General features: G+C 71.0%; 86 protein-coding genes, 1 other RNA gene and 2 pseudogenes (1 of these 89 only partly in view). 62 read left to right on the forward strand and 27 right to left on the reverse strand.

Going from position 1 to position 50,922, the window contains the following annotated elements:
- Window positions 1-91: 91 nt before the first annotated feature.
- From AB0B41_RS16815 to AB0B41_RS16835, 5 genes are all read right to left on the reverse strand, one after another.
- On the reverse strand, window positions 92-1,285 hold the full coding sequence (locus AB0B41_RS16815; RefSeq protein WP_358203907.1) for an acyl-CoA dehydrogenase family protein: 1,194 nt from the start codon (window positions 1,283-1,285) through the stop codon (window positions 92-94).
- Between the two features lie 44 nt (window positions 1,286-1,329).
- Window positions 1,330-5,256: an ATP-dependent RNA helicase HrpA gene (gene hrpA / locus AB0B41_RS16820; protein WP_358203909.1), complete on the reverse strand. Its 3,927-nt coding sequence runs from the start codon at window positions 5,254-5,256 to the stop codon at window positions 1,330-1,332.
- 613 nt (window positions 5,257-5,869) lie between these two features.
- Complete coding sequence (locus AB0B41_RS16825) at window positions 5,870-6,130, reverse strand: hypothetical protein (RefSeq protein ID WP_358203911.1); 261 nt, start codon at window positions 6,128-6,130, stop codon at window positions 5,870-5,872.
- A 384-nt stretch (window positions 6,131-6,514) separates the two neighbouring features.
- Entirely contained in the window at window positions 6,515-7,333 is an 819-nt protein-coding gene (locus AB0B41_RS16830; protein WP_358203913.1) for a serine hydrolase domain-containing protein, read from the reverse strand.
- A 184-nt stretch (window positions 7,334-7,517) separates the two neighbouring features.
- Window positions 7,518-8,825 (reverse strand): amidohydrolase, encoded by a 1,308-nt coding sequence (locus tag AB0B41_RS16835; RefSeq protein ID WP_358203915.1) that lies wholly within the window; start codon window positions 8,823-8,825, stop codon window positions 7,518-7,520.
- A gap of 28 nt (window positions 8,826-8,853) precedes the next feature.
- Here AB0B41_RS16835 and AB0B41_RS16840 point away from each other — a divergent pair.
- Together AB0B41_RS16840 and AB0B41_RS16845 are read left to right on the forward strand one after the other, a co-directional pair.
- Window positions 8,854-9,603 (forward strand): annotated as a pseudogene (locus AB0B41_RS16840) (DUF72 domain-containing protein); the annotation flags it as partial.
- Window positions 9,604-9,796: 193 nt separating this feature from the next.
- On the forward strand, window positions 9,797-10,237 hold the full coding sequence (locus AB0B41_RS16845) for a hypothetical protein (RefSeq protein ID WP_358204127.1): 441 nt from the start codon (window positions 9,797-9,799) through the stop codon (window positions 10,235-10,237).
- A 22-nt stretch (window positions 10,238-10,259) separates the two neighbouring features.
- Here the strand turns inward: AB0B41_RS16845 and AB0B41_RS16850 are convergent, their stop codons facing one another.
- Both AB0B41_RS16850 and AB0B41_RS16855 read right to left on the reverse strand, forming a co-directional pair.
- Window positions 10,260-10,886, reverse strand: a complete 627-nt coding sequence (locus AB0B41_RS16850) for a hypothetical protein (RefSeq protein ID WP_358203917.1) — start codon at window positions 10,884-10,886, stop codon at window positions 10,260-10,262.
- Window positions 10,883-11,116, reverse strand: a complete 234-nt coding sequence (locus AB0B41_RS16855) for a hypothetical protein (protein WP_358203919.1) — start codon at window positions 11,114-11,116, stop codon at window positions 10,883-10,885. Before AB0B41_RS16855 ends, AB0B41_RS16850 begins: the two co-directional genes overlap by 4 nt.
- 507 nt (window positions 11,117-11,623) lie before the next feature.
- Here AB0B41_RS16855 and AB0B41_RS16860 point away from each other — a divergent pair.
- The 25 genes from AB0B41_RS16860 to AB0B41_RS16980 all read left to right on the forward strand — a co-directional run bounded on the left by AB0B41_RS16860 (window position 11,624) and on the right by AB0B41_RS16980 (window position 22,028).
- Entirely contained in the window at window positions 11,624-11,779 is a 156-nt protein-coding gene (locus tag AB0B41_RS16860) for a hypothetical protein (RefSeq protein WP_358203920.1), read from the forward strand.
- A gap of 74 nt (window positions 11,780-11,853) precedes the next feature.
- A complete protein-coding gene (locus AB0B41_RS16865; protein WP_358203922.1) occupies window positions 11,854-12,390 on the forward strand; it encodes a hypothetical protein in 537 nt (178 codons plus the stop codon).
- On the forward strand, window positions 12,387-12,722 hold the full coding sequence (locus tag AB0B41_RS16870; RefSeq protein WP_358203925.1) for a hypothetical protein: 336 nt from the start codon (window positions 12,387-12,389) through the stop codon (window positions 12,720-12,722). The genes AB0B41_RS16865 and AB0B41_RS16870 overlap by 4 nt, the downstream gene beginning before the upstream one ends.
- Before the next feature lie 338 nt (window positions 12,723-13,060).
- Entirely contained in the window at window positions 13,061-13,879 is an 819-nt protein-coding gene (locus tag AB0B41_RS16875) for a hypothetical protein (RefSeq protein ID WP_358203927.1), read from the forward strand.
- Complete coding sequence (locus tag AB0B41_RS16880) at window positions 13,876-14,313, forward strand: hypothetical protein (RefSeq protein ID WP_358203930.1); 438 nt, start codon at window positions 13,876-13,878, stop codon at window positions 14,311-14,313. Before AB0B41_RS16875 ends, AB0B41_RS16880 begins: the two co-directional genes overlap by 4 nt.
- Window positions 14,314-14,318: 5 nt before the next feature.
- Entirely contained in the window at window positions 14,319-14,786 is a 468-nt protein-coding gene (locus AB0B41_RS16885) for a hypothetical protein (protein ID WP_358203932.1), read from the forward strand.
- A 22-nt stretch (window positions 14,787-14,808) separates the two neighbouring features.
- Complete coding sequence (locus AB0B41_RS16890) at window positions 14,809-15,570, forward strand: AAA family ATPase (protein ID WP_358203934.1); 762 nt, start codon at window positions 14,809-14,811, stop codon at window positions 15,568-15,570.
- The gene (locus AB0B41_RS16895) at window positions 15,554-15,760 is read left to right on the forward strand and encodes a hypothetical protein (RefSeq protein WP_358203936.1); all 207 of its coding nucleotides are present in this window, start codon (window positions 15,554-15,556) and stop codon (window positions 15,758-15,760) included. The genes AB0B41_RS16890 and AB0B41_RS16895 overlap by 17 nt, the downstream gene beginning before the upstream one ends.
- Window positions 15,760-15,966, forward strand: a complete 207-nt coding sequence (locus AB0B41_RS16900; protein WP_358203938.1) for a hypothetical protein — start codon at window positions 15,760-15,762, stop codon at window positions 15,964-15,966. Before AB0B41_RS16895 ends, AB0B41_RS16900 begins: the two co-directional genes overlap by 1 nt.
- Entirely contained in the window at window positions 15,951-16,157 is a 207-nt protein-coding gene (locus AB0B41_RS16905; RefSeq protein ID WP_358203940.1) for a hypothetical protein, read from the forward strand. Before AB0B41_RS16900 ends, AB0B41_RS16905 begins: the two co-directional genes overlap by 16 nt.
- A gap of 3 nt (window positions 16,158-16,160) precedes the next feature.
- The gene (locus AB0B41_RS16910; protein WP_358203943.1) at window positions 16,161-16,340 is read left to right on the forward strand and encodes a hypothetical protein; all 180 of its coding nucleotides are present in this window, start codon (window positions 16,161-16,163) and stop codon (window positions 16,338-16,340) included.
- The gene (locus AB0B41_RS16915) at window positions 16,337-16,570 is read left to right on the forward strand and encodes a hypothetical protein (protein ID WP_358203945.1); all 234 of its coding nucleotides are present in this window, start codon (window positions 16,337-16,339) and stop codon (window positions 16,568-16,570) included. Before AB0B41_RS16910 ends, AB0B41_RS16915 begins: the two co-directional genes overlap by 4 nt.
- Complete coding sequence (locus AB0B41_RS16920) at window positions 16,567-16,980, forward strand: hypothetical protein (protein WP_358203947.1); 414 nt, start codon at window positions 16,567-16,569, stop codon at window positions 16,978-16,980. Before AB0B41_RS16915 ends, AB0B41_RS16920 begins: the two co-directional genes overlap by 4 nt.
- Window positions 16,961-17,461 (forward strand): endonuclease VII domain-containing protein, encoded by a 501-nt coding sequence (locus tag AB0B41_RS16925; protein WP_358203949.1) that lies wholly within the window; start codon window positions 16,961-16,963, stop codon window positions 17,459-17,461. Before AB0B41_RS16920 ends, AB0B41_RS16925 begins: the two co-directional genes overlap by 20 nt.
- Window positions 17,462-17,486: 25 nt before the next feature.
- Window positions 17,487-17,672 (forward strand): hypothetical protein, encoded by a 186-nt coding sequence (locus AB0B41_RS16930; protein ID WP_358203952.1) that lies wholly within the window; start codon window positions 17,487-17,489, stop codon window positions 17,670-17,672.
- A gap of 63 nt (window positions 17,673-17,735) precedes the next feature.
- Window positions 17,736-18,521 carry a transglycosylase family protein gene (locus AB0B41_RS16935; protein WP_358203954.1) on the forward strand — a complete coding sequence of 262 codons (786 nt, stop codon included), beginning with the start codon at window positions 17,736-17,738 and terminating at the stop codon, window positions 18,519-18,521.
- 44 nt (window positions 18,522-18,565) lie between these two features.
- Window positions 18,566-19,225 carry a C40 family peptidase gene (locus AB0B41_RS16940; protein WP_358203957.1) on the forward strand — a complete coding sequence of 220 codons (660 nt, stop codon included), beginning with the start codon at window positions 18,566-18,568 and terminating at the stop codon, window positions 19,223-19,225.
- Window positions 19,222-19,464, forward strand: coding sequence for a hypothetical protein (locus AB0B41_RS16945; RefSeq protein WP_358203959.1), 243 nt, complete (start codon window positions 19,222-19,224; stop codon window positions 19,462-19,464). The genes AB0B41_RS16940 and AB0B41_RS16945 overlap by 4 nt, the downstream gene beginning before the upstream one ends.
- The gene (locus AB0B41_RS16950; protein WP_358203961.1) at window positions 19,461-19,715 is read left to right on the forward strand and encodes a hypothetical protein; all 255 of its coding nucleotides are present in this window, start codon (window positions 19,461-19,463) and stop codon (window positions 19,713-19,715) included. The genes AB0B41_RS16945 and AB0B41_RS16950 overlap by 4 nt, the downstream gene beginning before the upstream one ends.
- Window positions 19,712-19,996, forward strand: coding sequence for a hypothetical protein (locus tag AB0B41_RS16955; protein ID WP_358203963.1), 285 nt, complete (start codon window positions 19,712-19,714; stop codon window positions 19,994-19,996). The genes AB0B41_RS16950 and AB0B41_RS16955 overlap by 4 nt, the downstream gene beginning before the upstream one ends.
- A complete protein-coding gene (locus tag AB0B41_RS16960) occupies window positions 19,986-20,132 on the forward strand; it encodes a hypothetical protein (RefSeq protein ID WP_358203965.1) in 147 nt (48 codons plus the stop codon). Before AB0B41_RS16955 ends, AB0B41_RS16960 begins: the two co-directional genes overlap by 11 nt.
- Complete coding sequence (locus tag AB0B41_RS16965; protein WP_358203968.1) at window positions 20,129-20,308, forward strand: hypothetical protein; 180 nt, start codon at window positions 20,129-20,131, stop codon at window positions 20,306-20,308. Before AB0B41_RS16960 ends, AB0B41_RS16965 begins: the two co-directional genes overlap by 4 nt.
- Window positions 20,305-20,622 carry a CHC2 zinc finger domain-containing protein gene (locus tag AB0B41_RS16970; RefSeq protein WP_358203970.1) on the forward strand — a complete coding sequence of 106 codons (318 nt, stop codon included), beginning with the start codon at window positions 20,305-20,307 and terminating at the stop codon, window positions 20,620-20,622. The genes AB0B41_RS16965 and AB0B41_RS16970 overlap by 4 nt, the downstream gene beginning before the upstream one ends.
- Window positions 20,623-20,637: 15 nt before the next feature.
- Entirely contained in the window at window positions 20,638-21,291 is a 654-nt protein-coding gene (locus tag AB0B41_RS16975; RefSeq protein WP_358203972.1) for a toprim domain-containing protein, read from the forward strand.
- Entirely contained in the window at window positions 21,288-22,028 is a 741-nt protein-coding gene (locus AB0B41_RS16980) for a metallophosphoesterase (protein ID WP_358203973.1), read from the forward strand. Before AB0B41_RS16975 ends, AB0B41_RS16980 begins: the two co-directional genes overlap by 4 nt.
- A 600-nt stretch (window positions 22,029-22,628) precedes the next feature.
- Here AB0B41_RS16980 and AB0B41_RS16985 read toward each other — a convergent pair.
- The gene (locus AB0B41_RS16985; RefSeq protein ID WP_358204129.1) at window positions 22,629-22,898 is read right to left on the reverse strand and encodes a hypothetical protein; all 270 of its coding nucleotides are present in this window, start codon (window positions 22,896-22,898) and stop codon (window positions 22,629-22,631) included.
- A gap of 128 nt (window positions 22,899-23,026) precedes the next feature.
- Between AB0B41_RS16985 and AB0B41_RS16990 the strand changes: the two are divergent.
- The 16 genes and pseudogenes from AB0B41_RS16990 to AB0B41_RS17065 form a co-directional block, all read left to right on the forward strand.
- Window positions 23,027-23,395, forward strand: a pseudogene (locus AB0B41_RS16990) (deaminase); the annotation flags it as partial.
- A complete protein-coding gene (locus AB0B41_RS16995; RefSeq protein WP_358203975.1) occupies window positions 23,392-23,928 on the forward strand; it encodes a hypothetical protein in 537 nt (178 codons plus the stop codon). The pseudogene AB0B41_RS16990 and the gene AB0B41_RS16995, both read left to right, overlap by 4 nt.
- Window positions 23,925-24,086 carry a hypothetical protein gene (locus tag AB0B41_RS17000; RefSeq protein WP_358203977.1) on the forward strand — a complete coding sequence of 54 codons (162 nt, stop codon included), beginning with the start codon at window positions 23,925-23,927 and terminating at the stop codon, window positions 24,084-24,086. Before AB0B41_RS16995 ends, AB0B41_RS17000 begins: the two co-directional genes overlap by 4 nt.
- Complete coding sequence (locus tag AB0B41_RS17005) at window positions 24,083-24,376, forward strand: HNH endonuclease (protein ID WP_358203980.1); 294 nt, start codon at window positions 24,083-24,085, stop codon at window positions 24,374-24,376. The genes AB0B41_RS17000 and AB0B41_RS17005 overlap by 4 nt, the downstream gene beginning before the upstream one ends.
- Window positions 24,373-24,621, forward strand: coding sequence for a hypothetical protein (locus tag AB0B41_RS17010; protein ID WP_358203982.1), 249 nt, complete (start codon window positions 24,373-24,375; stop codon window positions 24,619-24,621). Before AB0B41_RS17005 ends, AB0B41_RS17010 begins: the two co-directional genes overlap by 4 nt.
- Window positions 24,618-25,379, forward strand: coding sequence for an FAD-dependent thymidylate synthase (gene thyX / locus AB0B41_RS17015; RefSeq protein WP_358203985.1), 762 nt, complete (start codon window positions 24,618-24,620; stop codon window positions 25,377-25,379). Before AB0B41_RS17010 ends, thyX begins: the two co-directional genes overlap by 4 nt.
- The gene (locus AB0B41_RS17020) at window positions 25,376-25,840 is read left to right on the forward strand and encodes a hypothetical protein (protein ID WP_358203987.1); all 465 of its coding nucleotides are present in this window, start codon (window positions 25,376-25,378) and stop codon (window positions 25,838-25,840) included. The genes thyX and AB0B41_RS17020 overlap by 4 nt, the downstream gene beginning before the upstream one ends.
- Window positions 25,837-26,046 (forward strand): hypothetical protein, encoded by a 210-nt coding sequence (locus AB0B41_RS17025; RefSeq protein WP_358203990.1) that lies wholly within the window; start codon window positions 25,837-25,839, stop codon window positions 26,044-26,046. Before AB0B41_RS17020 ends, AB0B41_RS17025 begins: the two co-directional genes overlap by 4 nt.
- Entirely contained in the window at window positions 26,043-26,270 is a 228-nt protein-coding gene (locus AB0B41_RS17030; protein WP_358203992.1) for a hypothetical protein, read from the forward strand. Before AB0B41_RS17025 ends, AB0B41_RS17030 begins: the two co-directional genes overlap by 4 nt.
- Window positions 26,267-26,731 carry a hypothetical protein gene (locus tag AB0B41_RS17035; protein ID WP_358203994.1) on the forward strand — a complete coding sequence of 155 codons (465 nt, stop codon included), beginning with the start codon at window positions 26,267-26,269 and terminating at the stop codon, window positions 26,729-26,731. The genes AB0B41_RS17030 and AB0B41_RS17035 overlap by 4 nt, the downstream gene beginning before the upstream one ends.
- The gene (locus tag AB0B41_RS17040; RefSeq protein WP_358203996.1) at window positions 26,728-26,922 is read left to right on the forward strand and encodes a hypothetical protein; all 195 of its coding nucleotides are present in this window, start codon (window positions 26,728-26,730) and stop codon (window positions 26,920-26,922) included. Before AB0B41_RS17035 ends, AB0B41_RS17040 begins: the two co-directional genes overlap by 4 nt.
- 112 nt (window positions 26,923-27,034) lie before the next feature.
- Entirely contained in the window at window positions 27,035-27,292 is a 258-nt protein-coding gene (locus tag AB0B41_RS17045; protein WP_358203999.1) for a hypothetical protein, read from the forward strand.
- Window positions 27,289-27,864 (forward strand): hypothetical protein, encoded by a 576-nt coding sequence (locus tag AB0B41_RS17050; RefSeq protein WP_358204001.1) that lies wholly within the window; start codon window positions 27,289-27,291, stop codon window positions 27,862-27,864. Before AB0B41_RS17045 ends, AB0B41_RS17050 begins: the two co-directional genes overlap by 4 nt.
- The gene (locus AB0B41_RS17055; RefSeq protein WP_358204003.1) at window positions 27,861-28,241 is read left to right on the forward strand and encodes a hypothetical protein; all 381 of its coding nucleotides are present in this window, start codon (window positions 27,861-27,863) and stop codon (window positions 28,239-28,241) included. Before AB0B41_RS17050 ends, AB0B41_RS17055 begins: the two co-directional genes overlap by 4 nt.
- Window positions 28,242-28,326: 85 nt before the next feature.
- Entirely contained in the window at window positions 28,327-28,473 is a 147-nt protein-coding gene (locus AB0B41_RS17060) for a hypothetical protein (RefSeq protein ID WP_358204005.1), read from the forward strand.
- Between the two features lie 32 nt (window positions 28,474-28,505).
- Window positions 28,506-28,724, forward strand: coding sequence for a hypothetical protein (locus AB0B41_RS17065; protein ID WP_358204007.1), 219 nt, complete (start codon window positions 28,506-28,508; stop codon window positions 28,722-28,724).
- 140 nt (window positions 28,725-28,864) lie between these two features.
- On the opposite strand, the gene AB0B41_RS17070 is transcribed toward AB0B41_RS17065, so the two are convergent.
- The 18 genes from AB0B41_RS17070 to AB0B41_RS17155 all read right to left on the reverse strand — a co-directional run bounded on the left by AB0B41_RS17070 (window position 28,865) and on the right by AB0B41_RS17155 (window position 34,945).
- Window positions 28,865-29,044, reverse strand: a complete 180-nt coding sequence (locus AB0B41_RS17070; protein WP_358204010.1) for a hypothetical protein — start codon at window positions 29,042-29,044, stop codon at window positions 28,865-28,867.
- Window positions 29,041-29,202, reverse strand: coding sequence for a hypothetical protein (locus tag AB0B41_RS17075; RefSeq protein WP_358204012.1), 162 nt, complete (start codon window positions 29,200-29,202; stop codon window positions 29,041-29,043). The genes AB0B41_RS17070 and AB0B41_RS17075 overlap by 4 nt, the downstream gene beginning before the upstream one ends.
- A 68-nt stretch (window positions 29,203-29,270) precedes the next feature.
- Window positions 29,271-29,510, reverse strand: a complete 240-nt coding sequence (locus AB0B41_RS17080) for a hypothetical protein (RefSeq protein WP_358204015.1) — start codon at window positions 29,508-29,510, stop codon at window positions 29,271-29,273.
- On the reverse strand, window positions 29,507-29,710 hold the full coding sequence (locus AB0B41_RS17085) for a hypothetical protein (protein ID WP_358204017.1): 204 nt from the start codon (window positions 29,708-29,710) through the stop codon (window positions 29,507-29,509). The genes AB0B41_RS17080 and AB0B41_RS17085 overlap by 4 nt, the downstream gene beginning before the upstream one ends.
- Window positions 29,707-29,931 (reverse strand): hypothetical protein, encoded by a 225-nt coding sequence (locus AB0B41_RS17090; protein WP_358204019.1) that lies wholly within the window; start codon window positions 29,929-29,931, stop codon window positions 29,707-29,709. The genes AB0B41_RS17085 and AB0B41_RS17090 overlap by 4 nt, the downstream gene beginning before the upstream one ends.
- Window positions 29,928-30,254, reverse strand: a complete 327-nt coding sequence (locus tag AB0B41_RS17095) for a helix-turn-helix transcriptional regulator (RefSeq protein WP_358204021.1) — start codon at window positions 30,252-30,254, stop codon at window positions 29,928-29,930. Before AB0B41_RS17095 ends, AB0B41_RS17090 begins: the two co-directional genes overlap by 4 nt.
- A gap of 221 nt (window positions 30,255-30,475) precedes the next feature.
- On the reverse strand, window positions 30,476-30,703 hold the full coding sequence (locus AB0B41_RS17100) for a hypothetical protein (RefSeq protein WP_358204023.1): 228 nt from the start codon (window positions 30,701-30,703) through the stop codon (window positions 30,476-30,478).
- Window positions 30,685-30,831 carry a hypothetical protein gene (locus tag AB0B41_RS17105; RefSeq protein WP_358204025.1) on the reverse strand — a complete coding sequence of 49 codons (147 nt, stop codon included), beginning with the start codon at window positions 30,829-30,831 and terminating at the stop codon, window positions 30,685-30,687. Before AB0B41_RS17105 ends, AB0B41_RS17100 begins: the two co-directional genes overlap by 19 nt.
- 7 nt (window positions 30,832-30,838) lie before the next feature.
- The gene (locus AB0B41_RS17110; protein WP_358204027.1) at window positions 30,839-31,291 is read right to left on the reverse strand and encodes a hypothetical protein; all 453 of its coding nucleotides are present in this window, start codon (window positions 31,289-31,291) and stop codon (window positions 30,839-30,841) included.
- Window positions 31,292-31,371: 80 nt separating this feature from the next.
- Window positions 31,372-31,803, reverse strand: coding sequence for a hypothetical protein (locus AB0B41_RS17115; protein WP_358204029.1), 432 nt, complete (start codon window positions 31,801-31,803; stop codon window positions 31,372-31,374).
- An 82-nt stretch (window positions 31,804-31,885) separates the two neighbouring features.
- A complete protein-coding gene (locus AB0B41_RS17120; RefSeq protein WP_358204032.1) occupies window positions 31,886-32,362 on the reverse strand; it encodes a hypothetical protein in 477 nt (158 codons plus the stop codon).
- A gap of 79 nt (window positions 32,363-32,441) precedes the next feature.
- Window positions 32,442-32,870 (reverse strand): hypothetical protein, encoded by a 429-nt coding sequence (locus tag AB0B41_RS17125; RefSeq protein WP_358204034.1) that lies wholly within the window; start codon window positions 32,868-32,870, stop codon window positions 32,442-32,444.
- Between the two features lie 85 nt (window positions 32,871-32,955).
- Window positions 32,956-33,273, reverse strand: coding sequence for a hypothetical protein (locus tag AB0B41_RS17130; RefSeq protein WP_358204036.1), 318 nt, complete (start codon window positions 33,271-33,273; stop codon window positions 32,956-32,958).
- Window positions 33,274-33,578: 305 nt separating this feature from the next.
- On the reverse strand, window positions 33,579-33,815 hold the full coding sequence (locus AB0B41_RS17135) for a hypothetical protein (protein WP_358204038.1): 237 nt from the start codon (window positions 33,813-33,815) through the stop codon (window positions 33,579-33,581).
- A 78-nt stretch (window positions 33,816-33,893) separates the two neighbouring features.
- Entirely contained in the window at window positions 33,894-34,262 is a 369-nt protein-coding gene (locus AB0B41_RS17140) for a hypothetical protein (RefSeq protein ID WP_358204040.1), read from the reverse strand.
- A gap of 79 nt (window positions 34,263-34,341) precedes the next feature.
- Window positions 34,342-34,554, reverse strand: coding sequence for a hypothetical protein (locus AB0B41_RS17145; RefSeq protein ID WP_358204043.1), 213 nt, complete (start codon window positions 34,552-34,554; stop codon window positions 34,342-34,344).
- Window positions 34,551-34,688 (reverse strand): hypothetical protein, encoded by a 138-nt coding sequence (locus tag AB0B41_RS17150; protein WP_358204045.1) that lies wholly within the window; start codon window positions 34,686-34,688, stop codon window positions 34,551-34,553. The genes AB0B41_RS17145 and AB0B41_RS17150 overlap by 4 nt, the downstream gene beginning before the upstream one ends.
- Window positions 34,689-34,768: 80 nt before the next feature.
- Window positions 34,769-34,945, reverse strand: coding sequence for a hypothetical protein (locus AB0B41_RS17155; protein WP_358204047.1), 177 nt, complete (start codon window positions 34,943-34,945; stop codon window positions 34,769-34,771).
- Window positions 34,946-36,374: 1,429 nt separating this feature from the next.
- Here AB0B41_RS17155 and ssrA point away from each other — a divergent pair.
- The 16 genes from ssrA (at window position 36,375) to AB0B41_RS17235 (ending at window position 48,816) form a co-directional block, all read left to right on the forward strand.
- Window positions 36,375-36,457: a transfer-messenger RNA gene (gene ssrA, locus AB0B41_RS17160) on the forward strand.
- A 14-nt stretch (window positions 36,458-36,471) separates the two neighbouring features.
- Window positions 36,472-38,382 (forward strand): hypothetical protein, encoded by a 1,911-nt coding sequence (locus AB0B41_RS17165; protein ID WP_358204050.1) that lies wholly within the window; start codon window positions 36,472-36,474, stop codon window positions 38,380-38,382.
- A gap of 8 nt (window positions 38,383-38,390) precedes the next feature.
- The gene (locus AB0B41_RS17170) at window positions 38,391-38,765 is read left to right on the forward strand and encodes a hypothetical protein (RefSeq protein ID WP_358204052.1); all 375 of its coding nucleotides are present in this window, start codon (window positions 38,391-38,393) and stop codon (window positions 38,763-38,765) included.
- Entirely contained in the window at window positions 38,765-39,034 is a 270-nt protein-coding gene (locus AB0B41_RS17175) for a hypothetical protein (protein WP_358204054.1), read from the forward strand. The genes AB0B41_RS17170 and AB0B41_RS17175 overlap by 1 nt, the downstream gene beginning before the upstream one ends.
- Complete coding sequence (locus AB0B41_RS17180; protein ID WP_358204057.1) at window positions 39,034-39,375, forward strand: HNH endonuclease signature motif containing protein; 342 nt, start codon at window positions 39,034-39,036, stop codon at window positions 39,373-39,375. Before AB0B41_RS17175 ends, AB0B41_RS17180 begins: the two co-directional genes overlap by 1 nt.
- 209 nt (window positions 39,376-39,584) lie before the next feature.
- Window positions 39,585-39,956, forward strand: a complete 372-nt coding sequence (locus AB0B41_RS17185) for a hypothetical protein (RefSeq protein ID WP_358204059.1) — start codon at window positions 39,585-39,587, stop codon at window positions 39,954-39,956.
- The gene (locus tag AB0B41_RS17190) at window positions 39,953-41,578 is read left to right on the forward strand and encodes a hypothetical protein (protein ID WP_358204062.1); all 1,626 of its coding nucleotides are present in this window, start codon (window positions 39,953-39,955) and stop codon (window positions 41,576-41,578) included. Before AB0B41_RS17185 ends, AB0B41_RS17190 begins: the two co-directional genes overlap by 4 nt.
- 13 nt (window positions 41,579-41,591) lie before the next feature.
- Window positions 41,592-43,121 carry a phage portal protein gene (locus AB0B41_RS17195; RefSeq protein WP_358204064.1) on the forward strand — a complete coding sequence of 510 codons (1,530 nt, stop codon included), beginning with the start codon at window positions 41,592-41,594 and terminating at the stop codon, window positions 43,119-43,121.
- Window positions 43,118-44,059, forward strand: coding sequence for a hypothetical protein (locus AB0B41_RS17200; protein WP_358204066.1), 942 nt, complete (start codon window positions 43,118-43,120; stop codon window positions 44,057-44,059). Before AB0B41_RS17195 ends, AB0B41_RS17200 begins: the two co-directional genes overlap by 4 nt.
- 49 nt (window positions 44,060-44,108) lie before the next feature.
- The gene (locus AB0B41_RS17205; protein ID WP_358204069.1) at window positions 44,109-44,792 is read left to right on the forward strand and encodes a hypothetical protein; all 684 of its coding nucleotides are present in this window, start codon (window positions 44,109-44,111) and stop codon (window positions 44,790-44,792) included.
- 11 nt (window positions 44,793-44,803) lie between these two features.
- On the forward strand, window positions 44,804-45,994 hold the full coding sequence (locus tag AB0B41_RS17210) for a DUF5309 family protein (protein WP_358204072.1): 1,191 nt from the start codon (window positions 44,804-44,806) through the stop codon (window positions 45,992-45,994).
- 79 nt (window positions 45,995-46,073) lie between these two features.
- The gene (locus AB0B41_RS17215) at window positions 46,074-46,973 is read left to right on the forward strand and encodes an N-acetylmuramoyl-L-alanine amidase (protein WP_358204074.1); all 900 of its coding nucleotides are present in this window, start codon (window positions 46,074-46,076) and stop codon (window positions 46,971-46,973) included.
- A gap of 14 nt (window positions 46,974-46,987) precedes the next feature.
- Window positions 46,988-47,593, forward strand: a complete 606-nt coding sequence (locus AB0B41_RS17220) for a hypothetical protein (protein ID WP_358204077.1) — start codon at window positions 46,988-46,990, stop codon at window positions 47,591-47,593.
- Window positions 47,590-48,024: a DUF6093 family protein gene (locus tag AB0B41_RS17225; RefSeq protein WP_358204079.1), complete on the forward strand. Its 435-nt coding sequence runs from the start codon at window positions 47,590-47,592 to the stop codon at window positions 48,022-48,024. Before AB0B41_RS17220 ends, AB0B41_RS17225 begins: the two co-directional genes overlap by 4 nt.
- Window positions 48,017-48,409: a hypothetical protein gene (locus tag AB0B41_RS17230; RefSeq protein ID WP_358204081.1), complete on the forward strand. Its 393-nt coding sequence runs from the start codon at window positions 48,017-48,019 to the stop codon at window positions 48,407-48,409. Before AB0B41_RS17225 ends, AB0B41_RS17230 begins: the two co-directional genes overlap by 8 nt.
- Window positions 48,406-48,816, forward strand: a complete 411-nt coding sequence (locus AB0B41_RS17235; RefSeq protein ID WP_358204083.1) for a hypothetical protein — start codon at window positions 48,406-48,408, stop codon at window positions 48,814-48,816. The genes AB0B41_RS17230 and AB0B41_RS17235 overlap by 4 nt, the downstream gene beginning before the upstream one ends.
- On the opposite strand, the gene AB0B41_RS17240 is transcribed toward AB0B41_RS17235, so the two are convergent.
- Complete coding sequence (locus AB0B41_RS17240) at window positions 48,813-49,028, reverse strand: hypothetical protein (RefSeq protein WP_358204085.1); 216 nt, start codon at window positions 49,026-49,028, stop codon at window positions 48,813-48,815. The genes AB0B41_RS17235 and AB0B41_RS17240 overlap by 4 nt on opposite strands.
- Window positions 49,029-49,131: 103 nt before the next feature.
- On the opposite strand from AB0B41_RS17240, the gene AB0B41_RS17245 reads away from it, so the two are divergent.
- The 3 genes from AB0B41_RS17245 to AB0B41_RS17255 form a co-directional block, all read left to right on the forward strand.
- The gene (locus tag AB0B41_RS17245) at window positions 49,132-49,644 is read left to right on the forward strand and encodes a hypothetical protein (RefSeq protein WP_358204088.1); all 513 of its coding nucleotides are present in this window, start codon (window positions 49,132-49,134) and stop codon (window positions 49,642-49,644) included.
- 103 nt (window positions 49,645-49,747) lie between these two features.
- Entirely contained in the window at window positions 49,748-50,317 is a 570-nt protein-coding gene (locus AB0B41_RS17250) for a hypothetical protein (RefSeq protein WP_358204090.1), read from the forward strand.
- A gap of 270 nt (window positions 50,318-50,587) precedes the next feature.
- Window positions 50,588-50,922, forward strand: the 5' end (the start) of a protein-coding gene (locus AB0B41_RS17255; RefSeq protein ID WP_358204093.1) for an NlpC/P60 family protein. Its footprint extends 3,973 nt past the window's final position; only the first 335 of its 4,308 coding nucleotides appear in the window; it begins with the start codon at window positions 50,588-50,590; its stop codon lies beyond the right edge, outside the window.

A 50,922-nucleotide genomic window follows, 5' to 3' on the forward strand; every position in this document is an offset into this window, starting at 1 on the left:
GGCACCCGAAGGGGCCAGTCAGAAGAAGGGCCACGCCGCCGCTGTCACGCACCAACCCACCATCACCGGGCCGGCTACGCCATCCTCACAGTCAGGAGAACGCGCCGATGCCCGTGATCTGTTTGCCGACGATCAGCGTCTGCATGGTCTCGGTGCCCTCGAAGGTGTGGATCGCCTCGATGTCCGCCCAGTGCCGGGCGACGTGGTGCTCGAGCAGGATCCCGTTGCCGCCGAGCAGGTCCCGGGCCGTGCCGAGGATCCGGCGGGCGACCCGGGTGTTGTTCATCTTGGCCAGGCCGGCCACGGTCGGGGACAGGCGTCCGGCCTCCGCGAGCCGGCCGATCTGCATGCAGTACAGCTGCATGCCGGTGAGGTCGGCCAGCATCTGCACGAGCTTCTCCTGCACGATCTGGAACGCGGCCAGCGGCTTGCCGAACTGGGTGCGCTCCTTGGCGTAGCGGAGCGCGGCGTCGTAGCCCGCCGTCGCGTGACCGAGGGCCATCCAGGCGCAGAGCCCGCGCGTGGACGCGAGGACGGCGGCGCAGTCGGCGAACCTGCGGGCCTCCGTGAGCCGGTTCTCCTCCGGCACCCGCACACTGGTCAGCGTGATGTCGGCCTGCCAGACCGCGCGCACCGACACCTTGCCGCCGATCACGGTGGCCTCGTAGCCCTCGGCCGGGGTCTCCACGACGAAGCCCTTGACCTCGCCGTCGGCCACGTCCCGAGCCCACACGACGACGAGGTCGGCGATGGTGCCGTTGCCGATCCAGCGCTTGCGGCCGTCGAGCACCCAGTGGTCGCCGTCCCGGCGGGCGGTGGTCTCCAGCGCGACCGAGTCCGACCCGTGCTCCGGCTCGGTGAGCGCGAACGCGCCCAGCCGCTGCATCGTGGACATCGACGGCAGCCAGCGCTGCTTCTGCTCCTCGCTGCCGCACATCGCGATCGACTGCATCGCCAGCCCGGCGTGCACGCCGAGGAAGGTGCCCAGCGAGCCGTCGCCGCGGTGCAGTTCCATGTGGACGAGGCCGCAGGCCAGCGGGCTCATCCCGGCCGCGCCGTAGCCGGTGATCGTCTCGCCGACGATGCCCAGCTCGGGCAGCCTCCGGAAGAGGTGCCACGGCAGCTCGCCGCGCTCCCAGTACCCGCCGATCTCCGGCAGCACCTCGGCGTCGACGAACTTGCGGACGGCCGCGAACCGCTCCCACTGCTCGTCCGTGAACTGCTCGCGGACCGAGAAGAAGTCCGTCCCCAGCGCTTCGCCGAGGTGGGCGTACTGCGGCTCCATGCGGTCACTCTGCCCTGTGCAGGGCCGACCGGCACCTCGAACGGTCACAGCTCGTCGAGCGCCTTCTGGATCCGCTTGATCGAGACGGGGTACCGGGTCTTCATGGGGTGCGCGTAGAGGCTCACCCGCAGCTCCTCGATCATCCAGCGCACCTCGACCAGGCCCGCCGGGGGATCGACGCCCGCGGGGAGGGCGGCGATCTCCTCGGCGTACTCGTCGGCGACGACGTGGACCTGCGCGGTCCACTCCGCGTCGCGGGCCGGGTCGATGCGGAGCTTGTCGATCCGGATCCCGACGGCCTGCAGGTACCGGGCGACGTCGGCGAGCCGGTTCGCCCCGGCCGCGGTCGCGAAGCCCGGGCCGACCAGGCCGTCGAGCTGCGCGCGGATGTCCGCCACGCCCTCGCGCGTGGCGGGGGAACGCAGCTCGGCGAGCGCCGCCTGCGCCGGGTGCCAGCGGTCCAGCACGGCGCGGACGGCCTGCAGCACCTGCATCGTGGTGCCGCCGAGGTGCTGGGCGAAGACGCCCCGGAGCCGCTCGAACCCGGCGGTGTCCCAGCACGGGCCGCCGGCGCGGGCGATCAGGTGGTCCGCCGCGCAGGTCACGCAGTCCTCGACCAGGGCGTCGACGCTGCCGTGCGGGTTGCGGGCCAGCGTCAGCTTGGTCTTGTTGTCCAGCCCGCGCTGCACCTGCTTGGCCGGCGAGGGCGTGGCGAGCAGCAGCAGCCGCCGGACGCCGCGGCGGTGTGCGGCGTCCCGCTCGGCCGCGGTGGCGAACACCCGGACGTCGACGGAGCTTCCCCGGTCGACCAGCCCGGGGAAGCCGGTCACGACGTGGGTGCCCCGGCGAATGGGCAGCTCGCGGGGGAGATCGTCGAGGTCCCACGTCGTGAGCCCGGTCCGCTCGACGTCCCGGCCTGCGGCGGCGATCTCCTGCCGGACCTGCGGGGCGAGCTGCTCGCGCAGGGCCTCGAGGTCCGCGCCCCGGGCCAGCTCACGGCCCTTCTCGTCGATGACCCGGAACGTGACGACGAGGTGCTCGGGCAGCCGGTCCAGCTCCCAGTCGTCCCGGCCGATCCGCACGTTGCGCATCCGGCCGAGCTCGCGCTCCAGCGCGTCGAGCAGCGGCTCGTCCCCGGCGCGCACCCGGGCGAGTACGGCCCTGGCGTGGTCCGGAGCGGGGGAGAAGTTGCGGCGCAACGTCTTCGGCAGCGTCTTGATCAGCGCCGTGACGAGCTCCTCGCGCAGCCCGGGGACCTGCCAGGTGAACGGCGTCGGGTCGACCTGGTGCAGCGCGGCCACCGGGACGTCGACGGTCACGCCGTCCGTGTGGTGCCCCGGCTCGAAGGCGTACGACAGCGGCAGGGTGAGCCCGCCGGCGGCGACGTGGTCGGGGTACGCGGAACGGTCGACGTCGCGCGCGGCCTCGGTCTCCAGCATCTCGACGGTGAAGTCGAGCAGCTCCGGGTTCCGCTTCGACTCCTTCTTCCACCAGGAGTCGAAGTGCCGGCCCGACACCACGGACGCCGGCACCAACCGGTCGTAGAACTCGAACAGCGTGTCCTCGTCGACCACGAGGTCCCGGCGCCGGGCGCGGTGCTCGAGCTCCTCGGCGTCGTCGAGCAGCTCGCGGTTGGCGTGGAAGAAGCGGTGCCGAGTCTCCCAGTCGCCCTCGACGAGCGCGTGGCGCAGGAACAGGTCGCGCGACACCTCGGGGTCGATGCGGCCGAACTCGACGGTCCGGTCGGCGATCACCGGGATGCCGTGCAGCGTCACACGCTCGGTCGCGACGGCGCTCGCGCGCTTGCGCGACCAGTGCGGTTCCGAATACGTCTTCTTGACGAGATGTCCGGCGAGCGGCTCGATCCACTCGGGCTCGATCCGCGCGACAGTCCGCGCCCACAGGCGGGACGTCTCGACGAGCTCGGCCGCCATCACCCAGCGCGGCGGCTTCCTGGCCAGCGCCGAGCCGGGCCAGATCGCGAAGCGCGCGTTGCGCGCGCCGAGGTACTCCCGCGCGCCGGGTCGGTCCTTCCGGGACCGCTCCTTCGGATCCCGCTGCTTCGTGTCCGTCTCCTCCAGCAGCCCCACCTGGGACAGCAGCCCGGAGAGCAACGCCTGGTGGATCCGGTCGGGGTCGGCGGGCGAGTCGTTGGCGGTCATCCCGGCCGAGCGCGCGGCCTGCCGCAGCTGGCCGTGCAGGTCCCACCACTCGCGGATGCGCAGGTAGTGCAGGAACTCCTCGCGCAGGGTGCGGCGGAACCGGTTGCCGGACAGCGCCTCCCGCTGCTCCGCGAGGTACTGCCAGAGCGTGACGAACGCGAGGAAGTCCGAGCCCTCCACGCGGAAGCGGTTGTGCTGCTCGTCGGCGGCCTGACGCTGCTCGGTCGGACGCTCGCGCGGGTCCTGCACCGACAGCGCCGCGGCGATCACCAGGACCTCGGTGAGGCAGCCGGTCCGGTTGGCCTCCACCAGCATCCGGCCGAGGCGCGGGTCGACGGGCAGCCGGGCGAGGGCCTGGCCCACGGCCGTCAGGGCGCCGTGGTCGACCGCGCCCAGCTCGTGCAGCAGGGCGAGGCCGTCGGCGACGTCGCGCTTGTCCGGCGGCTCCACGAACGGGAACGCCGAGATCTCGCCGAGGTCCAGCGCGATCATCTGCAGGACGACCGACGCCAGGTTGGTCCGCAGGATCTCCGGGTCGGTGAACTCGGGGCGCGCGTCGAAGTCGTCCTCGGCGTAGAGCCGGATGCAGACGCCGTCCGACGTGCGGCCGCAGCGGCCGGCGCGCTGGTTGGCGCTGGCCTGCGAGACCTTCTCGATCGGCAGCCGCTGCACCTTGAGCCGCCGCGAGTAGCGCGAGATGCGAGCGGTGCCGGTGTCGATCACGTATTTGATGCCGGGGACCGTCAGCGAGGTCTCGGCGACGTTGGTGGCCAGCACGATCCGGTTGCCGGGGTGCGGGGCGAAGACGCGCTGCTGCTCGGCGGTGGTCAGCCGGGCGTAGAGCGGCAGGATCTCGGTGTTGCGTAAGTTCCTGCGCGTCAGCGCGTCCGCGGTGTCGCGGATCTCCCGCTCGCCGGGCAGGAACACCAGGATGTCGCCGGGGCCCTCGCGCTGCAGCTCGGTGACGGCATCGCCGATCGCGTCGATCTCCTCGCGGTCCGGGTCGGCGTCGGGGTCGTCGGGGTCGACGACGGGCCGGTACCGGATCTCCACGGGGTAGGAGCGGCCGGAGACCTCGACGATCGGCGCCGGGTCGCCGGCAGCGCCGAAGTGCCGGGAGAAGCGCTCCGGGTCGATGGTCGCCGAGGTGATGATCACCTTGAGGTCGGGACGCCGGGGCAGCAGCCGGGTGAGGTAGCCCAGGATGAAGTCGATGTTGAGGCTGCGCTCGTGCGCCTCGTCGATGATCAGCGTGTCGTACTGCAGCAGGTCCCGGTCGCCCGCGAGCTCGGCGAGCAGGATGCCGTCCGTCATCAGCTTGACCATCGTGCGGTCGCCCACCTGGTCGGTGAACCGCACCTTCCAGCCGACGACGTCGCCCAGCTCCGTGCCGAGCTCCTCGGCGATGCGGGCGGCGACCGTGCGCGCGGCAAGCCGCCGCGGCTGGGTGTGGCCGATCGTGCCGGTGACGCCGCGGCCCAGCTCGAGGCAGATCTTGGGCAGCTGCGTGGTCTTCCCGGAGCCCGTCTCACCGGCGATGATCACGACCTGGTGGTCGCGGATCGCGGCGGCGATGTCCTCGCGCCGTGCGCTGACGGGCAGGGCGGGCGGGTAGGCGATCCGGGGCACCGCGGCGCGGCGGCGCTCGAGGCGGTGCTCGGCCGCGGCGACCGAGTCGGCCACGGCCTGCTGGGCGGTGCCGTCGCCGGAGCGGCGGGCGCCGCGGAACCGGCGGGCCAGGCGGGCCGCGTCGTGCGGGCCCAGCTCGCCGATGCGGCGCTCGACGTCGGCGAGGACCTCCGCGGGCAACGACGGCGCGGCGGGCTCGGTCCTGTCCGGGCGTGGACCGCGGCGGCGGCCGTTCCCGGAGTCACGACCGGAGTCACGGTCCGCGGCGCGGCCGCCGTCACGGCGCTCGTCGGCGGGGCGGCCGTCGGACCGGCCGTCGGACCGGCCGTCGGACCGGCCGTCGGACCGGCCGTCGGGAGAGGCGCTGGCGGGGCCGGGCGCGTTACCCCGCCTCTCGGCGGGTGCGCTCCGGCCCCGGGACCCGCGCCGGCGGGGTGGACGGCGGCGGGTCCGGTCGCCGCTCTCCGGGGCCGCAGCGCTGCCGTTCTGGGGCGCTGCCGCGGCCTGCGGGGCGGCGGGTCCGGTCGCTGTGGTGGGAGGCGGACCGGACGGGAGGGGAACGTCGGTGCGTGCGGAGGGATCGCCCGCGCGCGCAGCCGTGTTCCCGGTGGCTCGGATGGAGGTCATCGTTGTGCAAGTCTGCCTGTCGGGGGCGAGGACCGCGCCCGGCGGGCACGTGGTCCAACGGGCCGGCCGGAGGATCTGTTCCGGCGGGCGGTGTGGATCACACCCGCGCCCGGCCCAGTGTGGCGGACGCGGCTGGATCGGCGCGACGGGATTGCGGGTGGCCCCGTCAGGCCGAGCGCAGGGCCGGGGTGATCTCCTCGGCCACCGGTTCGTCCGCGGCGGGGTGCTCGACGAGCGCGATCACGCGACCGGACAGGAAGCGCGCGGTGCGGACGGCCGTGCCCCCGCGCGTGACCTCGCTGACCTCGACGGTCCCGCGGGTCTGCGCGATGTCGACCCGACGGCCGGCGCGGGTCGCCTCGACCTCGTAGGTCTTGGTGGTGCCGCTGCCGGCGTCGACCACGATCTCGACGCGGTCGCCCTTCATGGCGTGCTCCTCGAGCGAAGTAGGGGTGGAAGGATCCGGACCGGACGGCCGGTCGCCTCTCGGCGCGTGGCCGCTCGCAGCGGCAGATGGTTGAGACCCGGGGACACGGTGTCCGCCCGATCCGGACGCTTCTTCCAACCCACGCCGGCAGGGAGGTATTCCCTGGTCGACGATGGGGTCCGAGCCGGACGCAGGTCGCCTCGCGGCGAGTGGCGCACCGCGGCTCCAGCCGTACGGTATTCCGCGGCGGCGTTTATCTGTTGCGGCCCGGGGACACTGCTCGCCCGGCTCGGACATGGGGTTCAACGGGCGGGCCCCGCGGATGATTCCCGGATCCGGGGGGTGTCGTGGATCACCATCCGGATCCGCGCGCCTACGGGCTGCTCACAGGGCGTCGACGATCCCGTCGTTGTACGGCGTCCACGCCTCCGTGGCCCACTCGCCGAACTTCCGGTCGGTGAGGACCACACAGGCGGCGCCCGCGTCCGGGTCGACCCACAGGAACGTGCCGGACTGGCCGAAGTGCCCGAAGGTCCGCGGCGAGTTGCGGGTGCCGGTCCAGTGCGGGCTCTTGCCGTCCCGGATCTCGAAGCCCAGCCCCCAGTCGTTGGGCCGCTGTGAGCCGTAGCCGGGCAGCACGCCGTTGAGACCGGGGAAGACGACCTGGCTGGCCTCGGCGAAGGTCGGCGGCGCAACGAGCGTGGGCGCCTGCAGCTCGGCGGCGAAGCGCGCCATGTCCGCGGCGGTGGAGAACGCGCCGGAGCCGGCCGGGCCGCGCAGCTCGGTCGCGTCGAGCCCGAGCGGGGCGAGGACGGCCTCGCGCAGGTACTCCGGGAACGCGATGCCGCTGGCCTTGGCGATCGCGTCGCCGAGCACCGTGAACCCGGCGTTGGAGTAGATCCGCCGGGTGCCCGGCTTCGCCTGGACGTCGTCCGAGTCGAAGGCGAGGCCGGAGGTGTGCGCGGCGAGGTGCCGGATCGTGGAGCCCTCGGGCCCGGCCGGGTCGTCCCACTCGATCGCGCCCTCCTCGACCGCGATGAGCACGGCGTAGGCGGAGAGCAGCTTGGTCACCGAGGCGAGGCGGAACTCCCGGTCGAGGTCGCCCGCCGTCGCCCGGACCTCCCCGTCGGCGCCCACCACCGCGGCGGCGACGTGGTCGACGGGCCAGTCCAGGACGGCGCGCGTGGCGCGGGCGAGATCCACGGGTCGAGCGTAGTTGGGCCTAGGCCGTGTCTCCCAACCCGCCACCACCGCTCCCGGCGCCCACGCCGTCCCCGCCGGCGTTGCCGGGCCACCCGAATACGCCCGGTATGAGGGCGGCCCGGCTGCCTTGCCGGGAACGACGTGGATCACCGGGGCCCGGCGGCGCCGCATTGAGAGACACGGCCTAGTCGAAATAGTGCGGCACGTCGACCGCCCCGCCCTGCGCCTCGAACTCGGCGTGCACCGCCTCGCGCAGCGCGGGGTCGGCGAGGTAGTCCAGGGCGGTCAGGGCGAGCCCGAGGGCCCCGTCGCGGACCCCGGCGTCGCCGCCCGGGCCGCCCGCGGCCTCGGCGAACTCCACGGTGTGCAGCGCGGCCGTGGGGCCGGAGATCGCGAGCATCGGGTGGAGGGCCGGCATCCGGTAGCTCAGGTTCCCCAGGTCGGTCGAGCCGGTGAGGAACTCCGGCACCACGCCCGGCGCGAGCGACGACCGCCCGCAGTCGCGCTGGTTGACGGCCCACCGCCCGGCCAACGTGCGGTTGTGGCGGATCGGCAGGTAGGCGGGCTTCTCGTCCCAGATCAGCTCGACACCGCAGCCGTGCATCAGGGCGGCGCCCTCGGCGATCGCGGTGAGCCGCGCCGCCAGGTCCCGCAGCGTGTCCGGCTCCGTCGAGCGCACGTAGAACATCAGCGCCGCCCGGTCCGGGACGACGTTGGGGCGCGCCCCGCCGTCCGTGAACACCCCGTGCAGCCGGTCGCCGGGCGGCAGGTGCTGGCGCAGCGCCGCGGCCCCGGTGTAGGCGGCGACGGCGGCGTCCAGGGCGTTGCGGCCCATGAACGGCTGGGCCGCCGCGTGCGCCGCCACGCCGTGGAACACCATCTCGACCTGGCGACGGCCGAGGAACGGGTGCATGGCGACGTCGTGCGAGAAGGGGTGCAGCATCACGACGGCGTCGACGTCGTCGAAGACCCCGGCGCGCGCCATCGTCTCCTTGCCGCCCCCGCCCTCCTCGGCGGGCGTGCCGAACAGGGTGACCCGGCCCGGCGCCCGGCCGGCCAGCGCGAGGTAGGCCCCGACGGCCGTCGTGCAGATGACGTTGTGGCCGCAGCCGTGCCCGATGCCCGGCAGCGCGTCGTACTCGGCGAGGATGCCGACGTGGGGGCCGTCGTTCCCGACGCCGACCCGCAGCGCCGTCGCCAGCCCGCCGACGCCGGTCTCGGCCTCGTGCCCGTGTCGCTTCAGCAGGTCGGCGACGGCGGCGACGGAGCGGTGCTCGTCGAACGAGGTCTCGGGGTGGGCGTGCAGGTCGCGGCTGAGCGCCACCAGCTCGTCGCTCAGCTCGACGACGGCGTCGGCCACCGGCTCGCGGAGCTCGGCAGGGGCGCCCGCGTGGTCGGAATCCAGGGGTTCGGCGTCGGCGACCGCCCGCTCGGTCGCGGCCACCAGGGCGCGGAGATAGCCGTCGTCGGGCCGGACGGGTTCGCTGCGCACCTGCCGCACCCTAGGCCAGGATGACCACGTGGCGGAGGTGCGCACGGGGACGTCGGGGTGGCGGTACCCCCCGTGGCGCGGCGTGTTCTACCCGAAGGGCCTCGCCCAGCGCCGCGAGCTGGAGTACCTGTCCCGCGCGGTGTCGTCGATCGAGATCAACGGCTCCTTCTACTCGCTGCAGCGGCCGGAGAGCTGGGTGAGCTGGCGCGCGCAGACCCCGGCGGACTTCCTGTTCGCGGTGAAGGGCCCGCGGTTCGTCACCCACCTCAAGCAGCTCCGCGAGGTCCGCACCCCGGTGGCCAACTTCTTCGCCTCCGGCGTGCTGGCGTTGGGCCCCAAGCTCGGCCCGGTGCTGTGGCAGCTGCCGCCGCGGATGCGCTTCGACGCCGACCGGATGCGGGCCTTTCTGGAGCTGCTCCCGCACACGACGACCGCCGCGGCGGACCTCGCGAAGGAGCACGACGAGCGGCTCGAGGGCCGCAACCTGCTGGAGACCGACGCCGACCGCCCGCTGCGGCACGCCGTGGAGGTCCGGCACGACAGCTTCCGCGACCCGGCCTTCCTCGCCCTGCTGCGGGAGTACGACGTCGCGCTCGTGGTCGCGGACACCGCCGGGAAGTGGCCGTTCCTCACCGAGGTGACCGCCGACCACGTCTACGTCCGGCTGCACGGCGACCAGGAGCTCTACGTCAGCGGCTACACCCCGGAGGCCCTGGACGGGTGGGCCGACCGGATCCGGGGCTGGCGCGCCGCGGGCCTCGACGTCGTCGTCTACTTCAACTACCACGGCACTTCTGACCTGGGCGATCGTCGCGGCAAGTATCGGGCTTTCGGATGTATCACGGCCTCGTGTTACTTGCTCTTGTTGCGTGTAACTAGCCGTACTGGCAAGCTTGCCTTAGTTGCTGCAATGTCAAGCATGTGGCGCGGCGACGAGGCCAAAGGGGCCGACACAAGGAGAGGCACACACGATGGCAGGAAGGAAGATACTCCCGGACGTCCCGCGACTGCTCCAGCTCGTGGACCGCGGGATGACACACCAGCAGATCGCCGAGATGTTCGGCGTGAGCCGGCAGGCGGTGACGCTCAAGCTCAAGGGCGCCACGACCCCGCGCGTGTTCAAGCGGGACTGGCCGTGGGAGGTGCAGCCGCGACACAAGACCGGGTGGCTCTACGAGGCCATCTCGTTCTACACGGTGTCGCAGACGAAGGAGCGTCCGCTCACCGAGCGGCAGAGGCAGCGGCTGACGAGCTTCCTGGACATGCTCGACAAGCTGCCGGGGGACTACGTCGTCGACTACTTCCCCGACACCGCGGCCGGGTTCCGACTGCGCGAGCGTCGCGCCAGCGACGACCCCAACTCGGTGCTCGCTAGCGCCGACCGCGAGGGGGAGCTGGCCTCAGCCCAGTAGGACCAAGACCAGCTCCACCCCGCTACGCGACGGAGAAGCCGTCGCGCCAGTCGTCGTCCTCGGACCCCTCCCCGAAGACGATGTCGTCGTGCAGCGGTCGTCCCTGCTCGCTGAGCTCGCCTGCGTGATCCGCCACGAGCAGGTCCGGGCGCAGCTCCCGGGTGATCGCCTCGTTCGCCGTGATCACGGGGAGCCCCTTCCGCGGGGCCCACTCGAGCTCGAGGTACTGGCCGTCGTCCTCGGGGATCTCGAGCACCGTGTTCAACCGCAGCCAGTCCGCGGCCATCGCCCGCGTCCAGTCGTTGCGACGCGCCACCGTCACGATCGCGCAGAGCAGCTCGTACCTCGTCAGTCGCCTCACCGGCTGCCGGCCGTTGATCACCTGCACCACCGCGGCCCAGTCCAGCCAGTCCTCCGCCGGTGCCGGCGGCAGCGTGCTGCACTCCAGGCAGTCCCCGTCCGCGGTGAGCCCGGTCGGGACCAGCCCGTGCCCCTGCGGGCAGAGCGGCACGCCGGCCTGGAGCGCCTTGGAGCGGTTGTCCGTGCGGCGCTTGCAGCGCCGGCACCGGCCGTCGGGCATCGCGTTCTCGTCGACGACCAGGTGGCGCTTGCGGCAGCGACGGTAGCTCGGGGCCTCGGTGGCGTTCACGCGGCCTCCCGAACCTCGGTCGCGATCGCGTTGTAGATCGTGGCTGCCGCCAGGCAGCCGCAGTCGGTGTTCGGGCACTTCACCATCTCGAGCGCGAACGCGACGAGGAAACCAGCCACGTCCTCTCTGATGCCCCTGATCGCCGCGGTGACCGCGTCGTAGTCGTGGGGCGCTCCGCTTGCCTGGAGCCGTCGGGAGACCTCTGCATGGAGCATCTGCTCGCGGGTCATGTCTTCACCCTTCCTCGGAACCGTTCACCCTCGGTGCCGCGGTGCTCGCGCTCCGCTGCGTCGGTGGCAGAGGCAATCTTGCACATCCTTGCCGCCAGATGCAAGCGAACGTGGCTCGGCGTGTTACAGCTTCTTGCCGGTGTCACACGAATGGGTGCTTCGCGCGCGTTGCCCTAGTAGGCGCGATCCCGATCAGCTAGAGGCCCACGATCGGATCAAGATCGGGCCCGACCGGCCGCCCCTTGGAGGGCGGCCCGATCGCGGTCGATCGGCCGGAGCGGGTCGGGTCATGACCGGACGGTGATCGGTCCGGTGCCCCCCAGCCCCCCGTGATCCGGACGCTAGCACTAGCTACGGAGAGAAAGGTTGCAACGACTCAGCGGCCTCTTCGTTACGCAGAACCGGCCAGCGGTTGCAAATCACACAGGCAGATGGCCTATGCTTGTCACCGCACGGCAAGTATGCGCGTTCGGGGAGAGCGTCAGGGCTCCCCAAGGGGAGCTCGAGATGACCAACACCAGCATCGAACAGGCGTTCGTCCTGATCGTGACCACGGAGCGATCCGTCGAGATCGAGATCGGGCTCGGGTTCTCCGATGAGGACGTCGATGCGGCCGTGGCCTCCGTCGTCGCGCTCACCGAGGTCATGCAGCGCGTCGCGTGACACGGCCCACGCCGACCGATCCTTCCGTCCTCGGGTGTAGCTTGCCTCTGTAAGCAAGCAACCGGGAGGTCGGCGTGACTCATAAGAACCCGCTGCTCGGACTGGTCGGACCCGCGGGGGCCGGCAAGGACACGGTCGCCTCACTCCTGACGGTCGAGCACGGCTTCGCGCGAGTCGCCTTCGCCGACCGGCTGCGCGCGTTCGTGCGCGCTATCGACCCGGCCTGGGCCATCGCGGAGCGGTGCTTCGGCGGGTACGAGCCGGCCAAGCGCAACCTCCCCGGCTTCCGCGAGCGCCTGATCGAGGTGGGCCAGGCGGCCCGCACGCAGATCAGCCCGGACATCTGGGTGGACGCGCTGGACTCCGAGGTCGAGCGGCTCCGCGCGGTGCAGCCGGTGGTCGTCTCCGATGTGCGGCAGCGCAACGAGGCCGAGTGGATCCTCGACTGCGGCGGCGACCTGATCGCCGTGACGCGCCCCGGGACGAAGCCGGAGGACGCCGTGATGGCCGAGCTCATGGAGGGCGCGGACTTCACGCTGACCAACGGCGGCACCCCGGCAGACCTGGTGGACGAGGTCGGCGAGCTGATGGACTGGCTGGCCGACTCGTGATCACCCTGCTGAGCAACACGCAGGCGCTCCGCAAGGTCGTGAAGGACGCGCTCGCACCGACCAAGGTGCGGGCCCGCCGGGTCACCGCCCGGCAGGCCGGCCGGATCGAGGCCGACGCCGTGGTCACCACCACGAGCATCACCTCGAGCGTCGCCAAGCTGGCGATGCGGGTCGGGACGGGCCTGATCTTCGTCCTGCCCGAGGCTGTCGAGTCGCTGACGCTGTACGTCGCCGAGCACCCCGACGCGGTGCTCGCCGGCAACGACATCGGGAAGATCGACTCGCTGGTCCGCGCCGAGCAGCGCGGCGGCGAGCAGGAGGTTCTCCTCTGATGGCCTGCCCGCAGGGCTGCTACATGATGAAGACCCCGATCGGCTGGGTCTGCATCCGCTGCGGCGGATGATCGCGCGCTACCCGCGCGAGTCCGTCCGGTCCGTCGAGTGCTCCCGCTGCGGAGCGACTCCGGGCTCCCGGTGCACCGGCCGTCGAGGCCCCCGGGAATCGAACCACCAGGAACGGGTCGAGCGCTTCGCTGCGCTCCTGGCCGAGGGGAAGGCCGCATGGCCCCCAGAGACGACTGCGACCACGACGGAACCGGCGTGGACGTGAACAACGACGACGGCGACTGCATCGGCTGGATCTGCACCGAGTGCGGGGGAGGGCACACCGCGTGACGCAGGGAACGATCAAGCGCGATCGGTGGGATCGGCCGCTGATCCTGCCGGCCGGCGGTGGCAAGGAGGTCCCCTACACCCGGGTGACCACCCTGGCCGGGGCGATCGAGGACGGCTTCGGCATCGGCCAGTGGAAGATGCGGAACGTCGCCAAGGGCCTGGCGAAGCGCCCGGACCTGCTGCTCAGCGTGTCGGCCCACGAGGACGACACCCGGGAGCTCAACAAGATCTGCGAGCAGGCCCAGGAGGCGTCGGGCGCGAGCGCCGCGTCGACCAAGGGCACCGCGGTCCACATCTTCACCGAGAAGCTGGACGGTGGTGAGAAGCTCCCGCCGGCGATCCCGCCGGAGGTCATGCGCAAGCTCGACCTGTACCAGCAGTACACCGCGGGGATGAGCTGCGTGGCGATCGAGGAGTTCCTCGTGTGCGACGAGCTCCAGGCGGCCGGAACCGCCGACCGGATCTACGAGTTCGGCGGCAACCGGTACATCGGGGACCTCAAGACCGGCAAGGGCATCGACCTCGGCATCGCCAAGATCGCCGCCCAGCTCGCCATCTACTCGCGCTCGGTGGAGTACGACGAGGAGACCGGCGAGCGCCGGACGATCGGCGTCAACCAGGACTGGGGCATCGTCGTCCACCTGCCCGCCGGGCGCGACGGCGAGGAGGACCGCGACCTCATCTCGCTCTACTGGATCGACCTCAACCTCGGCTGGCGCATCGCGAAGCACTGCTACGAGACGCGCGAGATCCGCAAGCTCAAGATGCCGGACGTCGTCCGGCTGATCTCTACCAACGAGGAGTCCGCAGCGTGACCACCCTTCCCTTCTCCGTGCAGCTCCGACACGAAGGGGCCTGGCTGACCGTCGGCGGCAACAGCGCCGACGACGCCTACTCGAACCTCGCCGAGGTGGTCGGCCAGGTCAGGGCCGACCAGATCTGGACGGGCTTCGCCGCCGAGCAGGTCGTCCGCCAGCAGCTCGGCGCCACGCCGGCCGCGCCCGCGGCTCCCGCCGCGCCGACCCCGCCCGCCACGCCGGCCGGTCCTCCGGCTCCGCCCGCGGCTCCGCCCGCCGCTCCCGCCGGTGGCCAGCAGGCGCCGATGTGCAGCCACGGTCCGCGCCGGCACTACGAGGGCACGAACGCCCGCGGCCCGTACACCGCGTGGTTCTGCGCCGCGCCGAAGGGCACGCCGCGCCATCAGCAGTGCCAGCCGCTCGACGGCGTGACCCTGGAGCCGTGGAAGTGAGCGCCGTGAGGGTCGGAGACATCCTGGACGGCGCGCAGCTCGCCGAGCTGCCGGTCGGCGCTGTGGTCGTGCACGACGACGGCGGCGGCATGTTCAACACGGTGACCCGCTCCGCCAGGGGCTACACGTGGACCTCGCAGAGCAGCAGGGGCCTGGTCGACACCACCGACTATGGCCACGGCGGCATCGTCGTCGGCGAGTGGAAGCTGGTGCACCTCCCCGAGTCGGAGCCGCTCAAGGTCGGCGACCTGGTCGAGGACCGGGCGGCCGAGCTGCCCCCCGGCACGGTGGCGATCGACGACGGGGACGAGCACGCGGTCGCCCGGCCGGCGATCAAGGTCGGCGACGGTCGGTGGCTGTACTGGGTCCCGTTCTCTCACGAGGCCGGGTTCGTCGGCGACGAGACCGTGGACGACCACCGCATCCTTCACATCCCCGGTGCAGACAGCAGCACAGGCCGCTCGGCGGCGTGATGACTCCGGGGCGCGGCTGCCGATGCCGTGGACTGGTGCAGCGGCGAAGAACGTCTTCTTCCGCCGCGGCCAGCTCGCGATGCTGGTGGCCGCCCCCGGGGTCGGCAAGTCTGTCCTGAGCACCTCCTACGTCGTCCAGTCCGGTGCGCACGGGCTGTACACCAGCATGGACACCGACGCCTACACGACGTCGATCCGGCTGATCGCCGCCGCGACCGGGTGCACGCTCGAGCAGGCCGAGGCCGCCCGTGCCGACGGGACGGCCTGGGCGATCGACGCACTGGGCACCATCCGGAACGTCCACTTCGCCTTCCCCTCGAGCCCCGACGAGCGGGAGATCGCGGAGCGCCTCCTCGCCTACCGCGAGGCCGAGGGCGAGTACCCCGAGATCCTGGTGCTCGACAACCTCTCGAACATCGCGTTCGACGACGAGGAGTTCTCCGGACTCCGGCGCATCATGCGTGAGCTCCAGAGCGTCGCCTCCCGCACCGGGACGGCGATCCTCGTGCTCCACCACGCGGTCGGCGAGTTCGAGGACGGCGACAAGGCGATCCCCCTCGGCGGCGTCTCGGGCAAGCTCTCGAAGTTCCCCGCGCTGATCCTCACCGCATTCCGTCAGGGCCGCGGAGAAATCGCGGTGTCGGTCGTCAAGAATCGCTTCGGACCAGCCGATCCGTCGGGACACGGTGTTACGTTCTGCCTGCAAGCGGACATGGAGCGAATGCAGATCCGCGACAATGCGCACCCCACGAACTGGAGAATCGGAAATGGCGTCTCACAATGACGACGGATTCCCGGGCTCCGGTCTGATCGACCGGGCCCAGCACGACGAGCTGGACCCCGCGGTCCGCACGCTCGCCGAGAGCTTCTACGAGTGCGGCTTCGGGCCGGAGCGGGCGCTCGACATGGCCTGGGGCCTGGCGATGCTCCCCGAGTTGTCCAAGCGCGTGATCGAGGAAGGGACCGACTGGTGATGGCACTCCGCACCTGGCTCGAGCGACAGCTCGAGGTCCCCGACGGCAACGGACACGACCCGATCGAGCGGCCGGACTTCGACCGCAAGGACGACCCCGAGCTCTTCGACGCGGTCACCGCCTACATCGAGCAGCGAGCGAAGTTCAACCCGCTCGCCCAGAAGCTCCGGCGCCTGATGGAGGACCGGGGATGGGAGCCGATCTGATGCGCACCGAGGTCGCACCCCAGGCCACCGACTGGGCGGCCTTCGAGCCGACCAGCTTCTCGTTCACGATCCTGCGGGCGCTGAACCTCAAGGGCCCGATGTACGCCGGCACCGCCGACCCCGGCCGGGTCGCCCAGCGCCGGGCGAAGAACCGGGTGGCGCGCCGCTCGCGCCGGATCAACCGGAGGTAGGCCGTGAAGGTCAGCTTCTACACGGTGCTCCAGGCGGAACCGCCGGCCGCGCCGAAGTTCGCCACCCGCGAGTCCGCGGCCGAGTTCGCCCGGCTCAACGGCGGAGCCGTGTTCCCGGTGGTGGACGTGCAGGTCGTCGAGATCCCGATCAACGAGCTGCGAGTGCTCGAGGTCGACGAGTGACCCGCCGGCTGTGGCCGGCGTGGCTGACCGCCGTGATCGGCTCGTTCGCCGTGCTCGAGTACCTGGCCCTCGGGCCGAAGCTGTTCCCGCCGCTGAGCTGCACGCTGCGCAGGCTCCTCGGGATCCACCCGCGGCGCTGGTGGCGCCGCCCGGCCACGGCCGCCTTCACCGCGTTCTGGTGCTGGCTGACCGTGCACCTGATCCGAGTGACCAGCGGGGAGGCACCGTGAAGATCGGATTCACCGGGACCAGGCTGACGCCGACGGATCCACAGAGCGACGCACTGACCGGACTACTGGCCGGCTGCGCCCTGTGGTACGGCGACTTCGAGCTCCACCACGGCGACTGCGTCGGCGCGGACGCACTGGCTGCGCGGATCGCGAAGGCCCACGACTTCATCGTGCACGTGCACCCGCCGACCGAGCAGGGCATGCGGGCCTGGACGGCCGGACACGTCATGCACGAGCCGCTGCCGTACCTCGAGCGCAACCGCGCGATCGTGGACGCGACCGAGTGCCTGATCGCCGTGCCGGACGGACCCGAGCGCACCCGCTCCGGCACCTGGTCGACGGTGCGCTACGCGCGCCGGCTCGGCCGGCCGGTCACGATCGTCTGGCCCGATGGCCGGGTCGAGACGTAGAGCGTGCAAGGGATGCGGCTCGACGACACGCCGGCTGGACAAGCCGGGCCCGCGGTGCGCGAGCTGCCACCGCGATGAGGTCGACCGCCGACGCGAGGCGTCGTGGATCCGGCACATCTGGCAGACCTACCGACTGACCGCTGTCGCCTACTGGCTGATCTACGTCAAGCAGGGCGGGGCGTGCGCGATCTGTCAGCGCGCGAAGGGCCGGCCACAGTTTCCGCAGTCGCACGAGAAGCGCCGGAAACGCCTCGCCGTCGACCACGACCACCGCTGCTGCCCCACGACTCCCACGTGCGGGAAATGCACCCGCGGCCTCTGCTGCACCACATGCAACAAGCGGGTGCTCGGCCACTTCCGCGACGACCCCGAAGCATTCCTGCGGGGCGCGGAATATCTCAGGAACCCCCCAGCGAAAGGCATTGTCGATGGAGCAGGCGAAGCGAGTGAAGCTCTCGAACGGGACCCTGATCGAGGCTGACCCGAACCGCCCGTACACCCGGTTCATGAAGATCACGACCGGGCCGGCAGTGATCCGCTACACCCTCGCCGACGCCGAGGCGATCTACCGCATGCTCGGCGACTACTTCTCCCAGCCCGAGGTCGTCGAGGCCCTCGACGCCTGCTCGGACGCGGAGGTCCCGGTCATCGAGGTCATCGAGGACGTCGAGCCGGTCGACCTGCCGGAGTGAACAGCGGGGGCGCCATCTGACCCGTGGCGCCCGCCGTATCCCCACACGAAGGGTTCCCCCACCATGACCATCCTGACCGGCTTCTTCTACCGCGGCCGACACCGCAGACCGACGCACACCGGCCGGAACGTGGCGATCGTCGCCACGACCGGCGCGCTCGCCCTCGGGGGCGCGGCGCTCACCTCCAGCCAGGCCCAGGCGGCCGAGGCTCCGCGGTCGGGCGACCTCGACGTCATCGCTCAGTGCGAGTCGGGCAACCAGAACGTGAAGAACCGCAGCTCGTCGGCCTCCGGCTACTGGCAGATCATCGACGGTACGTGGCGGGCGAACGGCGGCACGGCGTTCGCGCCCACCGCGATGCAGGCAACCAAGGCCGAGCAGCGCATCGTCGCCGAGCGGATCGCCGCGCGTCGCGGTAGCTACGCGGACTGGAACCCGAGCAAGGGCTGCTGGGGGAGCAAGATCGGCAAGGCCCTGCCGCAGCGGGCCACCGACGCTCCGCGCACGACCCGGAAGCCGACGACGACCACGCCGCGCCAGGCCACGGTCGACACCGGTCGGGCGGCCGATGGCACCGGTAGCTACACCTGCGACGTCGCGCACCTGAGCTTCGATGCGTGCGACCCGTCGAACCTCGGTGCGCTCGTCCAGTACCCGCGGTACGACCGGGCCACCGGCCGGGTCACGCCGGCCGCCGGCGCGGTTGCCGGCAAGCACCGCAAGGTGGAGCGCGGCGACACCCTGTCGGAGATCGCCGCGGGGAGCGGCACCACGTGGCGTGCCCTGGCGGAGAAGAACGGGCTGGCGAACCCGCACCTGATCTTCCCCGGGCAGGACGTCGTCCTGTAGTGGGCGGCAGGCACCGGCGCAAGCGGCCGTCGCCCTGGAGGCGCGTGCTCCAGGCGGCAGCCGCAGGCTCGGCGGCAGCGATGCTCGGTGCGGTGATCGCCGTCGTCCGGCGCGAGGCGGTCATCCCCGACCTGCCCGCCCCGCCCATGACGATGACGAAACCCGAGGTCACCGGGACGCTGCCGGCCATACCGGTGGTCGGCCCAGCGGGCGCCGTCGAGGCTGCGGCCTCGGCGGCGACCCCGCCCCCGACGACGACTGCGACGCCGCCACCGACCACGACAGCGCGCCGCACGACACCCCCACCCGCGACTCGGGTGGCCACGCAGCGGGCGGTCGCCGAGGCGGTGCCGACCGACGCCAGCATGGGCCAGCGGATCATCGCGACGGCCCGGCTGTACTTCGGCGTCCCGTACGTCTGGGGCGGCACCAGCCGGGCCGGGTTGGACTGCTCGGGCCTGACCTACCTGGTACTGCGGGCGCACGGCTACAACCCGCCGCGCACCGCGGCGACGCAGGCGAACTGGACGACGCGGATCTCCGCGGCCCAGGCCCGGCCCGGCGACCTGGTGTTCGAGAACTACCCGGCCACGCACGTCGGGATCTACATCGGCAACGGCCGGATGATCGACGCCGCCACCTTCGGCACCGTCGTGGGCGAGCGGGCGGTCCGGGCCGGCATGTACTTCGGGAGGCTCCCGTGATCGAACGCGCCTACCTCATCGGCGGCCCGATGTGCGGCGGATGGGTCGAGAAGCCGATCGGCGCCGAGGAGGTCGAGGTGACCGGCGTCGGCACCTACCACCGGGTCAGCGCCGTGCCGAACTGGATGGTGAACCCGTCGTTCCGGCCGACATACCCGATGTTCCTGTGGGAGCCCTACTACCACGACATCGAGCACCCGCCGGCCCCGCCGTCGGGGCGACCCGAGGAGGTCTCGTGACGGAGTGGAAGGCCGGCGACGTCGTGCCGGCTGAGCGGGTCAACGAGCTGCCGGTCGGCACGGCTGTGGTCATCCAGTGGGACCACGAGGACGAGATCACCTCGGACTCCGCGCTGGTCAAGGTCGGGCCCGGTGACTGGGCCGGCCCGACCGACCCGGCCGACCCGGCCGACGATCAGATCGTGACCGATGTCTATCGCGGCCCCGGCGGGGCCGTGTACCACGTGCTCTACGTCGGGAGTGCTGCGTGACCCATCTCCGCATCGTGGACGAGATCCCGCCGGAGCTCGACGAGGGCGACGACGGCGGGGACGACGACGGCGAGGGCCTGATCGCCATCGACGTGTCGATCTCCGGGGTGGATGACGGGATGACGTCGTGCCGGAAGTTCCTCGACGGCGACACGCCGCCGGAGGAGCTGGCCCAGGCGCTGATCATGACGATGCGCGGCGCCGTCGCCTCGTTCGACCTCGACGTCCAGCTCGCCTTCGAGCGTCGACTGCTGCACTGGAGGGATCCCGATGAACGCTGAGCGGGAGGCCCGGCTCGCCTGGCTCCGCGAGAAGCGGGAGCAGATCGAGCGCCGGATCTGGGCCGACCAGCAGGAGCTGCGGTCGGTGTACATCGCGATCGCAGCCGAGGTCGCCGCGGAGGCCGAGGGCCGATGAGTGACGAGAAGGACACCACGACGGCGCTGCCGCAGAGCTGCGTGCGCTGCGGCGCGCTGTCCCTGCTGCGCGTGGTCGGCCGGTGCGCGGCGTGCATCGGCGAGATGGGCCTGAGCTACCCGCCGGATCACAAGGCCTGGCGAGACGAGCTCACCCGGGAGGTGAGGCCAGAGTGAGGGACGAGAGCCCCATCTTCCCGATCGCGGACATCGTCGAGAACTACGGCGGGGACCCGACATACAGGGGCGGCTGGTCGCCGATGGCCTGCCCGTTCCACGGCGACCGCAACGCCTCCGCCTCGATCCACCACGGGGCCCAGCGGTTCTGCTGCCACGTCTGCATGGAGCGCTCCGAGGACGCCATCGGGCTGGTGATGTGGCAGGAGGGCTGCGACTACAAGGCCGCGGTGGAGATCTGCGAGTCGATCACCACTGCCGACAACGCGCCGGCCACGAAGAAGGCCGGCGGAATGAGTTCGATGTTCGACTGATCGGGAGCAACTACCGTGGCTGTATCGAAGGTGCTCCCGTCGGCGACCCGCGGCCTGCTCGCCGAGGCAACCGAGCGGTACCACGAGGCGCTACTCGAGGACGATCACGCGCTCGACTACCTCGGGGCCCGCGGGATCGACCTGCCCGAGATCTACAGCTACCAGCTCGGGCTCGTGGTTGACCCGATACCGGACCACGAGAGCATGACGGGCCGCATCGCGATCCCGTACCTCGTGCCCCGCGGGGGACCGGTCGGGATGAAGTTCCGCTGCCTGCGACACAGCGACTGCAAGGCCGTCGAGTGCCCGAAGTACCTCGCGCACACCGGTATGGGGCAGCGGCTGTACAACGTCGGCGCGCTCAAGGTCGCGTCGGACGTCATCGCGATCACCGAGGGCGAGCTCGACGCGATCGTGGCGACCGAGGCGGGCATCCCGGCGGTCGCGGTGCCCGGCGTCAAGGGCTGGGCCGACGCCTGGGCGTTCTGCTTCGAGGGCTACCGCAGGGTCCTTGTCATCGGCGACGGGGACGAAGCGGGCCGCAGCTTCGCTGAGCGGCTCGCTGACCACATCGACAGCGCCCGCGCGGTCCCCATGCCGGACGGGCACGACGTCACTTCGCTGGTGCTGGAGCAGGGCCCAGAGGCCCTCAGAGAGAGATGCACATGAAGACGATCATGCTGATGCCGGACACGCACGCCCCCTACGAGGACAAACGCGCGGTCAGCGTGTTCATCACGGCCCTCGCCACGGTGCAGCCGGCGGAGCTGATGATCCTCGGCGACTTCCTCGACTGCAAGGCGCCGGCGCGTTGGTCGCGCGGCCTCGCCGAGGAGTACGTCTTCTCGCTGGAGGAGGAGGCCGCGGCCGGCATCCGGACCCTCGAGCGGATCCGCGCGGTCTACCGCGGCCCGATCCGGTTCCTGCTCGGCAACCACGAGGACCGGATCCAGAACTACATCGAGAAGTACGCGCCCGCCCTGATCGGCGTGGCGCGCACCGTCCCCGAGCTCCTCGAGTTCGAGCGCTTCGGCGTCGAGCTGATGGATCAGCCCTACGGCATCGCCCCCGGCGTGCGGGCGATCCACGGCAAGCGCCTGTCCAGCACGCAGCAGGCCGCCGGCCAGTCCGCCTACAAGGAGCGGATGCGCCTGGGCCACAGCATCGTGCAGGGCCACACGCACCGGCTCGGCGTCGGCTGGGACACGCAGGAGCGATCCCGGTTCTGGCTCGAGGCCGGGTGCCTGCTCGACCTACGGAAGGCCGACTATCTCGACTTCCGCGGCGTGGCGAACTGGCAGCAGGGCTTCGCGATGCTGCACGTCGAGGGGTCGAAGGTCTGGCCCGAGGTCGTCCCGATCCACGGCGGGCGCGCTGTGCTTCACGGCCGCCAGCTATCCGCGTAGCCGCTACCGCGGAACCGTCCGAGCCGTCGATCCAGGGTCCGGTTCGCCAGGATCTCGCGCTGCTCGCCGGTCAGCCACCGGACCAGCCACGGGCGCACGCGCACCGGCCGCTCGCCCGGTGAGAAGTCGAAGCCGGTCCAGAACGGGTCCGCTCCTCGCCGTCCGAGGCGCCACCGGCGCCGGAGCGGGGGCGGGCCGTCTGTGCCCTGCACGCGCCCGATCTGTCCTGCATACGGCCTTCGGCTCACGCGGCCGAACCTAGCAATCCACCTGGGCCGCTCTCCTTCCGGGCTCTGCTCCGACCGATCTGTCCACGGGGTCCTGTACACCTGTTGATGCTAGCACGACGCGGCAAGCATGGGAGGTGATCCGCATGCGGAACCGTGCCTGGTGAATCTGACAGTCCTCGGGGGCCCGGGTGTACACCGCTCCGCTCCCACCTTGCAGGAGGAAGCAAGCATGAAGTTCACCCGGGTCCTCGACGGACGCTGGCTGCTGGAGATCGGCGGCCACGCCCACCTCGTGAAGGACCACGAGCTCGCCGCACTGGCCGAGGCCGTGTCCTTCCGGCTCAAGATCGAGGACGTCGTCCCGACTGCGTCAGGCGTAGGCCTCAAGCTGACGCCGGCGCCAGGCTCGGAGGACGCCGAGCCGAAGTACCTGCACCTCTGCTTCTCCGACGAAGCCGAGGATCTCGCCCACAAGGTGCTGATCGCCTCCAAGATCGACCACGCGACCGGCCGGATCAAGGCCCTCGACGAGGCCCAGGCCGAGCTCGAGGCGGACACCGAGCCGGAGCCGGCCACCGGCGAGCTGGTCGCCGTCGACCCGACCGACCCGCTGTTCGGACCGGTGCGGCTGGGGCGGCACGCCCTGCGGGAGGACGGGCGAGCCGGCCGGCCCACCGGGACTACTCGGACCCGGCCTTCCTCCCGCCGTCGCGCGACCAGCGCGCTCCGGTCCCGGCACCGCCACCCGAGCGCCCGACGTGGGACGACTACTTCCTCGACGGCGCGCGGTGGGCAGCTGGCCGCTCCGACTGCGAGCGGTCGAAGGTCGGGGCGGTCGTCGTGCAGGACCGCCGGGTGCGGGGATCCGGCTACAACGGGGCCCCGGCCGGCGAACCAGGCTGTGAGACCTGTCCGCGCCGTCAGTCCACTGTGGCGCCCGGGTCGTCGTACGACACCGGGGCCGGGGCCTGTGTCGCCCTGCACGCCGAGCAGAACGCCCTGCTCTACACGGATCGCGCCGACCGCATCGGCGCCACGCTCTACATCACCCGCGAGCCGTGCGACGGCTGCCGCCGACTGATCGCTGGCGCCGGCATCGCCCGGGTGGTCTGGCCCGAAGGGGAGTACCAGCCGTGATCGACTTCGAGAAGGTCGGGCTCGCGATGGAGCGCGACAGGCTCCAGGACAGGGTCTCGGAGCTGGAGGCCGAGGTGCTGCGCCTCCAGGCCCTGCTCAAGATCGCAGACAAGCCAGCTCCCGTCGAGAAGGTCAACCCGTTCCCGGGGCAGGCAGTAGGGGTCGTCGACTTCACGTGGGCCGACTACGGCGGCCCCGAGCAGATCGAGCTCTACGAGCTGAACGAGGGCGCGGACCTCGAGCTCCTGGACGCGATCAACCTCGTGACCTCGGTGGTCGAGGGGCACACCGAGCTGCTCGACGAACACAAGATCGTGCTCGACATCGACCACCCGGTGAGGGTGCTCGAGAGCTCGACCCCGGGGCACCACCACCTGTTCATCGACAAGGCGGTGAGCTGGGCCAAGTACCAGCACGTCCTTCACGCCCTGGCGGTCGCCGGAGTGGTCGAGCCCGGCTACGTCGCCGCTTCGATCGACCGCGGCTGCACCGCGGTTCGCCTGCCGTGGGTGAAGAAGGGCGAGCAGGCATGACCCTCGACGAACTGCTCGCGGCCCTCCAGTACGTCCGCGAGCAGAGCAAGGACTGGGGTGGCCGACGGGTGGTCATGGTGACTTCCTGCGACTACGAGGAGATCAAGCGGGTCGACTTCGATCCGATGGAGATCGCCCTCGTGAGCGACCGGCTGTGACCTACCGCGGCACGACGAACCGCAACGCACGGGGGAGCTCGTACAACCGCCGGACCCGCCGGGCCTGGTTGCTCTCCACCTTCGGCGATGGCGAGACCGCCCCCTGCTACCGGTGCGGCACCGAGCTGGACGACTCGACGCTCACCGTCGATCGGAAGATCCCCGGCTGCGAGGGCGGCACCTACCGCCGCGACAACATCCGGCCCGCCTGCGGGTCGTGCAACTCCGAGACAGGCGGCCAGCTCGGCGGCGAGCGCCGGCGGGCCCGGAAGGTCAGGGACGCAGCATGAACACGTTCAGCAAGGAGGCCGCGATCGACGCGGTGATGGCGCTGGTCCGCGAGGAGCTGGTCCGCGCTACTGCGAAGTTCGGTCCGTTCGCCTCGGCGCACGAGGGCTACGCCGTGATCGCCGAGGAGGTCGACGAGCTCTGGGACGACGTCAAGGCGAACGATGCCGACGGTGCGATCGCCGAGGCCGTGCAGGTAGCGGCGATGGGCGCGCGCTTCGTGCTCGACATGGAGGGGCGGGCATGAAGGTCACCCTCGTCGCGGCCACGCAAGTCAGGGCCCCGATCTACGACTTCCTCCCCTGGGGCGAGGAGGCCGGCGTGAGCAGGGACGGGGAGTACCTCGTCGAGTTCGCCGGCCGGGCCTGCTACCAGGCGTGGGGCCGGAAGAACCCGGAGACCCGGAAGACCCGGGACTACGTCCGGAAGAACATCATCGGCAAGGACCACGGCTCCGTGCTCGAACACGCCTCGGCGACGTTCTACATCGAGGGCGTGTCGCGCTCCCTGACTCACGAGATGATCCGGCACCGCGCCGGCACGGCGTACAGCGAGCTGTCGCAGCGGTACGTCGACCTCGCCGACGTCGAACTCGTGGTGCACCCGACGGTGCAGCCCCTGCTGCACGAGCCGGTGGTCGGGGCGCGAGACCCCGAGACCAAGGAGCCGATCACCGTCGAGCGTCTCATCCTCCAGTCGTACGAGGACGTGGCGTTCGCCTACGACCGGCTCTCCGCCACGCTGGAGGCGCACGGGATCACCGGCAAGCGGGCCCGCGAGGCGGCGCGCGAGGTCGCGCAGTCGATGACCGAGACCAAGCTCGTCATGACCGCGAACTACCGGGCCTGGCGGCACATCCTCCGGATGCGGGGGAGCGAGCACGCCGACGCGCAGATCCGTGCGCTGGCGCTACTGCTGCTGGAGGCGCTCTACGACGAGGCCCCCTCGGTCTTCGGCGACTACTCGGTGGTCAACACGCAGTACGGGCAGGTGATCGAGGCGTGAGCGCGCCCGACTTCCGCGGCTTGGTCGCGATCTACCACCGGGCGCGGGCGATCCGGGAGCACCACAACGAGGGTGCCCGCAGGGCTGTCCGCTTCATCCTGGACGGGACCAACTTCGGCGCCCCGATGGGGGAGGCGTGCCGGCCGCAGTACGACGTCGACCACGGCGTGCCGATGGTGTTCGACCCCGACGCCGACCAGGGCCGAGGCGGGTGGGTGACCACGCGCCCGGTGTTCACCGGCGAGCTGTACCGCGTCGTCGAGACCCCGTCCGACCCGACCACGGCGAACGGCTCGTGGCGCTGGGCCGGCACAGGCTGGGGCCGGCCCCGGACCTACCGCACGCTCCGCGCGGCGCGCAGCGTCGCCTCCCGACTCCGGGCGCAGTACGCACGGGCCGGGGTGCAGATGGAGGTCGCCGTGCAGCGGGCACCGGTCGGACAGTGGGAGGTCGTGGCGTGAAGGTCTACGCCCTGGGCATCCGCCGCGGCGGCGAGATCGAACTCGCCGGGGAGCCGGCCCTGAACATGTGCTGGGACGTCGTCGAGAAGGTGCGCGTCGAGGTCCAGCAGCTCGACGACACGATCGTGAAGCACTTCCCCGGCCAGCAGCCGAAGGAGTTCGTCGTGCTGGAGGCCGAGCCGGGCTGGGCGGTGGTGAGCGGGTGAGCATCCGCAAGCACGTCCGCTGGAATGAGCACGGCGATCCGATCCTGACGATCAGAGTCGAAGGACACTCCGACGTCTACCGGCTGGCATGCCACCTCAAGCGAGGGCAGTCGGAGTTCTGCGACATCGGCCGCCGGATCCAGCGCTCGCTCCGCCGGAAGTGGGGAGCGAAGCGGTACCGCGCACTGGAGGCCTACTACTGGGGTCCGAAGGGAGAGCGGTGAGCACCGCGCAGTACGCGCGCCTCGCCGTGCACCCGGCGCTCTGGGACAGGCTGGTCGGCTGGCTGGAGTCGCAGGACATCGAGCCGAAGCCGGCCGGCCGCCCGGGGGAGTGGACTGCCACGCCCTCGGGCGAGCAGCTCAAGGCCTGGCGCCGCGAGGCGGTCTCGATCCCCGAGGCCGACCTGATCGTGGAGCGGATCGGCCACCTCGGCCAGCGTGCGCACGAGAGCGCGGCCGGAGTCCGGGTCCGGCACGTCCCGACGCAGATCGTCGTCGAGTCGATCAACCACCCGAAGCTGCTGCGCAACAAGGTCGACGCGCTGGAGATCCTCCGCGACCGGCTGCTCGCCGTCCAGGACGCCGGCGTCACTGCCTGGTGGGACGACCACGGAGAGGACCGGCACGACATGCAAGCGGAGCTTGCGTCCCAGCACTCCAGCTCCGCTGGAGGTGCGCAGTGACCAGTCCGAATGAGCGGGCCCTGGTGACCCTGCGCGTCGTCAGCCCGTGCGAGCACGGCGTCGAGCACGACATCCTCGAGCTCTCCGAGGGGGCGGTGTTCAGCTTCCCCGCCTGCAAGGACTCGCGCGGGAACCCTCGGTACCACGTCGCCGACGCGACGCACTACCCGCGAACGGTGCGGCGCCGGTGATCGCCTTCCTGGTCCGGGCCTTCGTACTGGCCGGGCTGATCGTGCTGTTCGGCAGCCTCGCCGGCATGGCCGGCGTCCTGATGTACATCGTCTTCTTCTGGAGTCCGACGCTGTGATCACCATCCCCGCGGCCCCGCCGGCCATCCGGCCGGAGAGCGGTGCCGACAAGCTCGACCCGCACGAGAAGATGCGGATCCGCGCCGCTGCGTTCCGGGCCACGAAGCTCTACCCCGGCCCGGTCGGCGAGCTCCTCGCGAAGGAGCTGCTGGACTGGGAGGGCTTCGGCTACCGGTTCGGCGGTCACACCCTGACCGCCCGCCTGGTCGACCACGTCCTCGGCGCGGCGCTTCCGACGGGGGGTACCGCATGACCGCCTCGTCCCCCACCGGAGACACCGCAGCCTCGGCCCTCGCGGACGCGGCCCAGTCCTTCCTGGACGCCATCCAGTCGCCCAGCCGCTGGAACTACACCAGCGAGGTCATGAAGCTCCGCGGGGCAGTTGACGCGTACCGCAGCGCGGCTGTGTCGTCGTCCTCCCCGGACGACACCGCACCGGCCCGCACGGTCCCGGTCGAGGTGGCGAAGCTGACGGAGATCGCCGCGACGCTGGACGAAGTCCTCGCCTACCACCGCGAGTACGACGGCTGCGATGAAGACCTCCTGGTGGAGACCGCTAGGCAGGTCCGGCTGCTCGCCGCTGGCCCGCCTGCGACAGCAGGGAACGACCCGGCAGCGACCACGGACGAACTCGCCGCCGCTGCTGATCGGCTCGACGCGGCGGCCGAGCGCGCCTACCACGGTGGCAGCCGCTTCTTGCGGGCGCTCGCCACCGACCTGCGTGACGCCCGTGGCGCCGTCGGAGTCGCCTGGGCTCGCCCTACCGCCTGCGCCCTGCTCGGGATGCCGGTCCCCGCAGACGGCGACACCGGGGAGACCCGGTGACCACTCGCTACTGTCAGGCCAAGGACTGCACCGGCACCCTCGGTCGACGCCAGGACCGGTTCTGCTCGCGCGTGTGCTCGGCCGCGGAGGCCCGTGGGCAGGCGGCGCCGAGCCGGCTGGCCCTGCCGGACCGAGAGTGCCCGGCGTGCGGGGCGCTGCTCGTGCGCCGCGAGAAGGAGAAGGCCTCGGACTTCCGGCTGCGGAAGACGTGCGGCGACCTCTGCGCCCTGCGCCTGCGCACCGCGGGGAAGACGGCGGTGCTGCTGCCGCGCCCGGTGGTCGTGATCGCTCCCCCGAACCGCCCGCTGTGGCGACCCGAGGGCTGGCCCGACGAGGTGCCGGCTGACGTGCTGCGACACCGAGGAGTGACGGTATGAAGCTCGATCGTGGAACCGTGGCCCTGCTACTGGCGGCGCTCGTGCTGGCCGTGCTCGTGATGGGCATCGTCTTCGTGGCGGCAGCGTGAAGGACAAGCGCGACGAGTGCGGGTGCCACCGCGAGTGCACGTGGATGGCGCACGAGTGTCCGGCCCCGTGTGTGTGGCCGGAGTGCCTGACCGACGCCGAGGCCCAGGAGCTGGCCGCCGAGATCGCGGCGCAAGGCCTGTAGACCAGCGCGCCCGGCCGACGTACCGTCAGCCCGTGACCCTCGACCAGGTGGCGGACTGGATCGGCGTCGACCGGGCGGACGTGGCCTGGACGATCAGCGAGTACCTCGCGCTCGACCTGCACGAGGACGACATCCCGTACCCGCTGGTGGGGGAGCTGCGCAGCGTGCTCGAACCGCACGGCGAGCGCACCGACCTCGACAGGTACTGGCCTATCCCCGGCATGCCGACGTTCGACCCGCGTCGGGGGTAGCGGGCCCCGAACATGACGAAGGCCCCGGTCCTCCCTGATGGGAGGCCGGGGCCGTTTCGTTGTTGGACGCGAGGGCGCCGGAGGGGCCAGGGAGGAAGGGTGAACAACGCCCCCAGCCTCGCCTCCGACGCCCCCGCAGTCTAGCGCTTGATCTCGAGCGCGAAGGAGTCGGGCTCGACATCGAGCATGATCGCGATGACGTCGCGCGCCATCGGTTCGATCTCGTCGTCGGTGCGCGCCTGCGTGACGACGCCCAGTTCGGGGATGTCGATGTGCCAGAACTTGCCGTCCCGGGTGACCCGGGCGAGATACGTTCTCATCGCTCCCCCTTGCAGTAGGTGTCCCGCTGCCGGAGAGCCCGGCGGTACCAGCGTGGGCGCCACGGGCGCCACGCCGCAGGCTTGCCGTGCTCGTACTTCCACCAGCCGAGGTGCACCGGCCGGGTCGCGTGGCCGTTGCCGTCGTTGAGCATGAACACCGCACGCGCGTACCGGATCGGACGCGGAGCCCCGGGCCTGTCCGAGATCGGCTCCCGCCACACCCGGTTCACCGCCGTGCCCGCTTCCGCTTCGGCTGGCTGGTGAGGTGGAAGTGTCCGGAGCCCGGCGTGCACTCGTAGGCCCGGCACTCGACCCGGCCCTGCTTGTACCCGCCGTGCTCGGCGCGCACCTCGCGCGCCTGCCGGAGCTGCTTGTCCGCCTCGGCCTTCGTGAAGGTGCGCTTCCCGCACGAGCACAAGGGCTGGTCGAAGCGGATCGTGACCGGTCGGCCCGCCGGCCGGGTCACAACGCACCCCGAGCTCGAGCTCGCTCCGGCACGATGACCGCAGCGTGGAACTCGCCGAAGCACCCGGCGTGGACGTAGCGGGCCACCTCGTGGATCCGCCCGTCCGGGTCCCGCAGCACGGTCACCCCGAGCACGAACGGCTCACCCGGCGCGATGGCGTGGCAGCACTGCTCGCACAGGGTCAACGCGGGGGCGCTCATAGTCCAGCCCCCCGCAGGTCCAGCGTGCGCGACCCGAGGTCGAGCACGGCGGTCATCAGCCAGTCGGCCCGCTCGGGCGCGATCTCCGCGCCGGTCTCCCGGTCGTAGCGGGCCGGGATCTTGATCAGGACCGAGGCCTCCTCGCCCAGCTCGGCCACGGCCCGCCGCGCTGCGGCTGCGAGCTGGCCGACGGTCACGGTCTCGAACTCCGCCCCGATCATCGGACCGTCACCACCGGGATCTCGCCGGCCGGGAGCTGGACGGCCAGCCGCCCGCCCACCGACCAGAGGATGCCGCGGTGGAACGCCTCGGTGACAGCGCTCGCGCGGTCGACGGCGTCCAGCTTGCCGAAGATCCGGCGGACGTGCGTCTTCACGGTGTCCTCGGCCAGCCACAGCACCTCGCCGATGGCCGCGTTCGAGTAGCCGCGGGCCATCAGGTACATGACCTGCTTCTCCCGCGGGGACAGCGCCTTCGTCTCGGTCGTCCGGTCGCCGGTGATCCGCTGGACCCGGCGCGGAGAGATGATCGTCTGCACGCTCATCGCTGCGAACCACCCTTCATCTCGTCGAACTTCTCGTTCAGGTCCCAGGCCTCGTCCTCCTGGGCCTCCTCGGTCGGGACCACGGTGTCCACCGCGTCCCAGGTGCTCTTGCCCATGCCCATCTCGTGATCACCCTTCCGTTGTGTTCTGGTGTCGATCCGACTGACCGTCGGTGCCGTGCCGATCCCTCACGGGAGTAGGGATCGGCCAGCGTCATCCGGTCAGGCTCCTTCCACGTAGCTGAGTCGTTCGTCCAGGTAGCTGAATCGTTCGTTCTGTCGCTCGTGCCAGGCCAGGTGCGTGACCCGGTCCGTCCCGATCACCGGGACCGCGCACTCCGGGCACGACCACAGGTCGTCGGGCATCGAGCCGGGGTCCGGCGCGATGAGTCGGCCCCGGTAGATGAACCCGAGCTCGTCGTACGCCGCGGTCATCGGTTCGCCACCCATGAGTGCACGTTCCCCGGGGTCGGCCAGTTGTCGGCCGCCGTGCTGTCGTCGGTGCACGCCATCACGACCAGCGTGATGGTGAGGCTGATCAACAGCAGGACGAAGGCGTTGACGCTGATCAGTCGCATCGATGCCTCACTCCCCGACCAGCTCGTCGACGACATCGGTCCACCGGATCCGGTCGTAGTCGTTCGGGGCCAGCTCCTGGGCCACGTGCCACGCGGCGTCCGACTCGTGTCGGGCGTCGCGCAGCACGCCGGTCAGGTAGTCCTGCATCCCGGCGACGCCACCACGCCGCAGCGCGCCGCGCGCCTCCTCGTAGTACTCACCGTCGTTGGCGATCCACAGCTTCACCTGCTCGGTGACGTACCGCGCCCGGTCGCTGTGCTCGCGCTCCTCGTCCGCCTCGGCGCCCGTGTCGATGATGAGCTGGGCCGCCGCGGAGTCGGACAAGATGTCGACCCCGCCGTACTCCTGCCCGTGGATCTTGGCGTACGCCTCCGCGCGCTCCTCGGTCCAGAACAGGGTCAGCGTGTCCAGGTCGCCGTCGTCGGCGACCCAGTACACGGTGGTGGTGTCTCCGTTCATGATCTTCACCCTTCCGTTGGTTGTCCGGCTGATCACCGGCGCCGAGGACACGGCGCGAGTCCGTGTCCCAGCGTTGTTGATCAGTCCTCGCGGCAGGCCGCGCAGCACTCCGGCTGCGGGTCCTCGTCGTGCTCCCCGTCGCGGTGCTCGGCGATCGGGTCGTCGATCACGTACTCCCCGAGCACGGGCGTCCAGCCCTTCCGCTGCTCTGTCGGGTGCGTGTCCAGCTCGTGCTCCGTGCTGCCGCACGGGCAGGTCGCCTCCGATCTCGGGTGGACCCCCTCGCCGCGGGCGAACGCGCGCAGCATCTCGAGGCTGTAGTCCTCGGCCTTGCCCGTCCCGCCGTCCTGCTCTGCGGGGTGCGTCAAGTCGAGGTGCAGCGCGTCGAGCGTCTGCGTGACCAGGTCGGCGACGTCCTCACGGTCCCACCGTCCGCTGACACCCGCGGCCTCCCAGCACCCTGCCAGCAGGTCCAAGAGCGCGGCACCCTCGCGCGTGGTCTTGTCGACCATCTTCCTCACCCTTCCGTTGTGTGTTCTGCCTGATCGGCAGCGGCAGCGCACGGACACCAGGCCCGTGCACCACCGTTGTTGATCAGGGCTCGCAGTCGCAGTCCTGCGTCATGGCTCCGCCGTGCTCCTCGCACGTGAACCAGTCGCCGTGCTCGTCGCGGATCCGGAGCTCGCGCTCGAACGCCTCCAGTGCCAGGCCCCACGACAGTTCGCGGTCCTGATGGCTCTGCGCCGTGCTGGCTGCCCCGATCATCCGCGGGGACAGTCCCGTCACCGTCGCGGCGAGGGCCGACTCTGCGCCCGGCGCCGTGGCGTCCAGCTCGAACAGGTCCGTCACGTGCACGCCGACGCGCTGCAAGGCGGCGCCGATGATGCACGCCCCGCCCTGGACGCCGTCCGGCCGCGCGTAACGGCACGTGCCGCGCGCCTGCGGTCGGTCGAGGTCGGCGCTGGTCGCGTTGCCCATGCGCCACTCGCGGGGGTAGACGTAGTCCTCCCCACGCTCGGCCACGGCCGCCCGGATCGCCTCGGCGAACGCCTGGTCCGTCGTCTCGATCATGATTCACCCTTCCGTCGGTTGGTCCGGCTGATCACCGGCCGCGTGGGCACGGCACGAGTCCGTGCCCCACGGTTGTTGATCAGATCCAGCGGTGCGACAAGGCATAGCCGGGGTCGCTGTGCATGCGGCCCGGCGTCCAGTCGGGGTTCCGCCACTCGTTCGCGTGGTCGTTCGCCGGGCATCGGTTCGGGCCCGACTGCTCACCGCTGCACGGGAACCCGTCGCGGTAGAGCGTGCGCGCCAGGCCGTAGACCAGGGCGAACCCCATGTCCATGCCGCAGCCGCCCACCTTGATCCCGCCGTAGCGGTTGTCGATCCGGTCACCGGTCGCACGGGCGACGAGGTAGCTCACGTCGTCGCCGTCCGCGTCGATGATCGAGATCGCACGGGTCATCCCGGAACGCGACACGTGCCGCAGCACGGTGCGCACGGTGGACCCGATCGGGAACAGGTCGCGGAGCTGCTTGATCGCGGCGTCGCGCTCTTCCTGATTGATCTTGGTAGCCATCTCTGTGTTCACCCTTCCGTTTCGTGGTCCGCCTGATCAGCGGCGCCGTGCCCACGGACTCGCGCCCGTGGACCAGCGTTGTTGATCAGACAAGTGCGTTGATCGCCTCGCGGTTGACGGAGAAGTTGATCTCGTTCTCCCATGCGCCGGCGCGTGCCTCGAACCGCATGCGCGCACCGCACTTGCAGTCACGGACCTGGAATGCCCCGGTGATCGACCGGCCGTAGCCGTCCCACCGGTGCCGAATGTGCTGGTCCTCCACGCGCAGCTCACGGAACCGATCGGCCGTGGCCCAGTGGAAGTAGTCCGCGCTGCGGTAGGCAGTCGGGATCGTGGCGCCGGGGTCCCGGCGGAAGACCTCCGCCAGGAAGATCCCCCACTCGTCCCACGTGGCCGCGATCATGTCTCGGTTCTGCCCGTACCGGGTACCGGTCCGTCCGGACCCCTCCAAGATCACGTCAAACGCGCGCTTGCGAGATCGGGAACCGCGCACCTCCATCCGGTACAGGCCCACGCCGGCCCGCGTAGCGGCGGCATAGATGTCCTCGGATGAGAGGTTGTCGCTGTGGATCCTCACTGTGTTCACCCTTCCTAGGTAGCTTGCTTGCCTCACCGTAGCAAGCATCGCTTGCTTGCCACAAGAGGCAATGTGGACCGGCTGATCACCGGCGGCAGGGCAGGGGTCACCCCCTGCACCACCGTTGTTGATCAGTCTGTGATCGGCTTCCGGTATCGCGCAGACGTTGCGGTCTGAAACCCGGGGGTTTCGCTGTAGCTCACCGCGAACCGTTCGAAGCCCTTACCGCGCATCCGTGCGGCAATGCCGGCCGCGCGCTGACGACGCGTGCCCCCGACCGCTTCGACGTCCACGAAGATCCACTCCGGCTCGCGGCCGGGCAGGTCGATCGTGTACTGCGCCGATGAGTTGACGTAGCTGTAGCCCATGATCATCACCCTTCCGTCGGTTCCGCCTGATCAGCGGCGGCCGACCACGGACCTGCGCCCGTGATCCACCGTTGTTGATCAGTCGTCGTCGCCCTCCTCGATTTCGATCCGCGCCATCGACAGTTCGTCACCGACGAGGTAGCACCACTCCGCGGTTGCCGCGTCGGTGATCCACCCGTCGTCCGGCTCCGCACCCATCCCGTGGCGGTACGCCTCCGCGTCCGCTTCAAGGAAGGCGAGCAGCGTGCCGGTCATCGCCCTGGCATCGACCGCGTCACCGACGCCGGACCGCAGGTCCGTGCCGGAGTGGAATCGGTCGCCCTTGACGAAGACGTCGTACGCGTAGGCGTTCCGCATCCCCCACGACGTGGGGTCGGCAACCTCGCCGATGTGCACGACGCTGATCACCGCGTCGTCGATCCGGACCGCGTATGCGCCCTCACACATGATCATCACCCTTCCTAGGTTGTCCGCTCTGATCAGCGGCGGCGCAGACACGGGTGTCCCCGTGCCCGACCGTTGTTGATCAGTGCTGCTCACACCACCGCACGTCCGCGTCGCGTACGTTGACCAGCGCTTCCCGACGGTCCGTCGGGTCGCCCCGGTATCCCTTCCCGAGTAGGCAGTCCCATGCCGATTCCGACACGTCGCCCGTGGTCACGTTGACCAGCGGGCTACCGCACGCGCCGGTCAAGATGATCGCTGCGCCGGCCACCAGGCCGACCATGATCCGCTTCACCGGTGGGCCTCGCCGTTGCACGGCGCCTGCCACGTGTCGCCCGTCGGCTCGCCGAGCAAGTCAACGACGTAGACGGTCACCCAACCGAGGCCGTGGTGGCACTCGGTACAGCGGTCCGCGTAGACGTCCCCCATGATCATCACCCTTCCGTTTCGTGATCCGGCTGATCACCGGCGGCGCGCGCTGGTCCTTCGACCAGCGCCACCGTTGTTGATCAGTCGTCGCCCCCGTCCTCCTCGGACCGGTACCGGGCTGCCATCGCTTCGACGCCCGGGACGCTGGGGAACGCATCGACCATGGCGTCCGGACCGACGACGTCGGCAAGCCGGACGAACGCGCCGTACTGCTGGTCCGTGTAGGTGTCCAGCTCTACGCGGTCGTTGTTGCTCATGATCATCACCCTTCCTAGCCGGCGCTGGTCTGGTGACCGGTGCTCGCACCGTGACCAGGGGGAAGGGATGGAGAGGGACGGAGGCCCTTGTACGTTGCAGCCTGCCGACGGTGGACGTTCCCTCACGGGCACACACTGCCTCCCGATCTTGGTACTTGCCAGGCGCGATGCCCGCTACTCCCGTGCTCGCCCCCCTCCATCCATCCCCCCTGGTCCAGTGCCAACGCGCGAGCTGGGCTCGCACGCCGGTACGAAGGAAGGAAGGTGCTGCCATCCGCTGGCAGAAGCGTGACGCCCCATTGCATCCCTGCTCCCCCGTGAGGGGGGCTAGTGAGGGAACCGGGCATTGAGTTCTCAACGAACAGGTGCGGTAGTCCGTGTCCCCACCGTGTGGTGAGGCCCTGCCCTACCTAGTGCGAGGCCCCTGCCTCGCCTTGCCCTCTGGCCTGCTGGCCCCTCGTCCTTGCTTGCCACCAAGCTTGCCCAGCGCGGCAAGCATGCGCAACCCCTGTCACCTGATTGGGGTAGTGCAAAGGGCATATCCGCAGGTCAAGGGCATGATCATCGTCTTCGCCGACCTGGCCGGCGCCGCGGCTACCACGTCGGCCGGCCGACGTCCAGGATCCTGCGCCGAGCGGCGCTGCCACAGAGAGCACCGCTCTGTCAACCCCCTCCGACCAGGCAAGAGCACTGCTCTCGTTGATCTTCGCATACCCCTACCCCCGGGGGGTACCCCCTGCCGGCCCTCGCCTCGGGACCGCTGGGGAGGGCTCCGAGATGTGCGGCAGGTTCAGAACCGGGGGGTATCCCGAATGGAGCAACGCCGGCGGCGGTGCTCACACGGGTTCCGCGCCGGGCTGCCGGCGCTCCGCCGCGCTTCGAGCGCGCGGCGTCCGACCTGCCTGGGTTGACGGCCGAGCAGAGCAAGATCGCCGAGGTCGGAGTGGTTGCCTGGGTGAGGGCAAGCGCCCGCCAGGGAGCGCTTGCCGCGTCGGGCAAGCTTAGTTTCGGATCGAGACTGACCGATCCTTCCGCGGCCCGCACTACAATCGAGCGAGCGAAGCGAGCGACGCAATCGAGCGGGCGAAGAGGTCGGGCCGAATAGGTCCGACCGACCGGGCCGCCCCCCGGAGGGGCGGCCGAGATCGGGTCGATCGGACCGGCCGCCCCCTGAAGGGCGGCCAGATCGGGTCCGATCGGGTCGACCCCCCGCCGGTTAAGGCGGGGTCTACCCAGAATCGTCCGACGCCGTGGGCGTCGGGAAGCCGTCCGACCGCGTGACCCGGGGTATACCGGGAGCCCGGCGGGCGCACTCCGCCAGCTTGAGCCCCAGGCTCACTGCTGGCGTGATCCTGCTGGATCCCACCGCGGGGGATCCGGAAGCCGTGCCGCCGGGCGGCCCGACCACTCGGGCGCCGGCGGTGCGCACGGGCCAGAGCCTGGTGTCGACGCCGACGAAGGCCGCACGCGGACCGTTGGCGGACGCGGGTTCGATTCCCGCCTGGTCCACTCACCCCGGAGGATCCATGCCCGTCCAGCCCGACGTCTACGCCGGGTCCGCGACGGCGGTCTCCGGCTCCTGGGCCAACCTCGGCAACGCCACCGGCTCCACGGCCGGCAACTACGCTGTCCTGACCGGCAACCAGGCGAACGCCACGTACCAGTGCGACCTGGCAGCGTTCGGTCTCGACACTGCCTTGCCGGCTGGCGCCGAGATCAGCAGCATCACAGTGGCGTTGCGCTGCTTCGTCAGCGACACCACCCGGGTCAACTCGGTGCAGGCCCAACTGTTCGACGGGGCCACGGCCATCGGCGCCCAGCAGGCGCTAACCAAGAGCACCTCGGCCACTACCTCGTCGTTCACGCGCAGCGGCCTGTCGATCGCCAAGGCCAACGCCGGGAACCTCAAGGTCCGGTTCGGCGCCACGTGGTGGATCCAGAACGTCTCCAGCACGGTGAGCCTGGACTGGGTCAGCCTGTCGGCGACCTACGCCGTCACCTCGGTGAATCTGCCACTGCACGACGCGCGCGCCGCCACGCGCGCGGACCGCAAGGTGATCACGCAGCGCACAGTGCTGGTCCTGCGCGACGCCCGAGGCGTCACGCGGATCGATAAGCCGCTGCTGTCGCAGCGGTCGGTGCTGGTGCTCGACGAGGCGCGCGCAGCCTCGCGGGCCGACCGGCCGAAGATCTCCCAGCTCCACTCCCCGGCGGTCGTCCACGACGCTCGCTCGAGCTCGCGGACCGAGGGGCCCACGCTGGCGCAAGCCAGTACGCCGGTCGTCCTCGGAGCACGAGCCGCGACGCGGGCGACAGCACCCACGCTCTCGCAGGCCTACTCCCTGATCGTTCGGGACGCGCGGTCGACATCGAGCACACGCTCCCCGGTGCTCGAGCAGGAGCAGCCGGTCGCCGTCCGGACCGCTGCGGCGGCCACCCGGGCCGACGAGGCACTCCTCTCGCAGCTCACCGAGGCTGTCGTCAGCGGTGCACGGTCCGAGGCTCGAGCCGAGACCGCGCTCCTGACGCAGGGCTCCGCCGTCGTCATGCCGGACACTCGGTCGGCGACACGGGCCGGGACACCGCTGATCACTCAGCTCTCCCCGGTGGGTGTCCACGACGCTCGCTCGGAGAGCGCTGCGGACACCGCGGTACTGGATCAGGCCCAGGCGGCAGTCGTTCGGGCCGCGCGCGCCGAGACGCGCGCCGGCTCTCCGGCGCTCGAGCAGCTCCACGAGCTCGTGGTTCGGAGCGCACGATCGGAGGCCACGGCCAGCCTGCCGGCGGTCTCCTCCATCGGCTTCACCGAGGTGCACGACGCTCGGAGCACGACGGTGGCGACGGCGCCGGAGCTGGCACAGCGCAGCGACCTCGTCGTCCGAAGTGCCCGGTTGTCGACGAGCGCGAGCTCGCCGAGGGTCGCGCCGATCGTCAACCTCGAGGTTTCGGGGGCGCGCGCCGCTACGCGCGCCGAGCGGCCAGAGCTCACGGTCGCCGGGGTCCCGATCCAGGTCCGCGAGGCCCGCGGCTCGAGCTCGGCCTCACGGCCGCGGCTCACGCAGGTCTCGCCGATGCAGGTCGGCGGCGTCCGCCTGAGCTCCCGGGCTACGTCACCTCGGGTCGCCTCGATCCTCGAGCTCACGGTCCGCGGGGCGCGCGCGAGCTCGCGGGCCACGGCCGCGCCGGTCGAGCAGGTCGTCGACCTGGCGGTGGTGCGGGCGCGCGCTCTCGCGCGTGCGAAGCGGATCCTCATCCTGCCGTTCATCCCGCTGCCTCCCGCGGAGCGCACGCTCTCGCTCCAGCCGGATCCCCGGCTCGTCCGGGCCGAGGCGGAGGCCCGGCGCATCGAAGTTCAGTCCGAGGGCCGTCGCCTCGCAGTCGCGGGGGAGGCCCGCCGCGCCTCGGTCGCGGCCAGCCCCCGCAAGATCACCGCATAGGAGCCCTCATGGCCGCCCTGTTCAACGACTCCGTCCTCGACGCCGCCCTCGACAAGATCGCCACGGGCAACGCCCTGCACATCTGCTCCGGCGCCCCGGCCGACCGCGCCGGAGTGCTCGCCGCCTCGTTGGCGACGACCACGCTGGCCTCGGGCGACTTCACGAAGGCGAACGGTGACGTGGACGGCCGCAAGGTCACCGTCGCGGCGAAGAACGGCGTCTCCGTGACCGCGTCCGGCACGCCCGCCTCGTACTGCGTCATCGACGGGACCAGCCTGCTCGCCCGCACCGACGTGGACGCCAGCTCGCCGGCGCTGACCTCGGGCTCGACGACCAACATCCCGGCCGTCGACTTCGAGATCGGTGACCCGACGGTCGTCTGATGATCTACTTCACGAAGGACCCCGACGCGAAGCTCGACTACGCGATCGACTGGTCGGCCTGGCTCGAGGACGGCGACACGATCACCGCCTCGACGTGGATCGTCCCCGAGGGCCTCACGGCCAGCGGCGAGACGATCGAGGGCGAGAAGACCGTCGTCTGGCTCGCCGGCGGCACCGCCGGCCAGTCCTACAAGGTGACCAACCGGGTCACCACCTCGGCCGGCCGCATCGACGACCGGACGCTCCAGGTGACCGTCCGGGAGCGGTAGTGCCACGGCGGCTCAAGGTCTGCTCGCGCCCCGGCTGCCCGAACCTCACCGACGCTGGCCGCTGCGCCGACTGCGCTCGAGCTGCGGACCGCAGCCGCGGCACGGCGGCCGAGCGGGGCTACGACAAGCGCTGGCGCCGCACGCGCGAGGACTTCCTCGACGAGAACCCGTTCTGCTCCGAGCCGGGGTGCCCGCTGCTGGCGACGGACGCCGACCACATCGACGGCCTGGGCCCGCTGGCGCCCCGCGGCCACGACTGGTCGAACCTCCGGCCGTTCTGCCACTCCCATCACTCGCAGCGCACCGCTCGAGACCAGCCCGGAGGGTGGCATGCGCCGTAGGAACCTCCCCGAGGTGCGGCACTGCTCCCTCGGCGACAGACCCGGCCCCGCCTAACGGCGGGGCTACCGGACGCCGGCGCAAGGCCGGCGCCTCACGACCGCGCAACGCGGACAGGAGAACGATCATGCCCCGAGGTGGTGCACGCACCCGGTCTGGCCCCGCGCCCGACCCGAACGCGCTGCGTCGCTCCCGCGACGCGGGGGAGTGGGTGACCCTCCCCGCGGAGGGCCGACAGGGACCGGAGCCCCGCTGGCCGCTGGCCGGCGAGCCGACCCCGCGTGAGGCCTACATCTGGCGCGGCCTGTGGAAGAAGCCGCAGGCCGTGATGTGGGAGGCCCTCGGCCTCGAGTTCGAGCTGGCGATCTACACCCGCCGACTCACCGAGGTGGAGCTCCCTGACGCCTCGGCGACCCTCGGCACGCTGGTGATGCGCATGGCCGACAACCTCGGCATCACCGTCCCGGGCATGCACTCGCTCAAGTGGAAGATCGGCACCGCGCCGTCGCAGGCCGCCGACGAGGACGACGAGCCTCCCTCGCCCGTGATCGACGCGCGGAACCGCTTCCGCGCGGAGCGGTGACCGGCTTCTTCTGGGACATCGACGGGAACAAGATCCCCGAGTTCCCCTCGCTGGGACCCCTGGTCGAGTCGTGGATCAGCCAGCACTGCGTGATCCCGGACCGGTTCAACGCCGGGGATCCGTGGGTGTCCTACGACTGGCAGGCCTGGGTCACGCTCAACCACTACCGCGTGAAGCCCGAGGCGAAGATCGGGCAGCTCGCATCGGCGTTTCACTACCGACGCTCGCTGGTCATCGGCCCGCAGAAGTCAGGCAAGGGCCCGGGCGCGGCCACCTGGACGCTGAACGAGGCGGTCGGGCCGGCGGTGTTCTGGGGCTGGGCCGGCGGCGGCGAGAAGTACCGCTGCGCGGACTGGGGTTGCTCGTGCGGCTGGTGGTACAAGTACGAGCACGGCGAGCCGATGGCTCGGCCGTGGCCGATGCCCCTGATCCAGCTCACGGCGAGCTCGTCGGACCAGGTCGCGAACGTCTACGACCCGCTCAAGAGCATGGTCAAGCAGGGCCCGCTGAGCGAGCTGCTGCGCGTGGGCGAGGAGTTCACGCGCATCGGCGACCAGGGCCGGATCGACGCGGTCACCTCGAGCGCACTGTCCCGCCTGGGCAACCCGGTGTCGTTCGTCCTGATGGACGAGACCGGCACCTGGAACGACGTCAACAAGCTGCGCAAGGTCGCCACCACCCAGCGCCGCGGCCTCGCCGGCATGGGCGGCCGAGCGATCGAGACGACGAACGCGCCCGACCCGTCCGAGGACTCGGTCGCGCAGCGCACGCTCGAGTCGAAGGCGACCGACATCTTCCGCTTCTGGCGGGAGCCCCCCAAGCACCTGAGCTGGAAGAACAAGGCCGAGCGTCGCAAGATCCTGGTCTACGTCTACAAGGGCTCGGACCACATCGACATCGACGCGATCGAGGCCGAGGCCGCCGAGATCGCGGAGACCGACCCGTCACAGGCTGAGCGCTTCTTCGGCAACCGCATGGTCTACGGCGCCGGCGCATGGGCCGACATCGAGAAGTGGGACGCCAAGGCGGAGCCCCGCGAGGTCCCGGAAGGGATCGAGGTCGTCGTCGGCTTCGACGGCTCGGATGTCGACGACCACACGGCCATCCGGTGCGAGACCAAGGAGGGCTACCAGTTCACGCCGACCTTCTCCGACGGTCGGCCGATGATCTGGAACCCCGCCGAGCACGGCGGCCAGGTGCCGCGGCTCGAGGTGGCCGCGGCCATTGACCGGGTCTTCGCGCAGTACCGCGTGGTCCGAATGTACGCGGACCCGCCGTGGTGGGAGACCGAGATCGACGAGTGGGCCGCGAAGTACGGCGAGACCGTGGTGCTCCGCTGGGCGACCTACCGCCCAGTGCAGATGCACGCCGCGGCCGAGCGGCTGCTGACCGACATCAACAAGGCGGACAGCACCTTCCGGCACGACGGCTGCTCGCTCACGCAGGTGCACGTGCGCAACGCGAGGAAGGCCCCGCGGCCGGCCGAGCGGTACGTGCTCGCCAAGCCGAGCCAGAGCCAGAAGATCGACGCCTGTGTGACCTCCGTGATCTGTCACGAGGCCGCGGGCGACGCCACGGCCGCCGGGCTGTGGACCACGACGTACGCCGTCTACATGGCGTGAGGAGGACAACCCCGTGGCGCCTGTGGACGATGCGCTCGCCGAGGTGGCGAAGCTCGAGAAGGAGCTGAGCCGCCGGCGCGACGACATCCAGCGGCACGTCGACTACTACGACGGCAAGCAGCCGCTGGCGTTCGCCTCGGAGCAGTACCGGGACTGGTTCGGCGACCAGTACAGCGGGTTCGCTGACAACTGGTGCGCCCCGGTGGTCGACGCGATGACCGAGCGGCTGCGCCTGATGGGCGTGCGTCCGCGCGAGGCGACGAAGGTCGACTCACAGCTCCGGCAGTGGTGGGAGGAGAGCGGCGCAGCGGCCGATTCTCCGCTGGCCTTCGGTACAATGGCGACGTCACGGCGCGTGTTCGCGCTGGTGTGGGACGACGGCGACGACGAGGGCGTTCCCGAGGTCACCTTCGAGGACCCCCGGCAGGCGATCGTCTGCTACGAGGCCGGCTCCCGGCGCAAGCGCCGCTCGGCGCTCAAGCGGTGGTCGGACGACGAGTTCGACTACGCCACGCTGTACACGCCCGACTTCGTGTGGAAGTTCCAGCGACAGCGGCTGGGCGCCGCGGTCGGCGGGCTCGAGCTCCCGGAGTCGACGCGCGCCAGTCTCGCCGGCTGGCAGCCGCGGCAGGCCGCAGGTGACGACGCCTGGCCGATCCCCAACCCGCTCGGCGTCGTGCCGATGGTGGAGATCCAGAACCGGCCGAAGCTGCTCGGCCAGCCGCTGAGCGAGATCTCCGGCGTGATCGCCATGCAGGACGCGATCAACGCGCTGTGGGCCTACCTGTTCACCGCGGCCGACTTCGCCGCGCTGCCGCAGAGGGTCATCCTCGGCGCGCAGCTCCCGAAGATCCCGGTGCTCAACGAGAACGGCCAGAAGATCGGCGAGAAGCCGCTCGACCTGCCCGACGCCAACGTGAAGCGGATCCTCAACCTGGAGGGCCCGGACGCGAAGATCGGCCAGTGGGACTCGGCCAACCTCGACGCCTTCACCGGGGTCATCGAGAAGGCCGCGAACCACATCGGCAACCAGACGAAGACGCCGCTCTACTACTTCGCCAGCTCGATCCAGAACATCTCGGGCGACACGCTCAAGGCCCTCGACTCGGGCCTGGTGGCGAAGGTCGGCGAGCGGATGGAGACCTCCGACGAGGCCATCCGCGAGATCCACCGACTGATGGCCCTGGTGGCCGGCGACGAGACCCTGGCCCGCGCGGTGCGCGGCGGCACGGTGATCTGGGCCGACCACGAGGTTCGCTCCGAGGCCCAGAAGGTCGACGCCCTGGCGAAGCTCAAGGAGATCGGCTTCCCGTTCGAGTACATCGCCGAGCGGTACGTCGGCGGCGACGCCGACGAGCTCGAGCGGCTGATGCGGATGTACAAGGCGCAGATCCGGGAGGACCCGCTGATGATGCTGGCGCAGCGGGAGAAGCAGCTCGACCGCGAGGCCGCCCAGAAGGGCAAGGACGAGGTCGACCCCGAGGACGAGGGCGGCGAGAAGAAGCCGCCGGCCAAGAAGAAGGCCGAGGCTGACGAGCAGTGACCATCCGCTCGGTCGCCCAGGCGCACTACGAGCGGATGCAGCAGATCAGCGGGGCAGCCGCGGCCGTAGCCGTGCGGGAGTGGAAGAAGCTCCCGCCGGGCGACTGGGAAGCGGCCTACGTCAACACGATCGGACCGCAGGCGCTGGCCGCGCTGATCCTCGGCCAGCTCGCCTCGGCCGACGAGGCGGACGGCTACGTCGCCGACATGATCGACGCGATCTTCGGCGGTGACCGCCGGTCGGCCGGCGAGGGCCGGATCGACCCGGAGGCGTTCGCCGGAGAGGCCGCGGATGGCCGCCCGCTCGACACGCTGATGTACATGCCGGTGCAGCGCGCGCAGATCGCGCTACGCCGCGGGGCCAGCCTCCCGGAGGCCCTCGACATCGGCGAGAAGTGGCTCGCCACCATCGTCGCCACCGAGGTCACCGACGCCGGTCGCGTCGCCGACGGGGTCGCGATCACGTCGCGGCCGGTGCTCACCGGCTACGTCCGGATGCTGACCCCGCCGAGCTGCGGACGCTGCGCGGTCCTGGCCGGCCGGGTCTACAAGTGGAACGCCGGCTTCGAGCGCCACCCGAACTGCGACTGCCGGCACGTCCCGTTCGCCGAGGACACCCTCGACGACCTCCGCACCGACCCTCGGGCCGCGGTGCTCGCCGGGAAGGTCACCGGCCTGTCGAAGGCCGACGAGCAGGCGATCCGCGACGGCGCCGACGTCGGCCAGGTGATCAACGCCCACCGCGGCATGTACACCGCGGGCGGCCGGAAGTTCACGACCGAGGGCACCACCCGCCGAGGGCTCGCCCACTCATCCTTCCGGGCGCAGACGGGTCGCAAGATCCGGCAGCGGCTCCGGCCCGAGCAGATCTACAAGGAGGCCGGCGGCGACCGCGCCGAGGCCATCCGCCTGCTCACGCTCCACGGCTACATCTTCTGACCAGCCGCAACGGCTGGTCACACCCCGACCCGCAATGGGAGAGGAACGCATGTCTGGTCAGGACAACACCGGCCCGCAGAACGAGGGCGAGCCGAAGGACGGCGACCCCGGCAAGAACGAGGGCCAGCCGGCCGGCGGCAACGGTGAGCAGGGCGAGAAGGGCGGCGACGACGCCGACCCGCCTGGTGCCGAGCACCTGGGCGACCCCGGCAAGAAGGCGCTCGAGACCATGAAGGCCGAGCGCAAGGCGGCCCGCGACGAGGTCGCCCGGATCAAGGCGGAGTACGACGCCTACAAGGCCAAGCAGGAGGGCAAGGAGGCCGAGCACCAGGCCCAGCTCGAGAGGGACAGGGTGCAGGCCGACGCTCTCGCCAAGGCCAACCAGAAGATCCTCAAGGCGGAGCTGCGCGCTGCGAGCGCCGGCAAGCTGGCCGATCCGGCCGACGCGCTCCGCTTCCTGGACCTCGACGAGTTCGAGGTCGACGAGAACGGCGAGGTCGACACCACCGCGGTCACCGCGGCGATCGACGACCTCCTCAAGACCAAGCCCTACCTGGCTGCGCAAGGCGGCAAGAGGTTCCAGGGCGGCGCCGATGGTGGTCCTCGCAACGAGGGCGGCACCAAGACCATCGACGACGAGATCGCAGAAGCCACCAAGGCCAGGGACTTTCAGCGAGCGATCGCGCTCAAGCAGAAGCGCGCCGCTGACCTGGCCGCCGCAGCCAAGAAGTAGGAGACCCCGACATGGCCGGTATCACCGCCATCGGCAGCACGTTCAACCTGCCGAACTACCACGGCGAGCTGCTCAACATCACGCCCGTCGACACCCCGCTCCTGTCCCTGTCCGGGGGCCTCAACTCGGGCGGCCAGTCCGCCGACACCGAGTTCGAGTGGAGCGAGTTCGACCTGCGCGACCCGGAGATCCGGCCCCGTCTGGAGGGCGCCGACGCCCCCAACCCCGAGGCCCGCGTCCGGTCGGCCAAGAGCAACATCGTCCAGATCTTCCACGAGGCCGTCGCGACGACCTACACGAAGCAGGCCGCGGTCGAGCGCTACGCCGCCGACTCGCTGAACACCGGCTCGAGCGGTTCCAACGCGGTCCGCAACGAGCACGCCTGGCAGGTCGAGCAGTCCCTGATCCAGATCGCCCGCGACGTCAACTACGTCTTCTGGCACTCGACCTACCACAAGCCGACGGACAACACGACCGCGCGCCGGACCCGTGGCCTGCTCCAGGCCATCGAGACCAACCGCAGCGCCGCGGGCGAGGTGACCGGCGTGTCCACCGCGACCGACACCGTCACCTCGGCCTCGCACGGCCTGTCCGACGGTGACAAGGTCGTCTTCACCGACACCGGCGCCTCCTCGGCGATCCGCGCGGACCGGGTCTACTACGTCGTGAGCTCGGCCAGCGGCACGTTCAAGGTGGCGGCCACCCCGGGCGGCACCCCGATCACCATCGGCACGGCGACCGTGTCCTACGTCGAGGCCGGCACCCCGCTGACCGTCGACACGCTGAACGTGTTCATGCAGGGCGTGTGGGACAACGGCGGCATCTCCCAGCAGGAGACCGCGACCCTGTTCGTCCCGTCTCGGCAGAAGCGGGCGATCACCGCCGCGTACGCCGCGGCGTACGGCCAGGCCGACGCGATGGCCGGCACCCGCAACGTCGGTGGCCTCGACGTCACCACGGTGGAGACCGACTTCGGCACGCTGAACCTGGTGCTCGAGCGGGCCCTCCCGGCCGACGCGGTCGCGCTGGTCGACCTCTCCCAGATCAACCCGGTCTTCCTGAGCATCCCCGGCAAGGGCGTGCTGTTCGAGGAGGAGCTGGCCAAGACCGGCGCCACCGACAAGACGCAGATCTACGGCGAGCTCGGCCTCAAGTACGGCGACGAGCGGCGCCACGGCGTCCTCCGCGGCCTGGCGGTCTGAGCCTGGTGTGAGGCCGCGGCAGGTGCCCTCTGCCGCGGCCTCCCCCCGCCTTCCTACACCAGCTCGAGAAGGAGAGACAGTGGCCGCTCCGTGGCTGGCTGATGCACTACGCGCCGGCGGACTGCCGGTGTACGAGCAGCCCGGTTGGCAGGGCCGGGGGACGGGCGGCACATTCACACCGCTCGGCGTGCTGCTCCACCACACCGCCGGACCGCGGTCCGGCATCCTGCCGTCCCTGGGCATCGTCCGGGACGGGCGGTCGGACCTCCAGGGCCCGCTCGCGCAGCTCATGCTCGCGCGCGACGGCGTGTTCCACGTCATCGCTGCCGGCCGGGCGAACCACGCCGGCGCCGGCGCCGCGCGCTTCGTGCCGGCTAACGACGGCAACCGCTACCTGATCGGCATCGAGGCCGAGTCGTGCGGGCTGGTCGACGACTGGACGGACGAGCAGCGGGCGAACTACCCCCGCGGCGTCGCCGCTCTCTGCCACGCGATGGGCGTCGGCGAGGGCAACGTCCTGGGGCACAAGGAGTGGGCCCCCACTCGCAAGATCGACCCGGCGTTCTGGGACATGAACGCCTTCCGCGACGTGGTCCGCGGCTGGCTCCGCGGGACCTTCCAGGAGGACGACATGGCGAACGTTCCGCAGGCCGAGTGGGACCAGGTGAAGAACGCCGTGGGTGTGCTGCTCCAGCAGATCTGCGGCGAGAACAGCACGCTGGCCAACCCGTGGCCGAAGGGCGGCACCGGCTGGGCGACGACCCGCTACGGCGGCGCCGCGGCCAACGAGAAGCTGACGCTGGTCGACATGCTTCGTCGCATCGACCGCCAGCTCAACTCGCCGCTGACCCTGGCCGGTCGGCCGGGCGGCGAGCTCGACAACGAGTACGGCCACGTCCTGTCGATGCGCGCCGAGATCCGCAAGGTGCTCGAGCTGCTCACCGCGGACGACGACAGCACCGGCGAGCACGCGGCCTGACCAGGAGGTAGACGATGGCGCTCGAGCCGCTCGCCACGCCTGAGCAGCTCGCGGCTCGGCTCGGCGTCACTCTCCCCGACGACGACCCGGCGCTCGCGCAGTACGAGGAGCTTCTGATCGACGCCTCGGCCGAGATGCGGTCGATCATCGGTCAGCCGCTCTCGAAGATGACCTCCACCACGGAGCTGTGGCCGGACCGGCCGGGACGCTACGAGCTCCCGGCCTGGCCGGTCCACGAGGTCTCCGCCGTCGTGGTCGACGGCCAGCCGGTCGGCTGGTACCGCACCGGGCCCCGGACGCTCTGCGTGCCGCGGCAGTGCGGCCCGGTCACCGTGACCTTCACCCACGGCTGGGACCCGATCCCGGACGACATCGTGAAGTGGACGTGCGTCCTGGCGGCGTCCTCGTTGGCCGCCGCGGAGAGCACCGAGTCGCTCGGTCTGACCGCGGGCGTCTCGCAGCGGTCGGAGAAGATCGACGACTACCAGGTGTCCTTCCAGACCCCGGAGGCCGGTGGCGGCGACTCCGCGGCCGGCCTCACCCTGCCGCAGCGGATCATCGACCGCCTCCGCGCCGCGTACGGCGGGGGCGGGGTGCACTGGCTGGAGGTGCAGGGGTGAGCATCGAGTCCATCCTGCGCCGCGGCCGGAAGCGCCGGGAGGCGCTGATGCGCTCGACCTGCCGGATCCTGCGGCCGGGCAGCGGCGACCCGGTGTTCGACCCGGAGACGGGGGAGTACACGACCCCCGCGGAGACGCTGGTCTACGAGGGCCCGTGCCGGGTCCGGCCGACCTTCTCCCCGGCCGAGCAGGACGGCAGCTCCGCCGAGCGCCAGCTCGTCACGAACGCCTACAACGTCGAGATCCCTTGGACCCGGTCCACCGAGACCACCCCGGTCGACATCGCCGACGTGGTGGTCATGACAGGCGGCGACGAGAACTGGCTGACCGGCAAGCGGCTCCCGGTCGCGTGGGTGGAGTACAGCGACACCCGCACGCACCGCCGGCTGGCGGTCTGGACGCAGGAGCGCGGCGGGGTGACCTATGGCTGACGCATCCCTGGAGTCCGGCGAACTCGATCGTTGGACGCGTGAGATCCGCGCCGCCGCGGCGATGATGCCGCAGGAGGGCGCGAAGATCGTTAAGCGCGGCGCGCAGAACATCAAGGACGGCTGGCAGCGCCGGATGCGGGCGCGCGAACGGCACGGCCACATCCCGCACCTGCCGAAGTCGATCGGCTACGACGTCCGGACGACGAAGTACGAGACCACGGCCATCATCGGCCCGGACAAGAAGACCAGCCAGGGCCCGCTCGCGCACCTGCTCGAGTTCGGCTCGGTCAACAACCCGCCGCACAACGACGGCGGCGCCGCGCTGCGCGCGGAGGCCCCGAACTTCTACCGCGAGATCTCCAAGGCCGAGGGAGGCTTCCTGTGAGCATCCCCGAGGCGGAGCCGCACGTCAGCGCGGTGATCGCGAAGCTCAAGGCCGGAGTGCCCACCACCCTGGGCGTCGCCCTCGGCGTCGGGCCGGCGGCGAACCCGCCGTACCTGGCGATCTACCCGGACCCCGGTGACGTCGAGGACGCGCGGCTCTGCGGGGACCGGTCGAAGCTGACGATCCACTTCATGGTGCACGCCGTGGGGGCCGGGCCGGAGCAGGCCACGTGGGCGCTCGACAAGGCGCGCGCGGTACTGCTCGGCGACCCCCCGACAGTCTCCGGTCGCCGAACCCACCGCATGTCACAGACCCTCGGTGCCGTCCCGGTCACCCGGGACGAGACGACCCAGCCCCCGCTGTACATCGCTCTGGCGGAGTTCCGCCTGGTGAGCCAGGCGGCCTAGAAGGCGCCGGGCTTCCGCAGCGGAGCCGCCGGCGGCAACTGACCAGCCGGCGCCACCGAGGCACGGATCGCCTCGAGCTCGCGTCGCATCGCCGCGGTGTGGCTCCACATCCGCAGCACGGCGACGACCAGCAGGACGCCCAGTACGACGCCCACGATCGTGACCACTGTCGTGATCGCGACCAGGCCGTTCGCCAGGTCCGAGTTGTACACGGTCTAACCCCCCTCACCCTTCCGTCGCCGCAGTCTGCGGCACGAGGCAAGCATTCGATGCTTGCCGCCGGGTGTCAAGTCTAATCCTCCAGAAGGAGTAACCATGTCGGAGATGCCCGGCCTCGTCCACGACGGGATGTACAAGGTCACCTGGGTGCCCACGATGGCGGACATCGATTCGCCGACGGTCGCCGAGCTGACCGCTGCTGGCGCGATCGACCTCGAGTGCCAGATCACCCCGGACGGCCTCGGCCGTGAGGCCTCGGACGAGTCGGTCGACACGTCCCGCCTCTGCTCGGTGTTCAGCACGATGCAGGTCGGCCGCACCTCGTTCGAGGTCAGCCTGACCCTCGTCCGCCTCGACGAGGAGGCCATCGCCCCGGCCACCGACGAGGCCTACCACACCCTCAAGAAGGGCACCCGCGGCTACCTCGTGGTCCGCGACAACCTGCCCGCCGGCACCGCCTACGCGGCGGCCCAGGAGCTCGAGGTCTTCCCCGTCCAGTGCGGGACCCGCTCGAAGGCCAACCCGGCCGCGAACGAGCTCCAGACCTTCACCCTGCCGCTGTTCGTCACCGGCGACCCGGCGCTCGAGGCCGTCATCGCAGGGCCCTGACCCACAGACCCGGCGGGGCGGCGAGTCACCTGACCTGCTCGTCGCTCCGCCGACCCTCCCGTTCGTCTTCCCAGGTCAGGGCCTCCAAGGTCAGGAGTAGCACGTGAGCAACACCTTCTCTGTCGACGACGTGATCGCCGCGGCCAAGCCCGTCGAGCGCGTCGTCCCCGTGTGTGTGGCCGGCGAGCTCGTCGGCGAGTACGAGCAGCTCAAGGACGAGCTGGAGAACCTCGGCCCGGTCCGCACCCTCGGTGGCGGGCGCGACACCGAGATCCGCGCGCGCCTCGCCGAGCTCGAGGGCGAGATGAAGGCCCGCACCTTCGACTTCCGCTTCCGCGCACTGCCGGCCAAGGCCTGGTCGGACCTGATGGCGAAGCACCCCGACAAGGCCGGCAAGCGACTGTTCGACGTGGACGCGTTCCCGCCCGCGGCGATCGCCGCGTGCTGCGTCGAGCCGGCCGGCATGGACGACCCGGACAAGGTCGAGGCGCTGCTCGCCTCCCTGTCCACCGCCCAGCAGGGCGACCTGTTCGACGGCGCCTGGGAAGTGAACACCGCTGCCCCAAAAGGGATGAGCTCCTTCACCGCATCCGCCGCTCTCCGGGACTCCGGGAGGAGCTCCGCTTCTGCTGCTCCCGCGGCATCCCCCGAAGCGTCTTCCTCGGACGAGTAGTCGGGCCGGGCGAGCCGGCGTGGACCGATGAGGACCGCGCCCTCGCCCTGGCCTGGCAGGCGTACCAGGACGACCTCTGCGGTGGCTGCGGCCACCCGCTCTCGGTCACGACGCGCAAGGAGAGCCAGTTCGCCTACGACGGCGAGCCGATCCGCTGCCACGCCTGCGCCGCCCAAGAGCGCGTGATCAACAAGTTCGTGAACGACGGCGGAGACCAGGCCGGCGTGATGGTCCGGATGACGAAGACCCCCGAGTAAGGAGCTGCCGACCGTGGCCGACAGGGTCGTCAATACCAAGCTCAAGATGGACTCGCGGGACTACGTCAGCTCCGCCAACAAGGCGGCCGACGCCACCGACGATCTCCGGAAGAAGGCGGAGCGCTTCGCCGGCCGCAAGTACGAGGCCAAGGTCGGGGTCGACGGCGCCGCCAAGGCTGCTGCCGAGGTCGCCGAGCTCAAGAGCCGGCTCGACCGGCTCCAGAAGCAGTACACCGCCAAGGTCAACATGGACATGCGCGGCGCGCAGCGCGACGTCGCACTGATCATGAACAGCATCACCGCGCTGGGCCCGGCCGCTGTGGCCGCGGCCGGCGTGGCCGGTGGTGC

The sequence above is a fragment of the Pseudonocardia sp. NPDC049154 genome, assembly GCF_040648315.1.
GTDB lineage: Bacteria > Actinomycetota > Actinomycetes > Mycobacteriales > Pseudonocardiaceae > Pseudonocardia.

Bases quoted from the DNA above. Each gene is read 5' to 3' on its own strand.
- AB0B41_RS16815 (WP_358203907.1), bottom strand. From the start codon at position 1,285: ATGGAGCCGCAGTACGCCCACCTCGGCGAAGCGCTGGGGACGGACTTC.
- AB0B41_RS16825 (WP_358203911.1), bottom strand. From the start codon at position 6,130: ATGAAGGGCGACCGCGTCGAGATCGTGGTCGACGCCGGCAGCGGCACC.
- AB0B41_RS16845 (WP_358204127.1), top strand. From the start codon at position 9,797: ATGGCAGGAAGGAAGATACTCCCGGACGTCCCGCGACTGCTCCAGCTC.
- AB0B41_RS16855 (WP_358203919.1), bottom strand. From the start codon at position 11,116: ATGACCCGCGAGCAGATGCTCCATGCAGAGGTCTCCCGACGGCTCCAG.
- AB0B41_RS16860 (WP_358203920.1), top strand. From the start codon at position 11,624: ATGACCAACACCAGCATCGAACAGGCGTTCGTCCTGATCGTGACCACG.
- AB0B41_RS16890 (WP_358203934.1), top strand. From the start codon at position 14,809: ATGCCGTGGACTGGTGCAGCGGCGAAGAACGTCTTCTTCCGCCGCGGC.
- AB0B41_RS16895 (WP_358203936.1), top strand. From the start codon at position 15,554: ATGGCGTCTCACAATGACGACGGATTCCCGGGCTCCGGTCTGATCGAC.
- AB0B41_RS16900 (WP_358203938.1), top strand. From the start codon at position 15,760: ATGGCACTCCGCACCTGGCTCGAGCGACAGCTCGAGGTCCCCGACGGC.
- AB0B41_RS16905 (WP_358203940.1), top strand. From the start codon at position 15,951: ATGGGAGCCGATCTGATGCGCACCGAGGTCGCACCCCAGGCCACCGAC.
- AB0B41_RS16925 (WP_358203949.1), top strand. From the start codon at position 16,961: ATGGCCGGGTCGAGACGTAGAGCGTGCAAGGGATGCGGCTCGACGACA.
- AB0B41_RS16930 (WP_358203952.1), top strand. From the start codon at position 17,487: ATGAAGATCACGACCGGGCCGGCAGTGATCCGCTACACCCTCGCCGAC.
- AB0B41_RS16935 (WP_358203954.1), top strand. From the start codon at position 17,736: ATGACCATCCTGACCGGCTTCTTCTACCGCGGCCGACACCGCAGACCG.
- AB0B41_RS16960 (WP_358203965.1), top strand. From the start codon at position 19,986: ATGAACGCTGAGCGGGAGGCCCGGCTCGCCTGGCTCCGCGAGAAGCGG.
- AB0B41_RS16965 (WP_358203968.1), top strand. From the start codon at position 20,129: ATGAGTGACGAGAAGGACACCACGACGGCGCTGCCGCAGAGCTGCGTG.
- AB0B41_RS16980 (WP_358203973.1), top strand. From the start codon at position 21,288: ATGAAGACGATCATGCTGATGCCGGACACGCACGCCCCCTACGAGGAC.
- AB0B41_RS17000 (WP_358203977.1), top strand. From the start codon at position 23,925: ATGACCCTCGACGAACTGCTCGCGGCCCTCCAGTACGTCCGCGAGCAG.
- AB0B41_RS17010 (WP_358203982.1), top strand. From the start codon at position 24,373: ATGAACACGTTCAGCAAGGAGGCCGCGATCGACGCGGTGATGGCGCTG.
- thyX (WP_358203985.1), top strand. From the start codon at position 24,618: ATGAAGGTCACCCTCGTCGCGGCCACGCAAGTCAGGGCCCCGATCTAC.
- AB0B41_RS17050 (WP_358204001.1), top strand. From the start codon at position 27,289: ATGACCGCCTCGTCCCCCACCGGAGACACCGCAGCCTCGGCCCTCGCG.
- AB0B41_RS17070 (WP_358204010.1), bottom strand. From the start codon at position 29,044: ATGAGAACGTATCTCGCCCGGGTCACCCGGGACGGCAAGTTCTGGCAC.
- AB0B41_RS17085 (WP_358204017.1), bottom strand. From the start codon at position 29,710: ATGAGCGCCCCCGCGTTGACCCTGTGCGAGCAGTGCTGCCACGCCATC.
- AB0B41_RS17090 (WP_358204019.1), bottom strand. From the start codon at position 29,931: ATGATCGGGGCGGAGTTCGAGACCGTGACCGTCGGCCAGCTCGCAGCC.
- AB0B41_RS17095 (WP_358204021.1), bottom strand. From the start codon at position 30,254: ATGAGCGTGCAGACGATCATCTCTCCGCGCCGGGTCCAGCGGATCACC.
- AB0B41_RS17100 (WP_358204023.1), bottom strand. From the start codon at position 30,703: ATGGGTGGCGAACCGATGACCGCGGCGTACGACGAGCTCGGGTTCATC.
- AB0B41_RS17105 (WP_358204025.1), bottom strand. From the start codon at position 30,831: ATGCGACTGATCAGCGTCAACGCCTTCGTCCTGCTGTTGATCAGCCTC.
- AB0B41_RS17110 (WP_358204027.1), bottom strand. From the start codon at position 31,291: ATGAACGGAGACACCACCACCGTGTACTGGGTCGCCGACGACGGCGAC.
- AB0B41_RS17115 (WP_358204029.1), bottom strand. From the start codon at position 31,803: ATGGTCGACAAGACCACGCGCGAGGGTGCCGCGCTCTTGGACCTGCTG.
- AB0B41_RS17120 (WP_358204032.1), bottom strand. From the start codon at position 32,362: ATGATCGAGACGACGGACCAGGCGTTCGCCGAGGCGATCCGGGCGGCC.
- AB0B41_RS17125 (WP_358204034.1), bottom strand. From the start codon at position 32,870: ATGGCTACCAAGATCAATCAGGAAGAGCGCGACGCCGCGATCAAGCAG.
- AB0B41_RS17130 (WP_358204036.1), bottom strand. From the start codon at position 33,273: ATGATCGCGGCCACGTGGGACGAGTGGGGGATCTTCCTGGCGGAGGTC.
- AB0B41_RS17135 (WP_358204038.1), bottom strand. From the start codon at position 33,815: ATGGGCTACAGCTACGTCAACTCATCGGCGCAGTACACGATCGACCTG.
- AB0B41_RS17140 (WP_358204040.1), bottom strand. From the start codon at position 34,262: ATGTGTGAGGGCGCATACGCGGTCCGGATCGACGACGCGGTGATCAGC.
- AB0B41_RS17150 (WP_358204045.1), bottom strand. From the start codon at position 34,688: ATGGGGGACGTCTACGCGGACCGCTGTACCGAGTGCCACCACGGCCTC.
- AB0B41_RS17155 (WP_358204047.1), bottom strand. From the start codon at position 34,945: ATGAGCAACAACGACCGCGTAGAGCTGGACACCTACACGGACCAGCAG.
- AB0B41_RS17165 (WP_358204050.1), top strand. From the start codon at position 36,472: ATGCCCGTCCAGCCCGACGTCTACGCCGGGTCCGCGACGGCGGTCTCC.
- AB0B41_RS17170 (WP_358204052.1), top strand. From the start codon at position 38,391: ATGGCCGCCCTGTTCAACGACTCCGTCCTCGACGCCGCCCTCGACAAG.
- AB0B41_RS17175 (WP_358204054.1), top strand. From the start codon at position 38,765: ATGATCTACTTCACGAAGGACCCCGACGCGAAGCTCGACTACGCGATC.
- AB0B41_RS17205 (WP_358204069.1), top strand. From the start codon at position 44,109: ATGTCTGGTCAGGACAACACCGGCCCGCAGAACGAGGGCGAGCCGAAG.
- AB0B41_RS17210 (WP_358204072.1), top strand. From the start codon at position 44,804: ATGGCCGGTATCACCGCCATCGGCAGCACGTTCAACCTGCCGAACTAC.
- AB0B41_RS17220 (WP_358204077.1), top strand. From the start codon at position 46,988: ATGGCGCTCGAGCCGCTCGCCACGCCTGAGCAGCTCGCGGCTCGGCTC.
- AB0B41_RS17230 (WP_358204081.1), top strand. From the start codon at position 48,017: ATGGCTGACGCATCCCTGGAGTCCGGCGAACTCGATCGTTGGACGCGT.
- AB0B41_RS17245 (WP_358204088.1), top strand. From the start codon at position 49,132: ATGTCGGAGATGCCCGGCCTCGTCCACGACGGGATGTACAAGGTCACC.